Annotated in this window: 61 protein-coding genes and 4 tRNA genes (1 of these 65 cut by a window edge); 56 read left to right on the forward strand and 9 right to left on the reverse strand. The window is 57.0% G+C overall.

Annotation, left to right across the window (positions count from 1 at the left end):
* Positions 1-214 precede the first annotated feature (214 nt).
* The 49 genes from birA (at position 215) to bfr (ending at position 35,608) form a co-directional block, all read left to right on the forward strand.
* On the forward strand, positions 215-1,174 hold the full coding sequence (gene birA, locus CKW21_RS28370; protein WP_095197164.1) for a bifunctional biotin--[acetyl-CoA-carboxylase] ligase/biotin operon repressor BirA: 960 nt from the start codon (positions 215-217) through the stop codon (positions 1,172-1,174).
* Positions 1,164-1,913 (forward strand): pantothenate kinase, encoded by a 750-nt coding sequence (locus tag CKW21_RS28375; protein WP_095197165.1) that lies wholly within the window; start codon positions 1,164-1,166, stop codon positions 1,911-1,913. Before birA ends, CKW21_RS28375 begins: the two co-directional genes overlap by 11 nt.
* 7 nt (positions 1,914-1,920) lie before the next feature.
* Positions 1,921-2,361 carry a hypothetical protein gene (locus CKW21_RS28380; protein ID WP_095197166.1) on the forward strand — a complete coding sequence of 147 codons (441 nt, stop codon included), beginning with the start codon at positions 1,921-1,923 and terminating at the stop codon, positions 2,359-2,361.
* Between the two features lie 142 nt (positions 2,362-2,503).
* Positions 2,504-2,588 (forward strand) — tRNA-Tyr (locus CKW21_RS28385).
* 24 nt (positions 2,589-2,612) lie between these two features.
* Positions 2,613-2,686: transfer RNA gene (locus tag CKW21_RS28390), tRNA-Gly, on the forward strand.
* A gap of 26 nt (positions 2,687-2,712) precedes the next feature.
* Positions 2,713-2,788 (forward strand) — tRNA-Thr (locus tag CKW21_RS28395).
* 173 nt (positions 2,789-2,961) lie between these two features.
* A tRNA-Trp gene (locus CKW21_RS28400) sits at positions 2,962-3,037 on the forward strand.
* 45 nt (positions 3,038-3,082) lie between these two features.
* Positions 3,083-3,451: a preprotein translocase subunit SecE gene (gene secE, locus CKW21_RS28405; protein WP_007896620.1), complete on the forward strand. Its 369-nt coding sequence runs from the start codon at positions 3,083-3,085 to the stop codon at positions 3,449-3,451.
* 9 nt (positions 3,452-3,460) lie between these two features.
* Complete coding sequence (nusG, locus tag CKW21_RS28410; RefSeq protein ID WP_007957598.1) at positions 3,461-3,994, forward strand: transcription termination/antitermination protein NusG; 534 nt, start codon at positions 3,461-3,463, stop codon at positions 3,992-3,994.
* A 117-nt stretch (positions 3,995-4,111) separates the two neighbouring features.
* Entirely contained in the window at positions 4,112-4,543 is a 432-nt protein-coding gene (gene rplK, locus CKW21_RS28415) for a 50S ribosomal protein L11 (protein WP_007933726.1), read from the forward strand.
* A complete protein-coding gene (gene rplA / locus CKW21_RS28420; protein WP_003228754.1) occupies positions 4,543-5,238 on the forward strand; it encodes a 50S ribosomal protein L1 in 696 nt (231 codons plus the stop codon). The genes rplK and rplA overlap by 1 nt, the downstream gene beginning before the upstream one ends.
* Before the next feature lie 199 nt (positions 5,239-5,437).
* The gene (gene rplJ, locus CKW21_RS28425; RefSeq protein ID WP_095197167.1) at positions 5,438-5,938 is read left to right on the forward strand and encodes a 50S ribosomal protein L10; all 501 of its coding nucleotides are present in this window, start codon (positions 5,438-5,440) and stop codon (positions 5,936-5,938) included.
* Positions 5,939-6,013: 75 nt separating this feature from the next.
* Positions 6,014-6,379, forward strand: a complete 366-nt coding sequence (rplL, locus tag CKW21_RS28430; protein ID WP_007970414.1) for a 50S ribosomal protein L7/L12 — start codon at positions 6,014-6,016, stop codon at positions 6,377-6,379.
* 219 nt (positions 6,380-6,598) lie between these two features.
* Positions 6,599-10,672, forward strand: coding sequence for a DNA-directed RNA polymerase subunit beta (gene rpoB, locus CKW21_RS28435; RefSeq protein ID WP_095197168.1), 4,074 nt, complete (start codon positions 6,599-6,601; stop codon positions 10,670-10,672).
* 64 nt (positions 10,673-10,736) lie between these two features.
* On the forward strand, positions 10,737-14,936 hold the full coding sequence (rpoC, locus tag CKW21_RS28440; protein WP_095197169.1) for a DNA-directed RNA polymerase subunit beta': 4,200 nt from the start codon (positions 10,737-10,739) through the stop codon (positions 14,934-14,936).
* 216 nt (positions 14,937-15,152) lie between these two features.
* Positions 15,153-15,524: a 30S ribosomal protein S12 gene (rpsL, locus tag CKW21_RS28445; protein ID WP_003186084.1), complete on the forward strand. Its 372-nt coding sequence runs from the start codon at positions 15,153-15,155 to the stop codon at positions 15,522-15,524.
* Positions 15,525-15,643: 119 nt separating this feature from the next.
* On the forward strand, positions 15,644-16,114 hold the full coding sequence (gene rpsG / locus CKW21_RS28450) for a 30S ribosomal protein S7 (protein ID WP_002555493.1): 471 nt from the start codon (positions 15,644-15,646) through the stop codon (positions 16,112-16,114).
* 30 nt (positions 16,115-16,144) lie between these two features.
* The gene (fusA, locus tag CKW21_RS28455; RefSeq protein ID WP_046815908.1) at positions 16,145-18,250 is read left to right on the forward strand and encodes an elongation factor G; all 2,106 of its coding nucleotides are present in this window, start codon (positions 16,145-16,147) and stop codon (positions 18,248-18,250) included.
* Positions 18,251-18,280: 30 nt separating this feature from the next.
* Positions 18,281-19,474 carry an elongation factor Tu gene (tuf, locus tag CKW21_RS28460; protein ID WP_008018195.1) on the forward strand — a complete coding sequence of 398 codons (1,194 nt, stop codon included), beginning with the start codon at positions 18,281-18,283 and terminating at the stop codon, positions 19,472-19,474.
* 156 nt (positions 19,475-19,630) lie between these two features.
* On the forward strand, positions 19,631-19,942 hold the full coding sequence (gene rpsJ / locus CKW21_RS28465; RefSeq protein WP_003186070.1) for a 30S ribosomal protein S10: 312 nt from the start codon (positions 19,631-19,633) through the stop codon (positions 19,940-19,942).
* Positions 19,943-20,022: 80 nt separating this feature from the next.
* On the forward strand, positions 20,023-20,658 hold the full coding sequence (gene rplC / locus CKW21_RS28470; RefSeq protein ID WP_003186059.1) for a 50S ribosomal protein L3: 636 nt from the start codon (positions 20,023-20,025) through the stop codon (positions 20,656-20,658).
* A gap of 12 nt (positions 20,659-20,670) precedes the next feature.
* Positions 20,671-21,273: a 50S ribosomal protein L4 gene (gene rplD / locus CKW21_RS28475; protein WP_007924200.1), complete on the forward strand. Its 603-nt coding sequence runs from the start codon at positions 20,671-20,673 to the stop codon at positions 21,271-21,273.
* Positions 21,270-21,569, forward strand: a complete 300-nt coding sequence (gene rplW, locus CKW21_RS28480) for a 50S ribosomal protein L23 (RefSeq protein WP_002555488.1) — start codon at positions 21,270-21,272, stop codon at positions 21,567-21,569. The genes rplD and rplW overlap by 4 nt, the downstream gene beginning before the upstream one ends.
* Before the next feature lie 14 nt (positions 21,570-21,583).
* Complete coding sequence (gene rplB / locus CKW21_RS28485; protein WP_003186055.1) at positions 21,584-22,408, forward strand: 50S ribosomal protein L2; 825 nt, start codon at positions 21,584-21,586, stop codon at positions 22,406-22,408.
* A gap of 16 nt (positions 22,409-22,424) precedes the next feature.
* Positions 22,425-22,700, forward strand: a complete 276-nt coding sequence (gene rpsS, locus CKW21_RS28490; protein WP_002555486.1) for a 30S ribosomal protein S19 — start codon at positions 22,425-22,427, stop codon at positions 22,698-22,700.
* A gap of 11 nt (positions 22,701-22,711) precedes the next feature.
* Entirely contained in the window at positions 22,712-23,044 is a 333-nt protein-coding gene (gene rplV / locus CKW21_RS28495) for a 50S ribosomal protein L22 (RefSeq protein ID WP_003103908.1), read from the forward strand.
* A 13-nt stretch (positions 23,045-23,057) separates the two neighbouring features.
* The gene (gene rpsC, locus CKW21_RS28500; protein ID WP_003176422.1) at positions 23,058-23,744 is read left to right on the forward strand and encodes a 30S ribosomal protein S3; all 687 of its coding nucleotides are present in this window, start codon (positions 23,058-23,060) and stop codon (positions 23,742-23,744) included.
* A 12-nt stretch (positions 23,745-23,756) separates the two neighbouring features.
* Positions 23,757-24,170 (forward strand): 50S ribosomal protein L16, encoded by a 414-nt coding sequence (gene rplP / locus CKW21_RS28505; protein WP_003228729.1) that lies wholly within the window; start codon positions 23,757-23,759, stop codon positions 24,168-24,170.
* The gene (gene rpmC, locus CKW21_RS28510; protein ID WP_002555481.1) at positions 24,170-24,361 is read left to right on the forward strand and encodes a 50S ribosomal protein L29; all 192 of its coding nucleotides are present in this window, start codon (positions 24,170-24,172) and stop codon (positions 24,359-24,361) included. Before rplP ends, rpmC begins: the two co-directional genes overlap by 1 nt.
* Positions 24,362-24,363: 2 nt before the next feature.
* The gene (gene rpsQ, locus CKW21_RS28515; protein WP_003176419.1) at positions 24,364-24,630 is read left to right on the forward strand and encodes a 30S ribosomal protein S17; all 267 of its coding nucleotides are present in this window, start codon (positions 24,364-24,366) and stop codon (positions 24,628-24,630) included.
* Positions 24,631-24,653: 23 nt separating this feature from the next.
* Complete coding sequence (gene rplN / locus CKW21_RS28520) at positions 24,654-25,022, forward strand: 50S ribosomal protein L14 (protein ID WP_002555479.1); 369 nt, start codon at positions 24,654-24,656, stop codon at positions 25,020-25,022.
* Between the two features lie 11 nt (positions 25,023-25,033).
* Positions 25,034-25,348 carry a 50S ribosomal protein L24 gene (gene rplX, locus CKW21_RS28525; protein WP_003186046.1) on the forward strand — a complete coding sequence of 105 codons (315 nt, stop codon included), beginning with the start codon at positions 25,034-25,036 and terminating at the stop codon, positions 25,346-25,348.
* Positions 25,349-25,368: 20 nt separating this feature from the next.
* On the forward strand, positions 25,369-25,908 hold the full coding sequence (gene rplE, locus CKW21_RS28530) for a 50S ribosomal protein L5 (RefSeq protein ID WP_003210069.1): 540 nt from the start codon (positions 25,369-25,371) through the stop codon (positions 25,906-25,908).
* Positions 25,909-25,921: 13 nt separating this feature from the next.
* A complete protein-coding gene (gene rpsN, locus CKW21_RS28535; RefSeq protein WP_003176414.1) occupies positions 25,922-26,227 on the forward strand; it encodes a 30S ribosomal protein S14 in 306 nt (101 codons plus the stop codon).
* 209 nt (positions 26,228-26,436) lie between these two features.
* Positions 26,437-26,829: a 30S ribosomal protein S8 gene (gene rpsH / locus CKW21_RS28540; protein ID WP_003228724.1), complete on the forward strand. Its 393-nt coding sequence runs from the start codon at positions 26,437-26,439 to the stop codon at positions 26,827-26,829.
* 12 nt (positions 26,830-26,841) lie between these two features.
* Positions 26,842-27,375, forward strand: coding sequence for a 50S ribosomal protein L6 (gene rplF, locus CKW21_RS28545; protein ID WP_003176412.1), 534 nt, complete (start codon positions 26,842-26,844; stop codon positions 27,373-27,375).
* Between the two features lie 10 nt (positions 27,376-27,385).
* Complete coding sequence (gene rplR, locus CKW21_RS28550) at positions 27,386-27,736, forward strand: 50S ribosomal protein L18 (RefSeq protein ID WP_003186037.1); 351 nt, start codon at positions 27,386-27,388, stop codon at positions 27,734-27,736.
* A 3-nt stretch (positions 27,737-27,739) separates the two neighbouring features.
* Entirely contained in the window at positions 27,740-28,240 is a 501-nt protein-coding gene (rpsE, locus tag CKW21_RS28555) for a 30S ribosomal protein S5 (protein ID WP_003186035.1), read from the forward strand.
* Positions 28,241-28,242: 2 nt separating this feature from the next.
* Positions 28,243-28,419: a 50S ribosomal protein L30 gene (gene rpmD, locus CKW21_RS28560; RefSeq protein WP_003176408.1), complete on the forward strand. Its 177-nt coding sequence runs from the start codon at positions 28,243-28,245 to the stop codon at positions 28,417-28,419.
* A gap of 3 nt (positions 28,420-28,422) precedes the next feature.
* The gene (rplO, locus tag CKW21_RS28565) at positions 28,423-28,860 is read left to right on the forward strand and encodes a 50S ribosomal protein L15 (RefSeq protein ID WP_003228720.1); all 438 of its coding nucleotides are present in this window, start codon (positions 28,423-28,425) and stop codon (positions 28,858-28,860) included.
* Positions 28,861-30,189: a preprotein translocase subunit SecY gene (secY, locus tag CKW21_RS28570; protein WP_007896784.1), complete on the forward strand. Its 1,329-nt coding sequence runs from the start codon at positions 28,861-28,863 to the stop codon at positions 30,187-30,189.
* A 27-nt stretch (positions 30,190-30,216) separates the two neighbouring features.
* Complete coding sequence (rpmJ, locus tag CKW21_RS28575) at positions 30,217-30,333, forward strand: 50S ribosomal protein L36 (protein WP_002555468.1); 117 nt, start codon at positions 30,217-30,219, stop codon at positions 30,331-30,333.
* 130 nt (positions 30,334-30,463) lie between these two features.
* Positions 30,464-30,820: a 30S ribosomal protein S13 gene (gene rpsM / locus CKW21_RS28580; RefSeq protein WP_009045849.1), complete on the forward strand. Its 357-nt coding sequence runs from the start codon at positions 30,464-30,466 to the stop codon at positions 30,818-30,820.
* Between the two features lie 30 nt (positions 30,821-30,850).
* A complete protein-coding gene (rpsK, locus tag CKW21_RS28585; RefSeq protein WP_002555466.1) occupies positions 30,851-31,240 on the forward strand; it encodes a 30S ribosomal protein S11 in 390 nt (129 codons plus the stop codon).
* Between the two features lie 18 nt (positions 31,241-31,258).
* The gene (gene rpsD / locus CKW21_RS28590) at positions 31,259-31,879 is read left to right on the forward strand and encodes a 30S ribosomal protein S4 (RefSeq protein ID WP_003176404.1); all 621 of its coding nucleotides are present in this window, start codon (positions 31,259-31,261) and stop codon (positions 31,877-31,879) included.
* Between the two features lie 22 nt (positions 31,880-31,901).
* Positions 31,902-32,903 carry a DNA-directed RNA polymerase subunit alpha gene (gene rpoA, locus CKW21_RS28595; RefSeq protein WP_007924176.1) on the forward strand — a complete coding sequence of 334 codons (1,002 nt, stop codon included), beginning with the start codon at positions 31,902-31,904 and terminating at the stop codon, positions 32,901-32,903.
* A gap of 42 nt (positions 32,904-32,945) precedes the next feature.
* On the forward strand, positions 32,946-33,332 hold the full coding sequence (rplQ, locus tag CKW21_RS28600; protein ID WP_024778333.1) for a 50S ribosomal protein L17: 387 nt from the start codon (positions 32,946-32,948) through the stop codon (positions 33,330-33,332).
* A gap of 208 nt (positions 33,333-33,540) precedes the next feature.
* Entirely contained in the window at positions 33,541-34,995 is a 1,455-nt protein-coding gene (locus CKW21_RS28605; protein ID WP_095197170.1) for a catalase, read from the forward strand.
* A 148-nt stretch (positions 34,996-35,143) separates the two neighbouring features.
* Positions 35,144-35,608 (forward strand): bacterioferritin, encoded by a 465-nt coding sequence (bfr, locus tag CKW21_RS28610; protein WP_095197171.1) that lies wholly within the window; start codon positions 35,144-35,146, stop codon positions 35,606-35,608.
* 108 nt (positions 35,609-35,716) lie between these two features.
* On the opposite strand, the gene uvrA is transcribed toward bfr, so the two are convergent.
* Positions 35,717-38,551, reverse strand: coding sequence for an excinuclease ABC subunit UvrA (gene uvrA, locus CKW21_RS28615; protein WP_095197172.1), 2,835 nt, complete (start codon positions 38,549-38,551; stop codon positions 35,717-35,719).
* 191 nt (positions 38,552-38,742) lie between these two features.
* Here uvrA and CKW21_RS28620 point away from each other — a divergent pair, with 191 nt between their 5' ends.
* The 3 genes from CKW21_RS28620 (at position 38,743) to CKW21_RS28630 (ending at position 41,666) form a co-directional block, all read left to right on the forward strand.
* The gene (locus CKW21_RS28620; protein ID WP_095197173.1) at positions 38,743-40,140 is read left to right on the forward strand and encodes an MFS transporter; all 1,398 of its coding nucleotides are present in this window, start codon (positions 38,743-38,745) and stop codon (positions 40,138-40,140) included.
* A 9-nt stretch (positions 40,141-40,149) separates the two neighbouring features.
* The gene (locus CKW21_RS28625) at positions 40,150-40,665 is read left to right on the forward strand and encodes a single-stranded DNA-binding protein (RefSeq protein ID WP_095197174.1); all 516 of its coding nucleotides are present in this window, start codon (positions 40,150-40,152) and stop codon (positions 40,663-40,665) included.
* Positions 40,666-40,823: 158 nt separating this feature from the next.
* Positions 40,824-41,666 (forward strand): AraC family transcriptional regulator, encoded by an 843-nt coding sequence (locus CKW21_RS28630; RefSeq protein WP_095197175.1) that lies wholly within the window; start codon positions 40,824-40,826, stop codon positions 41,664-41,666.
* Positions 41,667-41,755: 89 nt separating this feature from the next.
* Here the strand turns inward: CKW21_RS28630 and CKW21_RS28635 are convergent, their stop codons facing one another.
* Positions 41,756-42,256: a YkgB family protein gene (locus tag CKW21_RS28635; RefSeq protein WP_095197176.1), complete on the reverse strand. Its 501-nt coding sequence runs from the start codon at positions 42,254-42,256 to the stop codon at positions 41,756-41,758.
* A gap of 244 nt (positions 42,257-42,500) precedes the next feature.
* Entirely contained in the window at positions 42,501-43,055 is a 555-nt protein-coding gene (locus CKW21_RS28640; protein WP_095197177.1) for a cysteine hydrolase family protein, read from the reverse strand.
* Between the two features lie 102 nt (positions 43,056-43,157).
* Between CKW21_RS28640 and CKW21_RS28645 the strand changes: the two genes are divergently transcribed.
* From CKW21_RS28645 to CKW21_RS28655, 3 genes are all read left to right on the forward strand, one after another.
* Entirely contained in the window at positions 43,158-44,150 is a 993-nt protein-coding gene (locus tag CKW21_RS28645) for a GlxA family transcriptional regulator (protein WP_095197178.1), read from the forward strand.
* 215 nt (positions 44,151-44,365) lie between these two features.
* Positions 44,366-45,475, forward strand: a complete 1,110-nt coding sequence (locus tag CKW21_RS28650; protein ID WP_095197179.1) for a DUF3182 family protein — start codon at positions 44,366-44,368, stop codon at positions 45,473-45,475.
* A complete protein-coding gene (locus CKW21_RS28655; protein ID WP_095197180.1) occupies positions 45,465-46,223 on the forward strand; it encodes a S9 family peptidase in 759 nt (252 codons plus the stop codon). The genes CKW21_RS28650 and CKW21_RS28655 overlap by 11 nt, the downstream gene beginning before the upstream one ends.
* 113 nt (positions 46,224-46,336) lie before the next feature.
* On the opposite strand, the gene CKW21_RS28660 is transcribed toward CKW21_RS28655, so the two are convergent.
* The 5 genes from CKW21_RS28660 to CKW21_RS28680 all read right to left on the reverse strand — a co-directional run bounded on the left by CKW21_RS28660 (position 46,337) and on the right by CKW21_RS28680 (position 51,710).
* Positions 46,337-47,323, reverse strand: coding sequence for a lysylphosphatidylglycerol synthase domain-containing protein (locus CKW21_RS28660; RefSeq protein ID WP_095197181.1), 987 nt, complete (start codon positions 47,321-47,323; stop codon positions 46,337-46,339).
* The gene (gene clsB, locus CKW21_RS28665) at positions 47,310-48,602 is read right to left on the reverse strand and encodes a cardiolipin synthase ClsB (RefSeq protein WP_095197182.1); all 1,293 of its coding nucleotides are present in this window, start codon (positions 48,600-48,602) and stop codon (positions 47,310-47,312) included. The genes CKW21_RS28660 and clsB overlap by 14 nt, the downstream gene beginning before the upstream one ends.
* Positions 48,599-49,396: an endonuclease/exonuclease/phosphatase family protein gene (locus CKW21_RS28670; protein WP_095197183.1), complete on the reverse strand. Its 798-nt coding sequence runs from the start codon at positions 49,394-49,396 to the stop codon at positions 48,599-48,601. Before CKW21_RS28670 ends, clsB begins: the two co-directional genes overlap by 4 nt.
* A complete protein-coding gene (locus tag CKW21_RS28675) occupies positions 49,393-50,319 on the reverse strand; it encodes a DUF72 domain-containing protein (protein ID WP_095197184.1) in 927 nt (308 codons plus the stop codon). The genes CKW21_RS28670 and CKW21_RS28675 overlap by 4 nt, the downstream gene beginning before the upstream one ends.
* Before the next feature lie 188 nt (positions 50,320-50,507).
* Positions 50,508-51,710: an MFS transporter gene (locus CKW21_RS28680; protein WP_095197185.1), complete on the reverse strand. Its 1,203-nt coding sequence runs from the start codon at positions 51,708-51,710 to the stop codon at positions 50,508-50,510.
* 205 nt (positions 51,711-51,915) lie between these two features.
* Between CKW21_RS28680 and CKW21_RS28685 the strand changes: the two genes are divergently transcribed.
* Entirely contained in the window at positions 51,916-54,036 is a 2,121-nt protein-coding gene (locus CKW21_RS28685; protein ID WP_095197186.1) for a mechanosensitive ion channel family protein, read from the forward strand.
* Between the two features lie 132 nt (positions 54,037-54,168).
* On the opposite strand, the gene CKW21_RS28690 is transcribed toward CKW21_RS28685, so the two are convergent.
* Positions 54,169-55,876 carry the end of a DEAD/DEAH box helicase gene (locus CKW21_RS28690; RefSeq protein ID WP_095197264.1) on the reverse strand. The gene runs 2,597 nt beyond the window's last position, so only the last 1,708 of its 4,305 coding nucleotides appear in the window; its start codon lies off the right edge, out of view; it ends in the stop codon at positions 54,169-54,171.

Here is a 55,876-nt window from a genome sequence, read left to right on the forward strand (position 1 = left end):
TCCCGAACTCAGAAGTGAAACGATGCATCGCCGATGGTAGTGTGGGGTTTCCCCATGTGAGAGTAGGTCATCGTCAAGATTAAATTCCGAAACCCCTATCTGCGTATGCAGGTAGGGGTTTTGTTTTGTCCGCAGAAAAACAGCCTCGCCAGGTTTCTATGCAACGGCTCGGGGCGTGGATATCATGCGGGCCTCATTGTGAGGCGAGACTTGCATGCTGACGTTGTTAAAGCTTCTTAAAGATGGCCGATTCCATTCGGGTCAAGCGCTGGGCGCTGCCTTAGGTGTTAGTCGCAGTGCTGTATGGAAGCAGCTTCAGCAGTTGGAGGCTGAGCTGGGGGTATCCATTCATAAAGTACGAGGACGCGGTTATCAGCTGGCTGCACCGCTGACGCTACTCGACCCTGTGGAAATCGGGCGGTTGGCACCCTCTTGTAACTGGCCTGTCCTGGTCTTCGACTCAATCGATTCCACGAATGCTGAGGCGCTTCGCGCCATCGAGCGGCTTCAAGCTGCGCCCTTTCTAGTGCTAGCCGAGCGGCAGACTGCTGGCCGAGGGCGGCGAGGGCGGAAGTGGGTGAGCCCATTCGCAGAAAACATCTATTACAGCTTGGTGCTGCGTATTGAGGGCGGGATGCGGCAACTGGAAGGGTTGAGTCTTGTTGTTGGGCTTGCCGTCATGCAGGCCTTGCGCGAGTTAGGTGTTCCGGGGGTGGGTTTGAAGTGGCCAAACGACGTCCTGGTCGGCCAGAAGAAAATTGCCGGAATATTGCTGGAGCTGGTTGGGGATCCTGCGGATGTATGCCATGTCGTGTTGGGTGTCGGTATAAATGTAAATATGCAGATGACCGATGAGGTTGATCAGCAATGGACATCCATGCGTCTCGAGTCCGGACAGATGTTTGATCGCAATCGCCTGGTTGCGAAGATTGGGACGATGTTGCAGAAATATTTGGAGCGGCATCAGGTTGGCGGATTTTCGGCTGTCCAGGCTGAGTGGGAGCAAAATCATCTGTGGCAGGGGCGCGCTGTGTCGTTGATTGCTGGCGTTAACCAAATAAATGGCGAAGTATTGGGTATCGATAGCCAGGGCGCCTTGCGATTGAAGGTGGATGGTGTGGAAAAAGTCTTCAGTGGTGGTGAGCTGAGTCTGAGGTTGCGCAATGATTCTTGAGCTCGACTGCGGAAACAGTTTTATTAAGTGGCGTGTGCTTGAAGCGTGCACCCGGCAAGTGGTGGGGGAGGGGGTTGTCGATTCGGACTTTGCATTGATCGAGGGCTTGAAAGGGCTCGAGGGGCCCGCTCTCAGGTCGTGTCGATTGGTCAGTGTCAGGACCGCTGAAGAAACCAGTGCATTGATCTCTCTGTTGAAGGAGGTGTTCGATGTTTCTGTGGTGTGCGCGTCTCCGGCGCGTGAGATGTCTGGCGTTCGTAATGGCTATGAGGAGTTTGAGCGACTAGGGCTTGATCGCTGGCTTGCTTTGCTCGGTGGGTATCATCTGGCCACCGGCGCGTGCCTTGTGCTGGACTTTGGTACGGCTGTTACCGCTGACTTCGTAGCTGCTGATGGTGAGCATCTCGGTGGGTTCATATGTCCTGGGATGCCGTTGATGCGCAATCAGCTTCGTACTCATACCCGTAAGATCCGTTACGGTGATCTTGCTGCCGAGCGTGCTTTGGAGAATCTCCTCCCGGGCCGTACGACTGTTGAGGCGGTCGAGCGCGGTTGCCTGCTGATGCTGAGGGGGTTTGTGATGACTCAGCTTGAGTTGGCGCGCAGCTATTGGGGTAAGGAATTCACAGTGTTCCTTACAGGTGGTGATGCGGCCCAGGTTTCGGAGATCGTGCCCGAGGCCAGGGTGGTCCCGGATTTGGTGTTTGTCGGCTTGGCTATGGCGTGCCCTTTGCCCTGAGGTCTTTATGCGTTGGTTGTTTCTGCTGCTGCTTGTTCTCAATGTGTTTTATTACATCTGGCATCAACAAGAGGCTCCTCTGCGTGCAAAGGATGTGACGCCCTTGAGTTTGTATCGGGGATCCCAGCAGGATATTCGTCTGCTGAGTGAGGCAACAGACTCGACAAAAGATAAGGCAAAGGCCCTCCAATCGGATGCGGGATGTCTATATGTGGGTGGCTTTGCACGTCAGGATGTTGCTCAGGGGCTTGAGCGCAGATTGAGCGGTATGGATGTCAAGTTTCAGGCGCTGCCTAAAGGTAGTGCTGAGTCCGCCGGTTACTGGGTGCGGGTAGCCCCGGAAAGCAGGCGCTGGCTTGATGACTTGCAGCTGCTGAACCTTTCTAGAGAATTCAATGAGTTAAAACATAAAATAATGCCTTGCGAGGGGGTTGCACCCATCGAATAGTTTGCATAGAATGGCGCCCGCTCCACAGTGAAGACCTAAAACGGTAAGCAATGTGAAGCGAGGTCAACGCAGCTAACCTCAGGTTTTTAATGAGAAAATGCTTGACAGAAGGCTGGCATGATATAGAATGCCGGCTCGCTTAGGAGGGGTTCCCGAGCGGCCAAAGGGATCAGACTGTAAATCTGACGTCTACGACTTCGAAGGTTCGAATCCTTCCCCCTCCACCATTTTTAGCGAGAGCTGCAAGCCTCGCGGGTATAGTTTAGTGGTAGAACCTCAGCCTTCCAAGCTGATGATGCGGGTTCGATTCCCGCTACCCGCTCCAAGTTTGCAGGTTTTGCACGGTGTTTCGCTCTTGTAGCTCAGTTGGTAGAGCACACCCTTGGTAAGGGTGAGGTCAGCGGTTCAAATCCGCTCAAGAGCTCCATATAACAAGGCAGATATGAAAATATCTGCCTTTGTTTTAATGGCTTGTGGTTGCGCCGCGATATCCGAGAGGATGGTGGGGCGTATCGGTAGTGATGCCGTATCCAGGGTCGTTGAGTAAATTGTTGTAAAGTCTTCTTCGGGCCGGCATAATGGTCGGCCTGATTTTGTTTTAGGTCAGTAGCTCAATTGGCAGAGCGACGGTCTCCAAAACCGTAGGTTGGGGGTTCGATTCCCTCCTGACCTGCCAGATTCACCAGGTGTGTCTGGCTTTCTTTTCACAGGATCTTCATAGATGACTCCTAAAGCTGAAGCTCAAGGCTCTCGCTTCGATCTGCTCAAGTGGCTAGTAGTAGTTGCTTTGGTGGTTGTTGGCGTTGTTGGCAATCAGTATTACTCTGCTTCGCCGATCCTGTACCGCGTGCTCGCTTTGCTTGTGATTGCTGCTGTAGCTGCCTTTGTAGGCCTGCAGACGGTTAAGGGCAAGTCTTTCTTTGTACTGGTTAAGGAAGCGCGCACCGAGATTCGTAAAGTCGTATGGCCAACTCGCCAAGAAACCACGCAGACCACGTTGATCGTTGTGGCTGTTGTCCTGGTTATGGCGTTGCTGTTGTGGGGGCTCGACTCCCTGCTCGGCTGGCTTGTTTCCTTGATCGTCGGCTAAGGGTGTCCCGTGGCTAAGCGTTGGTATGTTGTGCATGCTTACTCCGGTTACGAGAAGCATGTCATGCGCTCGCTGATTGAGCGCGTAAAGCTGGCTGGCATGGAAGATGGCTTTGGCGAGATTCTGGTTCCCACTGAAGAAGTGGTTGAAATGCGTAATGGCCAGAAACGCAAAAGCGAGCGCAAGTTCTTCCCGGGTTACGTGCTGGTTCAGATGGATATGAACGAGGGTACTTGGCACTTGGTCAAGGATACTCCTCGGGTGATGGGTTTCATCGGCGGTACTGCTGATAAGCCGGCGCCGATCACCGATAAAGAGGCAGAAGCTATTCTGCGTCGCGTCGCTGATGGCAGCGATAAGCCGAAGCCGAAGACGTTGTTCGAGCCGGGCGAAACCGTACGCGTCAACGACGGGCCATTCGCCGATTTTAACGGCGTTGTCGAAGAAGTTAACTACGAGAAGAGCCGGATCCAAGTGGCGGTGCTCATTTTCGGTCGCTCTACTCCGGTAGAGTTGGAGTTCAGTCAGGTCGAAAAGGTCTAGCTGAGCAAGCATCCCAACCCCGCAGCCTTAGGCTGTGGGGTTTTGTCGTCACTGGGATAAACGCGCAAGTAACCGGGGAGCCTTTCGAGGCGTTTGAACCCGTAATTGGAGTGCCTCATGGCCAAGAAGATTACCGCTTACATCAAGCTGCAAGTGAAGGCCGCTCAGGCTAACCCAAGCCCACCTGTTGGTCCTGCACTGGGTCAGCACGGCGTGAACATCATGGAATTCTGCAAGGCTTTCAACGCCCGTACTCAGGGTCTTGAGCCAGGTCTGCCGACTCCAGTGATCATCACTGTCTACAGCGACCGTAGCTTCACGTTTGAAACCAAATCCACCCCTGCTTCGGTACTGCTGAAGAAGGCGGCCGGTCTGACCAGCGGTTCCGCTCGTCCGAACACCGTTAAGGTTGGCACCGTAACCCGTGCTCAGCTGGAAGAAATCGCGAAAACCAAAAACGCGGATCTGACTGCAGCTGATATGGAAGCAGCCGTGCGTACCATCGCCGGTTCTGCTCGTAGCATGGGCCTTAACGTGGAGGGTGTGTAATGGCTAAGCTGACCAAGCGTCAAAAGGCTATCGCCGGCAAAATCGAAGCAGGCAAGGCCTACAACATTGTAGACGCCGCTGCACTGCTGGCTGAGCTGTCGACTGTCAAGTTCAGCGAGTCGTTCGACGTTGCTGTGAACCTGGGTGTTGACCCACGTAAATCCGACCAGGTTGTTCGTAGCGCTACTGTGCTGCCACACGGCACTGGCAAGACCGTTCGTGTTGCTGTGTTCACCCAGGGTCCTGCTGCTGAAGCCGCTCTGGCTGCCGGCGCTGACCGTGTAGGTATGGACGACCTGGCTGCCGAAATGAAAGGCGGCGACCTGAACTATGACGTAGTGATCGCATCCCCGGATGCCATGCGCGTTGTAGGTCAACTGGGTCAGATCCTCGGTCCACGTGGCCTGATGCCTAACCCTAAAGTCGGCACCGTAACTCCAGACGTAGCTACCGCGGTTAAAAACGCCAAGGCTGGTCAGGTTCGTTATCGCACCGACAAAAACGGCATCATCCACACTTCCGTTGGCAAGATCGGCTTCGATGCCGTCAAGCTGAAGGAAAACGTTGAAGCTCTGATCGCCGACCTGAAGCGTATCAAGCCAGCTTCTTCGAAAGGCATCTACGTCAAGCGCGTTACCCTGAGCACCACCATGGGCCCAGGTCTGGTTATCGACCAGAGCTCGCTGGACGCATAAGACAAAAGTTGGCGCAAGCAATTGCGCCAGTTTGAAAGATTGGGGTCCCTGCCTGGCGGGGGCTATCCAAGACCGTAGGCGACGTAAGTCTTAAACCTCAAGCCTACGCAGATGGTGCTCCCGGTTCCTTACCGAATCAGACACCAAAACGACATCCGGTTTCGACTGGATGAAACGGTATCAAGCAGGAGTTAAACCCGTGGCAATTAAACTCGAAGACAAGAAGGCCATCGTCGCTGAAGTCAACGAGGCTGCCAAAGTCGCTCTGTCCGCTGTCGTGGCTGATGCCCGTGGCGTAACAGTAGGCGCGATGACCGGACTCCGTAAAGAGGCTCGTGAAGCTGGCGTTTACGTACGTGTTGTACGTAACACCCTGCTCAAGCGCGCTGTTGCTGACACTGAATTCAGTGTCCTCAACGACGTGTTCACTGGCCCTACCCTGATTGCGTTCTCCAAAGAACATCCAGGCGCTGCTGCCCGGATCTTCAAGGAATTCTCAAAGGGTCAGGACAAGTTCGAGATCAAGGCAGCTGCGTTCGAGGGCAAGTTCCTCGCAGCTAACCAAATCGACGTACTGGCAACTCTGCCGACCCGTGACGAAGCAATTTCTCAGCTGATGAGCGTGATTCAAGGCGCTACCAGCAAGTTGGCTCGTACTCTGGCGGCAATTCGCGACCAGAAAGAAGCTGCTGCAGCCTAAGGCTCGTCAACTTCTCGCGTTTTTTGTTTTTTTCGATGGTCGCGTAGGCCGTCCCCAATATCAGGAATTAGATTCATGTCTATCTCTCAGAACGATATCCTTGAAGCAGTTGGCAACATGTCCGTAATGGAAGTTGTTGAGCTGATCAAAGCTTTCGAAGAAAAATTCGGCGTTACCGCTGCTGCTGCATCGGCTGGTCCAGCTGTTGCTGCTGCCGTTGCTGAAGAACAAACCGAATTCAACGTCATGCTGACCGAAGCTGGCGAGAAGAAAGTTAACGTGATCAAGGCTGTACGTGAACTGACCGGTCTGGGCCTGAAAGAAGCCAAGGCTGTAGTTGACGGCGCTCCTGCCATGGTTCTGGAAGCTGTTGCCAAAGACGCAGCTGACAAAGCCAAAGCAGCTCTGGAAGAAGCAGGCGCTAAAGTCGAGCTGAAGTAAGCATCGACTTTGCGTTTCCAGCCCGAGCGTTAAGCGAAAGGCTGATGGCTGGTGGCTCTTGCCACCGGCCTTTTTCCGTTATTGGCAGCCGACTGGGTCGGGCCGATAGCGAGCTGTAACCACCCGATGCGGTGGCGCAAACCATGGGGTTTGCACGATTTTCTGGTCGCTCCCGTCGGGAGGGGCCAAACAAGCAGGTGACCAAGCTGGGGAACGCTGATGGCTTACTCATATACTGAGAAAAAACGTATCCGCAAGGACTTTAGCAAGTTGCCGGACGTCATGGATGTGCCTTACCTCCTGGCCATCCAGCTGGATTCGTATCGTGAATTCTTGCAAGCGGGAGCGACTAAAGATCAGTTCCGCGACGTGGGCCTGCATGCGGCCTTCAAATCCGTTTTCCCGATCATCAGCTACTCCGGCAATGCTGCGCTGGAGTACGTCGGTTATCGCTTGGGCGAACCGGCATTTGATGTCAAAGAATGCGTATTGCGCGGTGTAACTTACGCCGTACCTTTGCGGGTAAAAGTGCGACTGATCATTTTCGACAAAGAATCGTCGAACAAAGCGATCAAGGACATCAAAGAGCAAGAAGTCTACATGGGTGAAATTCCCCTGATGACCGAGAACGGTACCTTTGTAATCAACGGTACCGAGCGTGTAATCGTTTCCCAGCTGCACCGTTCCCCGGGCGTGTTCTTCGACCACGACCGTGGCAAGACGCACAGCTCCGGTAAACTGCTGTACTCCGCGCGCATCATTCCTTACCGCGGTTCGTGGCTGGACTTCGAGTTCGACCCGAAAGACTGCGTGTTCGTGCGTATCGACCGTCGTCGCAAGCTGCCTGCATCGGTACTGCTGCGTGCGCTCGGCTATACCACTGAAGAAGTGCTGGACGCGTTCTACACCACCAACGTATTCCACGTGAAAGGCGAGAGCCTGAGCCTGGAGCTGGTGCCTCAGCGCCTGCGCGGTGAAATCGCGGTCCTGGATATCCAGGATGACAAAGGCAAGGTTATTGTCGAGCAAGGTCGTCGTATCACTGCTCGCCACATCAACCAGCTGGAAAAAGCCGGGATCAAAGAGCTGGAAGTGCCTCTGGACTACGTCCTGGGTCGCACTACCGCCAAGGTCATCGTGCATCCGGCAACCGGCGAAATCCTGGCAGAGTGCAATACCGAGCTGAGCACCGAGATCCTGGCGAAAATCGCCAAGGCCGGCGTTGTTCGCATCGAAACTCTGTACACCAACGATATCGACTGCGGTCCGTTCGTCTCCGATACGCTGAAGATCGACTCCACCAGCAACCAACTGGAAGCGCTGGTCGAGATCTATCGCATGATGCGTCCTGGCGAGCCGCCAACCAAAGACGCTGCTGAAACCCTGTTCAACAACCTGTTCTTCAGTCCTGAGCGCTATGACCTGTCTGCGGTCGGCCGGATGAAGTTCAACCGTCGTATCGGTCGTACCGAGATCGAAGGTTCGGGCGTGCTGTGCAAGGAAGATATCGTCGCGGTACTGAAGACTCTGGTCGACATCCGTAACGGTAAAGGCATCGTCGATGACATCGACCACCTGGGTAACCGTCGTGTTCGCTGTGTAGGCGAAATGGCCGAGAACCAGTTCCGCGTTGGCCTGGTGCGTGTTGAGCGTGCGGTCAAAGAGCGTCTGTCGATGGCTGAAAGCGAAGGCCTGATGCCGCAAGACCTGATCAACGCCAAGCCAGTAGCTGCGGCGGTGAAAGAGTTCTTCGGGTCCAGCCAGCTCTCCCAGTTCATGGACCAGAACAACCCGCTGTCCGAGATCACCCACAAACGTCGTGTCTCCGCACTCGGCCCAGGCGGTTTGACTCGTGAGCGTGCTGGCTTTGAAGTTCGTGACGTACACCCGACTCACTACGGTCGTGTATGCCCGATTGAAACGCCGGAAGGTCCGAACATCGGTCTGATCAACTCCCTGGCAGCCTACGCGCGCACCAACCAGTACGGTTTCCTCGAGAGCCCGTACCGCGTGGTTAAAGACGCTCTGGTCACCGACGAGATCGTGTTCCTGTCCGCCATCGAAGAAGCTGATCACGTGATCGCTCAGGCTTCGGCCACGATGAACGACAAGAAAGTCCTGATCGACGAGCTGGTAGCTGTTCGTCACCTGAACGAGTTCACTGTCAAGGCGCCGGAAGACGTCACCCTGATGGACGTATCGCCGAAGCAGGTAGTTTCGGTTGCCGCGTCGCTGATCCCGTTCCTCGAGCACGACGACGCCAACCGTGCGTTGATGGGTTCGAACATGCAGCGTCAAGCTGTACCAACCCTGCGCGCTGACAAGCCGCTGGTAGGTACCGGCATGGAGCGTAACGTAGCCCGTGACTCCGGCGTTTGCGTCGTGGCTCGTCGTGGCGGCGTGATCGACTCTGTCGACGCCAGCCGTATCGTGGTTCGTGTTGCTGATGACGAAGTTGAAACCGGCGAAGCTGGCGTCGACATCTACAACCTGACCAAATACACCCGCTCGAACCAGAACACTTGCATCAACCAGCGTCCGCTGGTGCGTAAAGGTGATCGGGTTCAGCGCAGCGACATCATGGCCGACGGTCCGTCCACCGATATGGGTGAACTGGCTCTGGGTCAGAACATGCGCATCGCGTTCATGGCATGGAACGGCTTCAACTTCGAAGACTCCATCTGCCTGTCCGAGCGTGTTGTTCAGGAAGACCGTTTCACCACGATTCACATTCAGGAACTGACCTGTGTGGCGCGTGACACCAAGCTTGGGCCAGAGGAAATCACTGCGGACATCCCGAACGTGGGTGAAGCTGCACTGAACAAGCTGGACGAAGCCGGTATCGTTTACGTAGGTGCTGAAGTTGGCGCGGGCGACATCCTGGTTGGTAAGGTCACTCCGAAAGGCGAGACCCAGCTGACCCCGGAAGAGAAGCTGCTGCGTGCGATCTTCGGTGAAAAAGCCAGCGACGTTAAAGACACCTCCCTGCGTGTACCTACCGGTACCAAGGGTACTGTCATCGACGTACAGGTCTTCACCCGCGACGGCGTTGAGCGTGATGCTCGTGCCCTGTCGATCGAGAAGTCCCAGCTCGACGAGATCCGCAAGGACTTGAACGAAGAGTTCCGTATCGTCGAAGGCGCAACTTTCGAACGTCTGCGTTCCGCTCTGGTCGGCCACAAAGCCGAAGGCGGCGCCGGTCTGAAGAAAGGTCAGGAAATCACCGACGAAGTGCTCGACGGTCTTGAGCATGGCCAGTGGTTTAAACTGCGCATGGCTGAAGATGCTCTGAACGAGCAGCTCGAGAAGGCTCAGGCCTACATCGTTGATCGCCGCCGTCTGCTGGACGACAAGTTCGAAGACAAGAAGCGCAAACTGCAGCAGGGCGATGACCTGGCTCCAGGTGTGCTGAAAATCGTCAAGGTTTACCTGGCAATCCGTCGTCGCATCCAGCCGGGCGACAAGATGGCCGGTCGTCACGGTAACAAGGGTGTGGTCTCCGTGATCATGCCGGTTGAAGACATGCCGCACGATGCCAATGGCACCCCGGTGGACGTCGTCCTCAACCCGTTGGGCGTACCTTCGCGTATGAACGTCGGTCAGATCCTTGAAACCCACCTGGGCCTCGCGGCCAAAGGTCTGGGCGAGAAGATCAATCGCATGGTTGAAGAGCAGCGTAAGGTTGCCGAGCTGCGTAAGTTCCTGCACGAGATCTATAACGAGATCGGCGGTCGTCAGGAAAGCCTCGATGACTTCTCCGACCAGGAAATCCTGGATCTGGCTCAAAACCTGCGCGGCGGCGTACCGATGGCCACTCCGGTGTTCGACGGTGCCAAGGAAAGCGAAATCAAGGCCATGCTGAAACTGGCAGACCTGCCAGAAAGCGGCCAGATGCAGCTGACCGACGGCCGTACCGGCAACAAGTTCGAGCGCCCGGTTACCGTTGGCTACATGTACATGCTGAAGCTGAACCACTTGGTAGACGACAAGATGCACGCTCGTTCTACCGGTTCGTACAGCCTGGTTACCCAGCAGCCGCTGGGTGGTAAGGCGCAGTTCGGTGGTCAGCGTTTCGGGGAGATGGAGGTCTGGGCACTGGAAGCATACGGTGCTGCATACACTCTGCAAGAAATGCTCACAGTGAAGTCGGACGATGTGAACGGCCGGACCAAGATGTACAAAAACATCGTGGACGGCGATCACCGTATGGAGCCGGGCATGCCCGAGTCCTTCAACGTGTTGATCAAGGAAATTCGTTCCCTCGGCATCGATATCGATCTGGAAACCGAATAACACGTGACGCGAATCGAGAGCGGGGCAGGATAGCCCGCTCTCTGCTCCGCCAGGAGGAAAGGCCTTGAAAGACCTACTGAATTTGCTGAAAAACCAGGGTCAAGTCGAAGAGTTCGACGCCATCCGTATTGGATTGGCATCGCCTGAGATGATCCGTTCGTGGTCGTTCGGCGAAGTTAAAAAGCCGGAAACCATCAACTACCGTACGTTCAAACCTGAGCGTGACGGTCTGTTCTGCGCCAAGATCTTTGGCCCGGTAAAGGATTACGAGTGCCTGTGCGGTAAGTACAAGCGCTTGAAGCACCGTGGTGTGATCTGCGAGAAGTGCGGCGTTGAAGTTGCGCTGGCAAAAGTTCGTCGTGAGCGCATGGCGCACATCGAACTGGCTTCGCCGGTTGCCCACATCTGGTTCCTGAAATCGCTGCCGTCCCGTATCGGCTTGCTGATGGACATGACCCTGCGTGATATCGAGCGCGTTCTCTACTTCGAGAGCTATGTCGTTATCGATCCAGGCATGACCACCCTTGAAAAAGGTCAGTTGCTGAACGACGAGCAGTACTTCGAAGCGCTGGAAGAATTCGGCGACGACTTCGATGCCCGCATGGGTGCCGAAGCTGTCCGCGAACTGCTGCACGCTATCGATCTGGAGCACGAGATTGGCCGTCTGCGTGAAGAAATTCCGCAAACCAACTCCGAAACCAAAATCAAGAAGCTGTCCAAGCGTCTGAAGTTGATGGAAGCCTTCCAGGGTTCCGGCAACCTGCCAGAGTGGATGGTGCTGACCGTTCTGCCGGTTCTGCCGCCAGACCTGCGTCCACTGGTCCCGCTGGATGGCGGTCGCTTCGCGACTTCCGACCTCAACGATCTGTATCGTCGAGTGATCAACCGTAACAACCGTTTGAAGCGCCTGCTGGATCTGTCCGCTCCGGACATCATCGTGCGCAACGAAAAGCGTATGTTGCAGGAAGCCGTCGACGCACTGCTCGACAACGGTCGTCGTGGCCGCGCTATCACCGGTTCCAACAAGCGTCCTCTGAAATCCCTGGCTGACATGATCAAGGGTAAGCAGGGTCGTTTCCGTCAGAACTTGCTCGGTAAGCGTGTTGACTACTCCGGTCGTTCGGTAATTACCGTAGGTCCGACCCTGCGTCTGCACCAGTGCGGTCTGCCGAAGAAGATGGCTCTGGAACTGTTCAAACCGTTCATTTTCGGCAAGCTGGAAATGCGTGGTCTCGCTACCACCATTAAAGCCGCCAAGAAGATGGTCGAGCGCGAACTGCCAGAGGTTTGGGACGTTCTCGCTGAAGTGATTCGCGAACACCCGGTTCTTCTCAACCGTGCACCGACCCTTCACCGTCTGGGTATCCAGGCGTTTGAACCGGTACTGATCGAAGGTAAGGCTATCCAGCTGCACCCTCTGGTCTGCGCTGCGTACAACGCCGACTTCGACGGCGACCAAATGGCCGTGCACGTACCGCTGACACTGGAAGCCCAGTTGGAAGCGCGTGCGTTGATGATGTCGACCAACAACATTCTGTCGCCAGCCAACGGTGAGCCGATCATCGTTCCGTCGCAGGACGTTGTATTGGGTCTGTACTACATGACTCGTGAAGCGATCAACGCCAAGGGTGAAGGTCGCGTGTTCGCGGATCTGCAGGAAGTTGACCGTGTGTTCCGTGCAGGCGAAGCCGCACTGCACGCGAAAGTCAAAGTCCGGATCAACGAAACCGTCAACGATCGTGACGGCGGCAGCGTGACCAATACCCGTATCGTCGACACCACTGTCGGCCGTGCGCTGTTGTTCCAGGTTGTGCCAAAGGGTCTGTCCTTCGACGTCGTCAACTTGCCGATGAAGAAAAAAGCGATCTCCAAGCTGATCAACCAGTGCTACCGCGTGGTTGGTCTGAAAGAGACCGTGATCTTTGCTGACCAATTGATGTACACCGGTTTTGCCTATTCGACCATTTCCGGCGTTTCCATCGGCGTTAACGACTTCGTTATCCCGGATGAAAAAGCGCGCATCATCGGTACTGCTACCGACGAAGTGAAAGAGATCGAAAGTCAGTACGCCTCCGGCCTGGTAACCCAGGGCGAGAAGTACAACAAAGTGATCGACCTTTGGTCCAAGGCGAACGACGAAGTTTCCAAGGCGATGATGGCCAACCTCTCGAAAGAGAAGGTCATCGATCGTCATGGTGTCGAAGTCGATCAGGAGTCCTTCAACTCGATGTACATGATGGCCGACTCGGGCGCACGGGGTTCTGCTGCGCAGATCCGTCAGCTCGCCGGTATGCGTGGCCTGATGGCCAAGCCGGACGGTTCCATCATCGAAACGCCGATTACTGCGAACTTCCGTGAAGGTTTGAGCGTACTTCAGTACTTCATCTCCACTCACGGTGCTCGTAAAGGTCTGGCGGATACCGCGTTGAAAACTGCGAACTCCGGTTACCTGACTCGTCGTCTGGTAGACGTAGCGCAGGATCTGGTTGTAACCGAGATCGATTGCGGCACCGAGCACGGCTTGCTGATGACTCCGCACATTGAAGGCGGTGACGTTGTAGAGCCGTTGGGTGAGCGCGTATTGGGTCGTGTTATCGCCCGTGACGTGTTCAAGCCAGGTACCGAGGACGTCATCGTTCCTGCCGGCACCCTGGTAGACGAGAAGTGGGTTGAGTTCATCGAGCTGAACAGCATCGACGAAGTGATCGTGCGTTCGCCGATCAGCTGCGAAACCCGCTACGGCATTTGCGCCAAGTGCTACGGTCGTGACCTGGCTCGTGGTCACCAGGTGAACATCGGTGAGGCGGTCGGCGTTATCGCGGCCCAGTCCATCGGTGAGCCGGGTACCCAGCTGACGATGCGTACGTTCCACATCGGTGGTGCGGCAAGCCGGACCTCAGCAGCCGACAGCGTTCAGGTGAAGAACGGCGGTACCGTCCGTCTGCATAACCTGAAGCATGTTGAGCGAGTGGATGGTCACCTGGTGGCTGTGTCCCGTTCCGGTGAGCTGGCGATCGCTGATGACTTCGGTCGTGAGCGCGAGCGCTACAAGCTGCCGTACGGTGCCGTGATTTCGGTTAAAGAAGGTGACAAGGTCGACGCTGGCGCAATCGTGGCCAAGTGGGATCCGCACACTCACCCGATCGTTACCGAAATGAAAGGTACCGTGACCTACGTGGGCATGGAAGAAGGCATCACGATCAAGCGTCAGACTGACGAATTGACCGGTATGACCAACATTGAAGTTCTCGACGCCAAAGATCGTCCAGCTGCCGGTAAAGATATCCGTCCTGCTGTGAAGATGGTCGACGACAACGGCAAGGATCTGTTGCTGCCAGGTACTGACGTTATCGCTCAGTACTTCCTGCCGGCCAACGCCCTGGTCGGTGTGGCTGACGGTGCGAAAATCGCGATCGGTGATGTTATCGCTCGTATTCCGCAAGAGACTTCCAAGACCCGTGACATCACCGGTGGTCTGCCGCGTGTTGCCGACTTGTTCGAGGCTCGTCGTCCGAAAGAAGCGTCGATTCTGGCTGAAGTCAGCGGCACCATCGCGTTCGGTAAAGAGACCAAGGGCAAGCGCCGTCTGGTTATCACCCCGAACGACGGTAGCGATCCGTACGAAGAGCTGATTCCGAAGTGGCGTCACCTGAACGTCTTCGAAGGCGAACAAGTGAACCGCGGCGAAGTCATCTCCGACGGTCCAAGCGATCCGCATGACATCCTGCGTTTGCTGGGTGTAAGTGCGCTGGCCAAGTACATCGTCAACGAGATCCAGGACGTTTACCGTCTGCAAGGCGTGAAGATCAACGATAAGCACATCGAGACCATCCTGCGTCAGATGCTGCGTAAGGTTGAAATCGCTGAATCCGGCGATTCCAGTTTCATCAAGGGCGACCAGATGGAATTGACTCACGTTCTGGTAGAGAACGAGCGTTTGAGCAACGAAGACAAGTTTGTCTCCAAGTTCACTCGCGTTCTGCTGGGTATCACCAAGGCGTCGTTGTCCACCGAATCGTTCATCTCGGCGGCTTCCTTCCAGGAAACCACTCGCGTACTGACCGAGGCGGCGGTAACCGGCAAGCGCGACTACCTGCGCGGCCTGAAAGAAAACGTGGTCGTGGGTCGTCTGATCCCGGCCGGTACCGGCCTGGCTTATCACAGCGAGCGTAAGCGTCGCCGTGATGCAGACAAGCCGTTGCGCGTGAGCGCCAGTGAAGTGGAAGCTGCACTGACCGAAGCGCTGAACTCGAGCGGTAACTGAGTTCTGCGGTAAATGAGCGTAAGGCCCTGGTCGCTCCGTTCATCGTATCGAGACAAATTGTCGAGGTTCGGTGAGTGGGGAGGGCGGGGCCTTGCCTTGACTGGGGACAAGATCCTCTTTAGACTCTTGTACCCCTAAATTTGGCGGGGATTCGTTCCTGCCATTTTGCTTTTCTTGCAAGACAATAGCGTCGCAAGACAACAGTGGAGCTAGTAGATGGCAACTATCAACCAGCTGGTACGTCAGCCGCGTAAGCGTATCGTCGAGAAATCCGACGTGCCTGCGCTGCAGAACTGCCCGCAACGTCGTGGCGTGTGCACCCGTGTGTACACCACCACGCCGAAAAAACCTAACTCGGCACTGCGTAAAGTATGCCGTGTGCGCCTGACCAACGGTTTCGAGGTTTCCTCGTACATCGGCGGTGAAGGTCACAACCTGCAAGAGCACAGCGTGGTACTGATCCGCGGCGGTCGTGTAAAAGACTTGCCAGGTGTTCGTTATCACACCGTTCGCGGTTCTTTGGATACTTCCGGCGTTAAGGGTCGTAACCAGGGTCGTTCGAAGTACGGTACCAAGCGTCCGAAGTAATGGTCGCTTGCTGCAAAAAACTGATTTCTATTTTTCTGAGTCGATAAGAGTAAGGTCGGAGGCGTCCCGTAGTGGGCACCGATTCCGAGCGAACCTGAAGACCGTTTGAGGGCTTATCCATGCCAAGAAGACGCGTAGCAGCCAAGCGCGAAGTGCTTGACGATCCAAAATACGGAAGCCAAATCCTGGCCAAGTTCATGAACCACGTGATGGAAAGCGGCAAGAAAGCCGTTGCCGAGCGTATCGTTTATGGCGCGCTGGAAAAGGTTAAAGAACGCAAGAACAGCGACCCCCTGGAAATCTTCGAGAAAGCTCTCGACGCCATCGCTCCGCTGGTCGAAGTAAAGTCGCGCCGTGTAGGCGGTGCTACTTACCAGGTTCCGGTTGAAGTTCGTCCGTCCCGTCGTAACGCTCTGGCAATGCGCTGGTTGGTAGACTTCGCCCGTAAGCGCGGCGAGAAGTCTATGGCTCTGCGTTTGGCTGGCGAACTGTTGGACGCTGCCGAAGGTAAAGGTGCTGCAGTTAAGAAGCGTGAAGACGTGCACCGTATGGCTGAAGCTAACAAAGCTTTCTCGCACTACCGCTTCTAATTTTAGCGTCACTAATTTTGCGAGGGCTTTATGGCTCGTACTACACCGATTAATCGCTACCGTAACATTGGTATCGTTGCTCACGTGGATGCTGGTAAAACCACCACCACCGAGCGCGTCCTTTTTTACACCGGCAAAAGCCACAAGATGGGCGAGGTGCATGACGGCGCCGCGACCACGGACTGGATGGTGCAGGAGCAGGAGCGTGGTATTACCATTACTTCTGCTGCTATTACCGCCTTCTGGCAAGGTTCTGCGAAGCAGCACAAAGACCAATACCGCTTTAACGTTATTGACACCCCGGGCCACGTTGACTTCACCATTGAAGTTGAGCGTTCCCTGCGTGTACTCGACGGCGCGGTCGTTGTGTTCTGTGGTACTTCGGGCGTTGAGCCTCAGTCCGAAACCGTATGGCGTCAAGCCAACAAGTACGGCGTTCCACGTATCGTTTACGTGAACAAGATGGACCGTGCCGGCGCGAACTTCCTGCGCGTGATCGCTCAGATCAAGCAGCGTCTGGGTCACACTCCGGTGCCAATCCAGTTGGCTATCGGTTCCGAAGACAACTTCCAGGGTCAGATCGATCTGATGACCATGGAAGCGGTTTACTGGAACGATGCTGACAAGGGTATGACCCCTCGTCGCGAAGCTATCCCTGCTGAACTGCAGGAGCTGGCTGAAGAGTGGCGCAGCAACATGGTTGAGGCTGCGGCCGAAGCCAGTGAAGAGCTGATGAACAAGTACCTCGAAGGTGAAGAGCTTTCCATCGAGGAAATCAAGGCCGCTCTGCGTCAGCGTACTATCGCTGGTGAGATTGTTCTGGCTGTTTGCGGTTCTTCCTTCAAGAACAAGGGTGTTCCCCTGGTTCTCGACGCCGTTATCGACTACCTGCCGGCTCCAACCGACATTCCTGCCATCAAGGGTACTGACCCGGATGACGAGGAAAAGCAAATGGAGCGTCATGCAGACGACAACGAGCCGTTCTCGGCTCTGGCGTTCAAGATCGCTACCGACCCATTCGTGGGTACCTTGACCTTCGTCCGCGTTTACTCGGGCGTGTTGGCATCCGGCGACGGCGTGATCAACTCGGTTAAAGGCAAGAAAGAGCGCGTGGGTCGTATGGTGCAAATGCACGCAAACGCCCGTGAAGAGATCAAGGAAGTGCGCGCTGGTGACATCGCGGCCCTGATCGGCATGAAGGACGTCACCACTGGTGAAACCTTGTGCAACGCTGACAAGCCAATCATCCTGGTTCGCATGGACTTCCCGGAGCCGGTTATTTCGGTTGCCGTAGAGCCTAAGACGAAGGATGACCAGGAAAAAATGGGTATCGCTCTGGGCAAACTTGCTCAGGAAGACCCGTCTTTCCGCGTCAAAACTGATGAAGAGACTGGTCAAACGATCATCTCCGGCATGGGCGAGTTGCACCTGGACATCCTGGTTGACCGGATGCGCCGTGAGTTCAACGTCGAAGCCAACATCGGTAAGCCTCAAGTTTCGTACCGTGAGCGCATCACGAAGAGCTGCGAAATCGAAGGCAAGTTCGTTCGTCAGTCCGGCGGTCGTGGCCAGTTCGGTCATTGCTGGATCCGTTTTGCACCTGCTGACGAAGGTCAGGAAGGTCTGCAATTCCTGAACGAAGTAGTGGGTGGTGTGGTTCCTAAGGAATACATCCCGGCTATCCAGAAGGGTATCGAAGAGCAGATGAAGAACGGTGTTGTTGCCGGCTATCCGCTGATCGGCCTGAAGGCTACCGTGTTTGATGGTTCTTACCACGACGTCGACTCGAACGAGATGGCGTTTAAGGTGGCTGCTTCCATGGCGACCAAGCAACTGGCCCAGAAGGGTGGTGGTGAGTTGCTCGAGCCGATCATGGCGGTAGAGGTTGTTACGCCTGAAGACTATATGGGTGACGTGATGGGCGACCTGAACCGTCGTCGCGGCATGATTCTGGGTATGGAAGACACGGTTTCCGGTAAGGTTATCCGTGCTGAAGTTCCGTTGGGCGAGATGTTCGGTTATGCGACCGACGTTCGTTCGATGTCCCAGGGTCGCGCAAGCTACTCTATGGAATTCAAAAAATACAATACGGCTCCGTCGCACATCGTCGAAACCGTTACCAAAAAACAAGGCTGATTCAGTCCTTTAGGCAAGGAGTTAATTGTCGTGGCTAAAGAAAAATTTGATCGTTCCCTACCGCACGTCAACGTTGGCACTATCGGTCACGTTGACCACGGTAAAACCACTCTGACCGCTGCTCTGACTCGCGTCTGCTCCGAAGTTTTCGGTTCGGCCGTAGTTGAATTCGACAAGATCGACAGCGCTCCAGAAGAAAAAGCTCGTGGTATCACCATCAATACCGCGCACGTCGAGTACAACTCGAACATTCGTCACTACGCTCACGTTGACTGCCCAGGTCACGCTGACTACGTGAAGAACATGATCACCGGTGCTGCCCAGATGGACGGCGCGATCCTGGTTTGCTCGGCCGCTGATGGTCCGATGCCACAAACCCGTGAGCACATCCTGCTGTCCCGTCAGGTAGGCGTTCCGTACATCGTGGTTTTCCTGAACAAGGCTGACCTGGTAGACGACGCAGAGCTGCTGGAACTGGTTGAGATGGAAGTTCGCGACCTGCTGAGCACCTACGACTTCCCAGGCGACGACACTCCGATCATCATCGGTTCGGCTCGTATGGCGCTGGAAGGCAAAGACGATAACGAAATGGGCACCAGCGCTGTTCGCAAGCTGGTTGAAACTCTGGATACCTACATCCCAGAGCCAGAGCGTGCTATCGACAAGCCATTCCTGATGCCAATCGAAGACGTATTCTCGATCTCCGGTCGCGGTACTGTTGTGACTGGTCGTATCGAGCGCGGTATCGTTCGCGTTCAAGATGCACTGGAAATCGTTGGTCTGCGTGACACCACCACCACCACCTGCACCGGTGTTGAGATGTTCCGTAAGCTGCTCGACGAAGGTCGTGCTGGCGAGAACTGTGGCGTTCTGCTGCGTGGTACCAAGCGTGACGACGTTGAGCGTGGCCAGGTTCTGGTTAAGCCAGGTTCGGTTAAGCCGCACACCAAGTTCACCGCAGAAGTTTACGTTCTGAGCAAGGAAGAAGGCGGTCGTCACACTCCGTTCTTCAAAGGCTACCGTCCACAGTTCTACTTCCGTACTACTGACGTGACCGGTAACTGCGAGCTGCCAGAAGGCGTTGAAATGGTAATGCCAGGCGATAACATTCAAATGACTGTTACCCTGATCAAAACCATCGCAATGGAAGACGGTCTGCGCTTCGCTATCCGTGAAGGCGGCCGTACCGTTGGTGCTGGCGTTGTAGCTAAAATCATCGAGTAAACTCTTTTCGAGTGAGCTTTGATGTTTTGAAAAAGCCCCCGCTCAGCGGGGGCTTTTTTATTGGGTTGACACCTATCTGGGGCGTCTATAGAATTGCGCCTCCTTTTAACGGGCGTATTGCGCCCGGTGGGAATAGCAGCCGGAGTCTGAAATCCAATGCAAAATCAGCAAATCCGTATCAGGTTGAAGGCTTTCGACCATCGCCTGATCGACCAATCCACCCAGGAAATCGTGGAAACCGCGAAACGTACTGGTGCTCAAGTGCGTGGTCCAATTCCACTGCCTACCCGTAAAGAGCGGTTCACCGTTCTGGTCTCCCCGCACGTCAACAAAGACGCGCGTGACCAGTACGAGATCCGTACTCATAAGCGCGTTCTGGATATCGTCCAGCCAACGGATAAAACCGTTGATGCACTTATGAAGCTTGATCTTGCGGCCGGTGTGGAAGTGCAGATCAGCCTCGGCTAAGACTCGGTCTTAGTCGTGTAACGCTCTGAAATGGGCGGCCATAGCGGGTGAAAGCCCCGTACACTCATGAGGTTTACAACATGACTATTGGTGTAGTCGGTCGTAAATGCGGTATGACCCGTATTTTCACCGAAGAAGGTGTCTCCATTCCGGTCACGGTCATTGAGATCGAGCCGAATCGCGTCACCCAGTTCAAAACTGAAGAGACCGATGGCTATCGTGCAGTGCAAGTCACTGTCGGCGAGCGTCGTGCTTCGCGTGTAACAGCAGCTCAGGCTGGCCACTTCGCCAAGGCGAACGTTGCCGCTGGTCGTACCGTAATGGAATTCCGCCTTGAAGAAGGCGAGTACCAGGCCGGCGATCTGATCAACGCTGAAATCTTCGCCGCTGGTCAACTGGTTGATGTAACCGGTCAGTCCAAAGGTAAAGGCTTCCAGGGTACGATCAAGCGTTGGAACTTCCGCGGGCAAGATAACACCCACGGTAACTCCGTATCCCACCGCGTTCCAGGCTCTATCGGCCAGTGCCAGACTCCTGGTCGTGTATTCAAGGGCAAAAAAATGTCCGGTCATATGGGCGCTGAGCGCGTGACCGTGCAGTCCCTCGAAGTAGTGCGCGTGGACGCTGAACGCAATCTGTTGTTGGTCAAGGGCGCTGTTCCTGGCGCTACTGGCGGCAACTTGGTTGTACGTCCAGCAGCCAAGGCTCGCGGTTAAGGGGAAGCTGACATGCAATTAAATGTAAATGACGCTCAAGCGATCGAAGTTTCCGAACTGACATTTGGCGGCGAATTCAACGAGACGCTGGTTCACCAAGCAGTCGTGGCCTACATGGCCGGCGGCCGCCAGGGTAGCAAGCAGCAAAAGACCCGTTCCGACGTTTCCGGTGGCGGCAAGCGCCCATGGCGTCAGAAAGGTACTGGCCGTGCTCGTGCCGGTACTATCCGTAGCCCAATCTGGCGTGGCGGCGGCACCACTTTCGCAGCTCGTCCTCAGGATCACTCCCAGAAGCTGAACAAGAAGATGTATCGCGCAGCAATGCGTTCCATCCTTGCTGAGCTGGTGCGTACTGATCGTCTGGTCGTGGTTCAGGATTTCGCCGTTGAAACGCCGAAAACCAAAGACCTGCTGGGCAAGCTGAACAACATGAGCCTGACCGACGTTTTGATCGTGTCGGACGCTGTTGATCAGAACCTGTACCTGGCTGCTCGCAACCTGCCGCACGTAGATGTACGTGATGTGCAAGGTTCCGATCCAGTTAGTCTGATCGCATACGACAAGGTGTTGATCACCGTGTCGGCCGTGAAGAAATTCGAGGAGCTGCTGGGATGAACCAGGAACGCGTATTTAAAGTTCTGCTTGGCCCGCACGTTTCCGAGAAGGCTACGGTTCTGGCAGACAAGAAAGGCCAGTTCGTTTTCAAGGTTGCTACTGATGCAACCAAGCTGGAAATCAAGAAGGCCGTCGAAAGCCTGTTCAGCGTGAAAGTAGAGCGTGTTACTACCCTGAATGTTCTGGGTAAGAGCAAGCGCACTGCTCGCGGTCTGGGCAAGCGTAATGACTGGAAGAAGGCAGTTATCTCCCTTCAGCCAGGCCAAGATCTCGATTTCAGCAGCAGTGCTGAGTAAGGAAGGGGTGCATCATGGCAATCGTTAAATGCAAACCGACTTCCCCTGGCCGCCGTTTTGTGGTCAAGGTGGTCAACCAGGAGCTGCATAAAGGCGCTCCTCACGCACCGCTGCTCGAGAAGAAATCGAAGTCTGGTGGTCGTAACAACAATGGCCGTATTACCACTCGTCACATTGGTGGTGGTCATAAGCAGCATTATCGTCTGGTCGACTTCCGTCGCAACGACAAAGATGGCATCGCTGCCACTGTCGAGCGTATCGAATACGATCCAAACCGTACTGCTCACATCGCTCTGCTGCTGTACGCAGATGGCGAGCGTCGCTACATCATCGCCCCTAAAGGCGTGAGTGCTGGCGACCAGCTGATCGCAGGTGCTCTGGCACCGATCAAGCCGGGCAACGCTCTGCAACTGCGTAACATTCCAGTTGGTAGCACCGTACACGGCATCGAATTGAAGCCAGGTAAAGGCGCTCAGATCGCTCGTTCCGCTGGTGCTTCGGCTCAGCTGATCGCTCGTGAAGGTGTCTACGTGACCCTGCGTCTGCGTTCTGGTGAGATGCGTAAAGTGCTGGCTGAATGCCGCGCGACCCTGGGCGAAGTCTCGAACTCCGAGCACAGCCTGCGTTCGCTGGGTAAAGCTGGTGCCAAACGCTGGCGTGGCGTTCGCCCAACCGTTCGTGGTGTTGCCATGAACCCGGTTGACCACCCACATGGTGGTGGTGAAGGTCGTACCTCTGGTGGTCGTCATCCGGTATCGCCATGGGGCTTCCCGACTAAGGGCGCGAAGACTCGTGGTAATAAGCGTACCGACAAAATGATCGTCCGTCGTCGCAAGTAAATAGAGGGATACGACAGTGCCACGTTCTCTGAAAAAAGGTCCTTTTATCGATCTTCACCTACTGAAGAAGATCGAAGTGGCGGCGGAAAAGAACGATCGCAAACCAGTTAAGACCTGGTCGCGCCGTTCGATGATCCTGCCACAAATGGTCGGTCTGACCATCGCAGTACACAACGGTCGTCAGCACGTCCCAGTTCTCGTGAACGAAGACATGGTCGGCCACAAACTGGGCGAGTTCGCCGGTACCCGCACTTATCGCGGGCACGTGGCAGACAAGAAAGCCAAGCGTTAAGGGGTTAGGAAATGGAAGTAGCCGCTAAGTTGTCGGGCGCTCGAATCTCCGCCCAGAAAGCCCGCTTGGTCGCCGACCAGATCCGCGGGAAGAAGGTGGGCGAAGCGCTCAACCTGTTGGCTTTCAGCAGTAAGAAAGCCGCCGAGATCATGAAGAAAGTGCTGGAGTCGGCCGTAGCCAACGCCGAGCATAACGAAGGCGCAGACGTTGATGACCTGAAGGTCAGCACCGTTTTCGTCAACGAAGGGCGTTCGCTGAAGCGCATCATGCCACGTGCCAAAGGCCGTGCTGATCGCATCGTCAAGCGGTCTTGCCATATCACTGTCAAGGTTGCTGACAAGTAACGGAGTCGAAGAGATGGGTCAGAAAGTACATCCCATTGGCATTCGCCTGGGAATCGTCAAGGAGCACACCTCCGTCTGGTACGCAGACGGTCGGACTTATGCGGACTACTTGTTCGCTGATCTGAAGGTGCGTGAGTATCTCCAAGACAAACTAAAAAGCGCGTCCGTAAGCCGTATCGATATCCATCGTCCGGCCCAAACTGCACGTATCACCATCCACACCGCTCGCCCAGGTATCGTTATCGGGAAGAAAGGTGAAGATGTTGAGAAACTGCGTCAGGACCTGACCAAGCAAATGGGTGTGCCTGTGCACATCAATATCGAAGAGATCCGCAAGCCGGAGCTCGACGGTATGCTGGTTGCGCAGAGCGTAGCTCAGCAGCTGGAGCGTCGCGTAATGTTCCGTCGTGCTATGAAGCGCGCCGTACAGAACGCAATGCGCATTGGTGCCAAAGGCATCAAAATCCAAGTGAGCGGTCGTCTCGGCGGTGCTGAAATCGCACGTACTGAATGGTATCGCGAAGGTCGTGTGCCACTGCACACCCTGCGTGCCGACATCGACTATGCCAACTACGAAGCTCACACCACTTACGGTGTGATCGGTGTAAAGGTTTGGATCTTCAAAGGCGAAGTAATTGGTGGTCGCCAAGAAGAGCTGAAACCACAAGCACCAGCGCCTCGTAAAAAAGCTGCTAAGTAAGGGGTACGCCAAATGTTGCAACCAAAGCGTACGAAGTTCCGCAAGCAAATGACCGGTCACAACCGTGGCCTGGCATTGCGCGGTAGCAAAGTCAGCTTCGGCGAGTTCGCGCTGAAGTCTGTAGCTCGTGGTCGTCTCACCGCTCGTCAGATCGAGTCAGCGCGTCGTGCTCTGACCCGTCACGTAAAACGTGGCGGCAAGATCTGGATCCGTGTATTCCCGGACAAGCCTATTTCCAAGAAGCCACTCGAAGTTCGGATGGGTAAAGGTAAGGGTAACGTCGAATACTGGGTTGCCCAGATTCAGCCAGGCAAAGTCCTGTATGAAATCGAGGGTGTTTCTGAAGAGCTGGCGCGTGAGGCTTTCGCCCTGGCTGCTGCAAAGCTGCCGCTCGCCACCTCCTTTGTTAAACGGACGGTGATGTGATGAAAGCGAATGAACTTCGTGAAAAATCCGCACAGCAGCTGAACGAGCAACTGCTCGGCTTGCTGCGCGACCAGTTCAATCTGCGCATGCAGAAAGCAACTGGCCAGTTGGGGCAGTCTCATCTGCTCTCGCAAGTTAAGCGTGACATCGCTCGCGTGAAGACTGTGCTCAACCAGCAGGCAGGTAAGTAATCATGGCTGAAGCCGAAAAAACTGTCCGTACGCTGACTGGCCGTGTTGTCAGCGACAAGATGGACAAAACCATCACCGTTCTGATCGAGCGTCGCGTTAAGCACCCGATCTACGGTAAATACGTTAAGCGTTCGACTAAGCTGCACGCGCACGACGAAACCAATCAGTGCCACATCGGCGACAAAGTCACTATTCGTGAAACTCGTCCTTTGGCCAAGACCAAGTCTTGGGCGCTGGTTGATGTTCTCGAACGCGCTGTGGAAGTCTAAGGACTAGGGGTCGGAGAAATTATATGATTCAGACTCAATCCATGCTCGATGTGGCCGATAACAGCGGCGCTCGCCGCGTTATGTGCATCAAGGTGCTGGGTGGCTCCCATCGTCGTTACGCTGGTATCGGTGACATCATCAAAGTTACCGTCAAGGAAGCAATTCCTCGCGGTAAGGTGAAAAAAGGCCAAGTGATGACTGCTGTTGTAGTCCGCACTCGTCACGGCGTTCGCCGTGCAGATGGCTCCATTATCCGCTTTGATGGCAACGCTGCTGTTCTTCTGAACAACAAGCAAGAGCCGATCGGCACCCGTATCTTTGGGCCAGTGACCCGTGAGCTTCGTACTGAGAAGTTCATGAAGATCGTCTCGCTCGCCCCAGAAGTGCTGTAAGGAGATCCGACATGCAAAAGATTCGTCGTGACGACGAGATCATCGTGATCGCCGGCAAAGACAAAGGTAAGCGCGGTAAGGTGCTGAAGGTTCTTGCTGACAACCGTCTGGTTGTTGGTGGTCTGAACCTGGTCAAGCGTCATACCAAGCCTAACCCGATGTCGGGCGTACAGGGCGGTATCGTCGAGAAAGAAGCGCCACTGCACGCTTCTAACGTCGCCATCTTCAACGGCGAAACCAACAAGGCTGACCGCGTTGGTTTCAAAGTAGAAGACGGTAAGAAAATTCGTGTCTTCAAGTCGACCCAAAAAGCGGTTGATGCTTGAACACTGCTAGGTAGAAGACCATGGCACGACTAAAAGAGATTTACCGGAAGGAAATCGCACCGAAACTTAAGGAAGAACTTAAGCTTTCGAACGTGATGGAAGTTCCGCGCGTTACCAAAATCACCCTGAACATGGGTCTGGGCGAAGCGATCGGCGACAAAAAAGTCATCGAGCACGCTGTTGCTGACCTGGAAAAGATCACCGGCCAGAAAGTCGTTGTGACCTACGCTCGCAAATCCATCGCTGGCTTTAAAGTCCGTGAAGGTTGGCCGATCGGCGTCAAAGTGACCCTGCGCCGTGAGCGTATGTACGAGTTCCTGGATCGTCTGCTGTCGATCTCCCTGCCACGGGTTCGCGACTTCCGCGGCCTGAATGCCAAGTCCTTCGATGGTCGTGGCAACTACAGCATGGGCGTAAAAGAGCAGATCATCTTCCCGGAAATCGACTACGACAAGATCGATGCTCTCCGCGGTCTGGACATTACCCTGACCACCACTGCCAAGAACGATGATGAAGGTCGCGCTCTGCTGCGCGCTTTCAAATTCCCGTTCCGCAACTGATTGGAGTAGGAAAATGGCCAAGATGAGCATGAAGAACCGCGAGCTGAAGCGTCAGCTCACGGTTGCCAAGTACGCCAAAAAGCGTGCAGCACTGAAAGCAATCATCGTTGATCTGAACGCAAGTCCAGAAGCGCGTTGGGAAGCTACAGTTGCTCTGCAAAAGCAGCCACGTGACGCTAGCGCTTCGCGCATGCGTAACCGCTGCCGCCTGACCGGTCGTCCACACGGCGTTTACCGCAAGTTCGGCCTCGGCCGTAACAAACTGCGTGAAGCGGCAATGCGTGGTGACGTACCAGGTCTGGTTAAAGCCAGCTGGTAAGTACTGTCAAAGTCTCGGAGGTCAGGCTCGCAAGATCCTGACCGCCGGTGGCCTTGAATCTGGATCAAGCCCCTTTTGGGGCTTGATTCATTTCTGGGGTGTGTCTAGAATACCCGGCTCGCCTGAGCCCGTGTTTTTTACGCTCGGAGATTCTCGGCGACACGTAGTAGCCGCAAGGCTAATTTTTCTGTATTAGGAGCGTCTAGCCCATGAGTATGCAGGACCCGTTAGCGGACATGCTAACTCGAATCCGTAATGCCCAGATGGCTGAAAAGTCCGTCGTAAGCATGCCATCTTCCACGTTGAAGGTAGCTGTTGCCAAAGTCCTGAAGGACGAAGGTTACATCGCGGGTTATCAGATCAGCAGCGAAACCAAACCACTGCTGTCTATCGAGCTGAAATACTTCGAAGGCCGTCCGGTTATCGAAGAAGTGAAGCGCGTTAGCCGTCCAGGCCTGCGTCAGTACAAGTCCGTCGAAGATCTGCCGAAAGTTCGTGGCGGTCTCGGTGTGTCTATCGTCTCCACCAACAAGGGTGTGATGACTGATCGTGCTGCGCGCGCTGCCGGTGTCGGCGGCGAAGTTCTTTGCACTGTGTTCTAAGGGGGGATAAGCATGTCTCGCGTCGCTAAGAACCCCGTTAAGCTGCCAGCCGGCGTCGAAGTAAAATTCGCAGGCCAACAGCTTTCGGTGAAGGGTGCCAAGGGCACTCTCGAACTGAACATCCATTCGTCCGTTGAGATCGTTGAAGAAGCTGGTGAGCTGCGTTTCGCTGCTCGCAATGGCGATCAACAGACTCGCGCAATGGCTGGTACCACTCGTGCGTTGGTTAACAACATGGTCCAAGGCGTAAGCCAAGGCTTCGAGCGCAAGCTCCAGCTGGTCGGTGTTGGTTACAAAGCGCAAGCAAAAGGCACAGTGCTGAACCTGGCTCTTGGCTTCTCGCATCCAGTGGATTACGAACTGCCGGAAGGCATCACCGCTGAGACTCCTAGCCAGACCGATATCCTGATCAAGGGCATCGACAAGCAGCTGGTAGGTCAAGTGGCCGCCGAGATCCGCGACTTCCGTCCACCAGAGCCGTACAAAGGCAAAGGTGTGCGCTACGCGGACGAAGTCGTCCGTCGTAAAGAAGCCAAGAAGAAGTAGGGCATAGCAAATGACCGACAAAAAAGTTACTCGACTGCGTCGCGCTCGCAAAGCACGCCTGAAAATGCACGAACTCGAAGTCGTGCGTCTCTGCGTGTTCCGCTCTTCGCAGCACATCTACGCCCAGGTCATTTCGGCCGACGGCAACAAAGTCCTGGCAAGCGCCTCGACTTTGGATAAAGAACTGCGTGATGGCGCCACTGGCAACATCGACGCGGCCACTAAGGTTGGCCAGCTGGTCGCTACGCGTGCTAAGGCCGCTGGCGTCTCGCAGGTGGCTTTCGACCGCTCTGGCTTCAAGTACCACGGCCGCGTTAAAGCGCTGGCTGATGCTGCTCGTGAAGCTGGGCTGGAGTTCTAAGTTATGTCAAATAACGACCAAAAGCGCGACGAAGGCTACATCGAGAAGCTGGTTCAAGTTAACCGCGTAGCCAAAACCGTTAAAGGCGGCCGTATCTTCACTTTCACCGCGTTGACCGTGGTTGGTGATGGTAAAGGGCGTGTTGGCTTCGGCCGTGGCAAGTCGCGTGAAGTGCCTGCTGCGATCCAGAAGGCAATGGAAGCTGCTCGCCGCAACATGATCCAGGTTGATCTGAACGGCACCACTCTGCAGTACGCAATGAAGTCCGCTCACGGCGCTTCGAAGGTGTACATGCAGCCTGCTTCTGAAGGTACCGGTATCATCGCAGGCGGCGCAATGCGTGCCGTTCTCGAAGTTGCTGGCGTTCAGAACGTTCTGGCCAAGTGCTACGGCTCGACTAACCCGGTAAACGTGGTTCACGCCACTTTCAAGGGTTTGAAAGCAATGCAGTCTCCTGAATCCATTGCCGCCAAGCGTGGCAAAAGCGTCAAGGAGATCTTCTGATCATGGCTACCGTTAAAGTTACGCTGATCAAAAGCATGACCGGCCGCATCCCTAACCACAAACTGTGCGTTAAGGGTCTGGGTCTGCGTCGCATCGGTCACACTGTAGAAGTCCAGGATACTCCCGAGAACCGCGGGATGATCAACAAGGCTTACTACATGCTGCGTGTCGAGGGTTAATCGATGAAACTCAATGATCTGAGTCCAGCGCCGGGTTCCCGTCGCGAAAAGCATCGTCCGGGCCGTGGTATCGGTAGTGGTTTGGGTAAGACTGGTGGCCGTGGTCACAAAGGTCAGACTTCCCGCTCCGGTGGCACCATTGCTCCAGGCTTTGAAGGCGGTCAACAGCCGCTGCATCGTCGCCTGCCGAAGTTCGGTTTCGTTTCCCTGAAGGCCATGGATCGCGCAGAAGTGCGTCTGTCCGAGCTGGCTAAAGTGGAAGGCGACATCGTCACCGTGCAGTCCTTGAAAGATGCCAACGTGATCAACGTCAACGTGCAGCGTGTGAAAATCATGCTGTCCGGCGAAGTGACTCGCGCTGTAACCATCGGAAAGGGAATCGGCGCCACCAAAGGTGCGCGTGCGGCTATCGAAGCAGCTGGCGGCAAGTTCGAGGAATAAATGGCTAAGCAAGGTGCTCTCTCTGCGCTCGGCAAAGGCGGTATGTCTGAACTCTGGGCTCGTCTGCGTTTTCTGTTCCTGGCGATTATCGTCTACCGAATAGGCGCACACATCCCGGTTCCAGGTATCAACCCGGACCGACTCGCGGACCTGTTTCGACAGAATGAGGGGACCATTCTTAGCTTGTTCAACATGTTTTCCGGCGGCGCGCTGGAGCGGATGAGCATTTTTGCACTGGGGATCATGCCGTACATTTCGGCATCGATCATCATGCAACTGATGACCGCCGTCAGCCCGCAGCTGGAGCAGTTGAAGAAGGAAGGTGAAGCTGGGCGTCGCAAGATCGCTCAGTACACCCGCTACGGCACTGTAGTCCTGGCTCTCGTCCAGGCCATTGGCATGTCCATTGGTCTGGCGGGGCAGGGCGTTGCGTTCACTGGTGACTTTGGCTTCCATTTCGTCGCGGTATCCACTTTTGTGGCTGGTGCGATGTTCATGATGTGGCTGGGTGAGCAGATTACTGAGCGTGGTGTTGGCAACGGTATCTCGATGTTGATTTTCGCAGGTATCGTCGCCGGTCTTCCGAGAGCGATTGGGCAGTCTTTCGAGTCTGCACGTCAGGGTGATATCAACATTTTTGCCCTGGTTGCCATCGGTTTGCTGGCAGTAGCGATTATCGGTTTCGTGGTGTTCATTGAGCGTGGTCAGCGTCGTATTGCTGTTCACTACGCCAAGCGTCAGCAGGGCCGCAAGGTCTTCGCTGCGCAGACCAGCCACTTGCCGCTGAAGGTGAACATGGCCGGCGTTATTCCGGCTATTTTCGCGAGCAGCATCTTGCTGTTCCCGGCTTCGTTGGGTACCTGGTTCGGTCAGTCTGAAGGTATGGGCTGGTTGCAGGACATCTCGCAGTCGATCGCTCCTGGTCAGCCGTTGAATATTCTGCTGTTTAGTGCAGGGATTATTTTCTTCTGCTTCTTCTATACGGCGTTGATGTTCAATCCGAAAGACGTAGCGGAAAACCTGAAGAAGTCCGGTGCCTTTATTCCGGGCATTCGTCCAGGTGAGCAGTCTGCACGCTATATTGATGGCGTTCTGACTCGTTTGACCCTGTTCGGTGCTCTATATATGACGGCCGTGTGCCTGTTGCCCCAGTTCCTGGTGGTTGCAGCAAACGTTCCGTTCTACCTTGGCGGGACCTCGTTGCTGATCGTCGTCGTGGTTGTGATGGACTTCATGTCCCAAGTACAATCGCACCTCGTTTCGCACCAGTACGAATCCCTGATGAAGAAAGCCAACCTGAAGGGTTACGGCAGCGGCATGTTGCGCTGAGTACCCATAAGGTTCGAGGAGTTGGTGATGAAAGTTCGTGCATCGGTGAAAAAGCTGTGCCGTAACTGCAAGATTATTCGCCGCGAAGGTGTTGTTCGAGTAATTTGCAGCGCGGAACCGCGTCACAAACAGCGCCAAGGCTGAGTGTGATTGTGCTTCAAGCCCGGCAGCTAGTGCGCTGCCGGGTTGATTATTTGTTATTACAGCGATATTATCTCGCGCCCTATTTCTTGGCTTCCGGGGCGTAGGTAGCTGTCAATTGGAGTCCCACTGAATGGCCCGTATTGCAGGCGTTAACATTCCAGATAACAAGCATACTGTTATCTCGCTGACCTACATCTATGGTGTTGGTCGCACTACTGCACAGAAAATTTGTGCAGAGACTGGGGTAAACCCAGCAGCAAAGATCAAAGATCTGAGCGACGAGCAAATTGAACAGCTGCGTGGCGAAGTGGCGAAGTTCACCACTGAAGGTGACCTGCGTCGCGAAATCAACATGAAAATCAAGCGCTTGATGGACCTCGGTTGCTATCGCGGTCTGCGTCATCGTCGTGGTCTGCCAGTACGCGGTCAGCGTACCAAGACCAACGCGCGTACCCGTAAAGGTCCGCGTAAGCCGATCCGCAAGTAATCGCCCCAGCGAATCGACAGGAATTTAATCATGGCAAAACCTGCTGCTCGTCCTCGTAAAAAAGTTAAAAAGACAGTGGTTGATGGCATCGCCCACATCCATGCATCTTTTAACAACACCATCGTGACCATTACCGACCGTCAAGGTAACGCTCTTTCCTGGGCTACCTCCGGTGGTTCGGGTTTCCGCGGTTCCCGCAAGTCCACCCCGTTTGCTGCTCAAGTAGCTGCAGAACGTGCTGGTCAAGCTGCGCTGGAATACGGCCTGAAAAACCTCGACGTCAACGTCAAAGGTCCAGGTCCAGGTCGTGAATCCGCAGTCCGCGCTTTGAACGGCTGTGGCTACAAGATCGCCAGCATCACCGACGTGACGCCAATCCCGCACAACGGGTGCCGTCCGCCGAAGAAGCGCCGCGTGTAATCCAGGAGATTGTAAAGAATGGCTCGTTACATTGGTCCAAAATGCAAACTCGCTCGTCGCGAAGGCACCGATCTCTTCCTGAAGAGCGGCGTGCGCGCGATCGAATCGAAGTGCAACATTGAAGCAGCACCTGGTATCCACGGCCAACGCCGCGGTCGCCAGTCCGATTACGGCACCCAGCTGCGTGAAAAGCAAAAGGTCCGTCGTATCTACGGCGTTCTCGAGCGTCAGTTCAGCGGCTACTACAAAGAAGCTGCTGGCAAGAAAGGTGCAACCGGCGAAAACCTGTTGCAACTGCTCGAATGCCGTCTGGACAACGTTGTATACCGTATGGGCTTTGGTTCGACTCGTGCCGAATCCCGTCAGCTGGTATCGCACAAGTCGATCAGCGTAAACGGTCAAACCGTTAACGTTCCGTCCTACCAGGTTCGTGCTGGTGACGTGGTTGCTGTTCGCGAGAAAGCAAAAAACCAACTTCGCATTGTCCAAGCTCTCGATCTGTGTGCCCAACGTGGCCGCGTAGAATGGGTAGAAGTAGACACTGAGAAGAAGTCGGGCGTTTTCAAGAACGTTCCAGCTCGCAGTGATCTGTCCGCCGACATCAACGAAAGCCTGATTGTCGAGCTCTACTCCAAGTAAGGGCTAGAAAATAGGTGCATCCATGCAGATTTCGGTAAATGAGTTCCTGACACCCCGCCACATTGATGTGCAGGTTGTCAGTCCAACCCGCGCCAAGATCACGCTCGAGCCTCTCGAGCGTGGCTTTGGCCACACCCTGGGCAACGCGCTGCGCCGCATCCTGTTGTCCTCCATGCCCGGCTGTGCAGTAGTCGAGGCCGAGATTGACGGTGTGCTCCACGAGTACAGCGCCATCGAAGGTGTACAGGAAGACGTAATTGAAATCCTGTTGAACCTTAAAGGTCTGGCTATCAAGCTGCACGGTCGAGACGAAGTTACGCTGACCTTGTCGAAGAAGGGTTCGGGGGTGGTTACCGCTGCCGATATTCAGCTGGATCATGATGTCGAGATCGTTAATCCCGATCACGTAATCGCTAACCTGGCGTCTAACGGCGCCCTGAACATGAAGCTCGTAGTAGCTCGTGGTCGTGGTTATGAACCGGCCGACTCGCGTCAGAGCGATGAAGACGAAAGCCGCAGCATTGGTCGCTTGCAGCTTGACTCTTCGTTCAGCCCGGTTCGCCGTATCGCATACGTGGTGGAAAACGCCCGTGTCGAACAGCGTACTAACCTGGACAAGCTGGTTATTGATCTGGAAACCAACGGTACTCTGGATCCTGAAGAGGCAATCCGCCGCGCTGCAACCATCCTGCAACAGCAGTTGGCTGCGTTCGTCGACCTCAAAGGTGACAGCGAACCAGTGGTAATCGAGCAGGAAGACGAGATCGATCCGATCCTGCTTCGCCCGGTTGACGATCTGGAACTGACTGTACGTTCGGCTAACTGCCTTAAGGCGGAAAACATCTACTACATCGGCGACCTGATTCAGCGTACCGAAGTAGAGCTGTTGAAGACTCCGAACCTTGGCAAGAAATCCTTGACTGAAATCAAGGACGTTCTGGCCTCCCGCGGTCTGTCCCTCGGCATGCGCCTCGACAACTGGCCGCCTGCAAGTCTTAAGAAGGACGACAAGGCGACTGCCTGATCGTCGTAATCACCGAACGTAGTGTTTGGTAAGGAATGAACCATGCGTCATCGTAAAAGTGGTCGTCACCTCAGCCGCACCAGCTCGCACCGCAAGGCCATGTTCCAGAACATGGCGGTGTCGCTGTTCGAGCACGAGCTGATCAAAACTACTCTGCCAAAAGCTAAAGAACTGCGTCGCGTTGCTGAGCCGCTGATCACTTTGGCCAAGACAGACAGCCTGGCTAACCGCCGTCTGGCTTTCGACCGTACTCGTTCGAAAGCTATCGTTGGCAAGCTCTTCAACGACCTGGGCAAGCGTTACGCTACCCGTGAGGGTGGCTACCTGCGCATCCTCAAGTGCGGCTTCCGCGCTGGCGACAACGCGCCTATGGCGTACGTCGAGTTGGTTGATCGTGCTACTGGCGGTGAAGCTGTATCCGCTGAGTAAGACGTCAGTCTGAAACGAAGAACCGGGCCTTAGTGCCCGGTTTTTTGCGCGCGCTAGAAAAGTGAGGCATGTTGGATACCGCAGAGTTCTATTAGGTATTCTCTATCGATTTAGATGATCTAATGAATTAGAACGTGTCATGTAGATCATCAATACTTCCTTTCAGCCGTTTAGCCGGCAGTTCAAGACTGACAAAGGAAGAGATCGCATGAGCCAGAATAAAACGCTTACCACCGCCAGTGGCGCTCCTGTCGCCGACAACCAGAACTCCCGCTCCGCTGGCCCTCGTGGTCCGCTGCTGCTCGATGACTTCCACTTGATCGAGAAACTGGCTCACTTCAACCGTGAAAACATCCCTGAGCGTCGTGTGCATGCCAAAGGTTCGGGTGCCTACGGGACGTTTACCGTGACTCGCGATATTACCCAGTACACCAGCGCCAGGCTGTTCGAATCTGTCGGCAAGCAAACGCCAACATTCCTGCGCTTTTCCACCGTGGGCGGTGAGCGCGGTTCGGCTGATACCGAGCGCGATCCCCGTGGCTTCGCGTTGAAGTTCTACACCGAAGAGGGCAACTGGGACATCGTGGGTAACAACACCCCAGTGTTCTTTATCCGTGATCCGCTGAAGTTTCCCGACTTTATCCACACCCAAAAACGTCTGCCGCAAAGCAACCTCAAAAGCGCTCAGGCGATGTGGGATTTCTGGTCACATTCTCCCGAGGCTCTGCATCAGGTCACGATCCTGTTTTCGGATCGCGGCATCCCTGATGGTTACCGCCACATGCACGGTTTCGGCAGTCATACCTACAGTCTGATTAACGCCAGCGGCGAGCGTCACTGGGTGAAATGGCACTACAAGACTCAGCAAGGGATCAAGAATCTGGCACCGGCAGACGCTGCACGCCTGGCCGGTACTGATCCGGATTACGCTCAACGCGATTTGTTCGAAGCCATTGAGCGCGGTGATTTCCCGAAATGGAGCGTGTGCATCCAAATCATGACCGAAGCCCAAGCCGAAGCGCATTATGAGAACCCTTTCGACGTCACCAAGACCTGGTCACAGAAAGAGTTTCCGTTGATCGAAGTGGGTGAACTGGAGCTGAATCGCAATCCGCTCAACTATTTCGCTGAAGTCGAGCAAGCCGCTTTCGGCCCTAGCAATATGGTGCCGGGCGTGGGCTTGTCGCCGGACCGCATGTTGCAAGGGCGAGTGTTCGCTTATGCGGATGCTCATCGCTACCGTGTTGGCACTAATCACCAGCAACTGCCGGTGAACGCCCCGCGGAGTCCGGTCAACAGCTACCAGCGCGATGGTTCGATGGCGTTTGGGAGCAATGGCGGCGCCGCGCCGAATTACGAGCCGAACAGTTATGTCGATTCGCCGAAGCAGGCACCTCGTTACGCTGAGCCTGCACTGGCTTTAAGTGGTGCGGCTGATCGCTACGATCATCGCGAAGATACGGACTATTACAGCCACGCTGGTGCGCTGTTCCGCCTGATGAGTGGCGAGCAGAAAGCGTTGCTGGTTGGCAACATTGCTGGAGCGATGGCGGGTGTATCCAGTGACGTCGTCGACCGTCAATTGCAGCATTTCTTCAGGGCCGACCCGGCGTATGGAGAAGCAATCGCAAAGCTGCTCAACGTACAGCTTAACGAAGTCTAAATGAGAAGCAGAACCGCCCTTAATTGGGCGGTTTTTGCGTTATTTCAGCTGCTTTTCTCAGATTATCTTCGCTTTTATTGCGTCTGCCGAGTGACGTTATGGCCAGGTTGGTTCAAACTATAACTTTCAAGCAGGGAGATGTAGGGCGATGCAAGGCCACCCAGACGTTATCGATTACCTCAACACGTTGCTGACCGGCGAACTGGCCGCGCGTGACCAATATTTCGTTCATTCGCGGATGTATGAGGACTGGGGATTCACCAAGCTCTACGAACGAATCAATCACGAGATGGAAGAAGAAGCAGGTCATGCTGACGCGCTGATGCGTCGGATCCTGATGCTGGAAGGTACACCTCGCATGCGCCCTGACGATCTCGATATCGGTACCACGGTGCCGGAGATGCTCGAAGCGGATCTGCGTCTGGAGTACAAGGTCCGTGCCGCACTGTGCAAAGGCATCCAGCTATGCGAGCAGCACAAGGATTACGTCAGCCGCGAAATGCTGCGTGTACAGCTCCACGACACCGAAGAAGATCACACCTACTGGCTGGAAAAGCAGTTGGGTCTGATCAAGTTGATTGGTCTCGAGAACTACCTGCAATCCCACGCTTGATTCGGCAGTATTCGTAACTGCTATCGCGAGCAAGCATTGCTCCTACAAGCGGACACAAAAAAGCCCCTGTCACTGATGAAGTGACAGGGGCTTTTTCATGGACTGGAGTCAGGCCCGGTCGCGTTCCAACAGCGGTTTGAGGTAATACCCGGTGTGAGATTGCTTCATCTCGGAGACTTCTTCCGGTGTACCGACGGCGATGATCTGACCGCCCTTGGAGCCGCCTTCCGGCCCCAGGTCCACCAGCCAGTCAGCGGTCTTGATCACATCCAGGTTGTGCTCGATCACCACCACTGTATTGCCGTGGTCGCGCAGTCGATGCAGCACGTCTAGCAATTGCTGGATATCCGCGAAGTGAAGACCGGTTGTAGGTTCGTCGAGGATATACAGGGTCTTGCCGGTATCCCGCTTGGACAGCTCACGGGACAGCTTGACCCTCTGAGCCTCACCCCCTGACAGGGTGGTCGCCGATTGCCCCAGCTTGATATAGGAAAGGCCCACGTCCATCAGCGTCTGAAGCTTTCGCGCCAGGGCAGGCACCGCATCGAAAAACTCCCGGGCTTCCTCGATGGTCATCTCGAGGGTCTCGTGAATGCTTTTGCCTTTGTACTTGATCTCAAGGGTTTCACGGTTGTAACGCTTGCTCTTGCAGACGTCGCAAGGCACATAGATGTCCGGCAGGAAGTGCATTTCCACCTTGATCAGGCCATCGCCCTGGCAGGCCTCGCAGCGGCCGCCCTTTACGTTGAAGGAAAACCGCCCGGGACCATAACCGCGGGAGCGGGATTCCGGCACGCCGGCGAACAGCTCGCGAATCGGCGTGAACAATCCGGTGTAGGTGGCCGGGTTGGAGCGTGGTGTGCGACCGATCGGGCTCTGGTCGATGTCGACGACTTTATCCAGATGCTCCAGGCCCTTGATGCTGTCGTGGGCAGCGGCTTCCAGCGTCGTAGCACCATTGAGCGCCGTGGCACTCAATGGAAACAGCGTGTTGTTGATCAGCGTCGATTTACCCGAGCCGGACACACCGGTCACGCAGGTCAGCAGGCCGATCGGAATATCCAGATCGACATTGCGCAAGTTGTTGCCGCGGGCGCCTTTGAGCGACAACGACAGCTTCTTGTTGCGTGGCGTACGTTTAGCCGGAACGGCAATTTTCACCCGGCCCGAGAGGTACTTGCCGGTGAGGGAATCCGGATGCGACATCACCTCGGCAGGCGTGCCTTCGGCAACGATATGCCCGCCATGGACGCCGGCGCCCGGCCCGATATCCACCACGTAGTCCGCCAGGCGAATCGCATCTTCGTCGTGCTCGACCACGATCACCGTGTTGCCGATGTCGCGAAGGTGCTTGAGTGTGCCGAGCAATCGGTCGTTATCGCGCTGATGCAAGCCGATCGATGGTTCATCGAGAATGTACAGAACGCCAACCAGGCCGGCGCCGATCTGGCTGGCCAGACGAATGCGCTGAGCCTCGCCACCGGACAGCGTATCTGCGCTGCGATCCAGCGACAGATAGTCGAGGCCGACGTTGACCAGAAACTGCAGACGCTCACGGATTTCCTTGAGGATCTTGTCAGCAATCTCGCCACGGCGGCCGGTCATCTTCAGCTCACCGAAGTAATCGCAGGCATCGCCGATCGGCAGGTTGGTCACTGCCGGCAGGGTTTTCTCGCCGACCCATACGTGCCGTGCTTCCCGTCGCAGACGAGTGCCACGGCAGTCCGGGCAGGATTGGGTGCTGAGGAACTTGGCCAGTTCTTCGCGGACCGAAGCCGACTCGGTTTCGCGGTAGCGACGTTCCAGGTTCGGTACGATACCTTCGAACGGGTGTGAGCGTTTGACGATATCGCCACGGTCGTTCAGGTATTTGAAATCGACGTTTTGCGAGCCGCTGCCGTGCAGGATGTTCTTCTGCTGATCGGCTGGCAGTTCGTTGAACGGCACTTCCAGACTGAACTTGTAGTGGGAGGCCAGCGAGCCGAGCATCTGGAAGTAATAGACGTTGCGCCGATCCCAGCCGCGGATCGCCCCTTCGGCCAGGGTCAACTCACCGTTGACCAATCGCTTGATGTCGAAGAATTGTTTCACCCCCAGGCCATCGCAGGTCGGGCAGGCGCCGGCCGGGTTGTTGAAGGAAAACAGCTTTGGCTCGAGTTCACTGATCGCGTGGCCGCAAATCGGGCAGGCGAAGCGCGCGGAGAAGATCATCTCTTCCCCCGGCTCATCGTCCATCGGCGCCACCAATGCGATGCCGTCCGCCAGCTTCAGCGCGGTCTCGAAGGATTCGGCCAGACGCTGTTGCAGGTCGGCGCGCACCTTGAAGCGATCGACCACTACATCGATCGTGTGTTTTTTCTGTTTATCGAGCTTGGGCGCTTCGTCCAGTTCATAAAGCTTGCCGTTGATACGGGCACGCACGAAGCCCTGGGCGCGAAGCTCTTCGAAGACTGACAGGTGTTCGCCTTTGCGCTCGCGGATGACCGGGGCCAGCAGCATCAGCTTGCTACCCTCCGGTTGGGCGAGGACCAGGTCGACCATCTGGCTGACGGTCTGCGCTTCCAGCGGAATGTCATGGTCCGGGCAGCGCGGGATACCCACACGCGCATAGAGCAGACGCAGGTAGTCATAGATTTCAGTGATGGTGCCGACGGTCGAGCGCGGGTTGTGCGAGGTCGACTTCTGTTCGATGGAAATTGCTGGCGACAAGCCTTCGATGGTGTCGACGTCAGGTTTTTCCATCATCGACAGGAACTGGCGGGCGTAGGCCGACAGCGATTCGACATAGCGGCGCTGGCCTTCGGCATACAGTGTGTCGAAGGCCAGGGACGACTTGCCGGAGCCGGACAGGCCGGTGATGACGATCAGTTTGTCCCGTGGCAGGGTCAGGTCGATGTTCTTCAGGTTGTGGGTTCGGGCCCCACGAATCAGGATCTTGTCCAAAGTGGCCTCGCTCGGCGGGCGTCGAAAACGTAGGAGTATACGGCCAAATACTGGATGGATGCACACTATCGAATGATGACATTACGGGCTTTGATGAAAGGTCTTTCATCTGCACGCGGCAAAGCGTCGCGATATACCCTGCCAATCGATGGGACTGGTAGAATCGCCGCCGGTTCACATGAGGTTTTTCCATGCACGATCCCCACAGCGAACGCATGAGTGGCAGCGAGACCCGCGCGGCGAGCGGTCTGGCCCTGGTGTTCGCCTTCCGTATGCTTGGCATGTTCATGGTGTTGCCGGTCCTGGCGACCTATGGCATGGACCTGGCGGGAGCGACCCCGGCCCTGATCGGGCTGGCGATTGGCGCTTACGGCCTGACCCAGGCCATTTTCCAGATTCCTTTCGGCTTCATTTCCGACCGCATAGGCCGTCGCCCGGTGATTTACCTGGGCCTGGTCGTTTTCGCTCTCGGCAGCGTACTGGCGGCCAACGCGGACTCGATCTGGGGTGTGATCGCCGGACGTATCCTGCAAGGCGCCGGGGCGATTTCCGCCGCGGTCATGGCCTTGTTGTCGGACTTGACCCGTGAGCAGCACCGAACCAAGGCCATGGCCATGATCGGCATGACAATCGGCCTGTCGTTCGCTGTCGCGATGGTTGTCGGCCCCTTGCTCACGCGTGCTTTCGGCTTGTCCGGGTTGTTTCTCGCCACGGGCGGCATGGCATTGGTCGGCATTGTGATTGTGATGTTCATGGTGCCGCGCTCCACTGGCCCGTTGCAGCACCGGGAGTCCGGCGTCGCGCGCCAGGCGTTGATACCGACGCTGAAGCATCCGGACCTGCTGCGTCTGGACCTGGGCATTTTTGTATTGCACGCCATGTTGATGTCGAGCTTCGTTGCCTTGCCGCTGGCACTGGTGGAAAAGGCCGGATTGCCCAAGGAGCAGCATTGGTGGGTGTATCTGACGGCACTGCTGATTTCTTTCTTCGCCATGATCCCGTTCATTATCTATGGCGAGAAGCGACGCAAAATGAAACGAGTTCTGCTCGGCGCCGTCGTGACGCTGATGCTCACTGAGCTATTCTTCTGGCAGTTCGGCGACAGCTTGCGGGCTCTGGTGATCGGGACGGTGGTGTTTTTCACCGCGTTCAATCTGCTGGAAGCTTCGCTGCCATCGCTGATCAGCAAGGTTTCACCGGCCGGCGGCAAAGGCACGGCGATGGGGGTTTACTCCACCAGCCAGTTCCTTGGATCGGCACTGGGCGGGATCCTCGGAGGCTGGTTGTTCCAGCACGGCGGTTTGTCGGTTGTGTTCCTGGGGTGCGCCGGTCTGGCTGCCCTCTGGCTGGTCTTTGCTGTTACCATGCGTGAACCTCCCTACGTGACAAGCCTGCGCTTGCCATTGTCGCCCGAGGCGATCCGCGAAGCGGGTCTGGTCGAGCGCCTGAAGGCCGTCGTAGGGGTAACAGATGCAGTGATAGTCGCCGATGAGGCGGCCATTTACATCAAATTGGACACCGAACTATTGGATCGCACCACCCTTGAAAGCCTGGTGAACAACCCGGCCGGGGCAGCGTGCGTAGCCTAGGAGAACGTAATGGCCCGTGGGGTTAACAAAGTCATATTGGTCGGCACTTGCGGCCAGGATCCTGAAGTTCGCTACCTGCCGAACGGCAACGCCGTGACCAACCTGAGTCTGGCGACCAGCGAACAGTGGACCGACAAGCAAACCGGTCAGAAGGTCGAAAAGACTGAATGGCACCGAGTGTCGATGTTCGGCAAAGTCGCAGAAATCGCCGGCGAATACCTGCGTAAAGGTTCGCAGGTCTACATCGAAGGCAAGCTGCAGACCCGCGAGTGGGAAAAAGACGGTATCAAGCGTTACACCACCGAAATCGTGGTCGACATGCAAGGCACCATGCAACTGCTGGGCGGCCGTCCACAGCAGGGCGACCAGCAAGGCGGGGGCAATAACTACCAGCAGTCCGCGCCACGCCAGCAGGCTCCGCGTCCACAGCAGTCGGCGCCACAACAGTCGCGCCCGGCTCCACAACAGGCCGCTCCACAGCCGGCTCCGGATTTCGACAGCTTTGATGACGATATCCCGTTCTAAAAAATAGCTTCGAGCCAAACAAGGCCCGGCATTCCGTAAGGATGCCGGGCTTTTTGTTGTCAGCATTTCATCCGGGCGCCCGCTGCAAATGGCTGCAACTGGAGCAAGAACGCGCGCTAATATGATGCTAATCGTCTATTTCTGAGCGCGGGTTGCCCATGGACCGTCTGTCTACGTTGCTGTCCCAGTTCGGCGTGCGCGCGAACCTGTTCTTCAGCGGCAAGCTTTGTGGAATATCGTCATACGATGGCGCCGAACCGCGCGGTCATGTTCACCTGCTGCAGGCAGGCACCCTCACACTGAAAGTTCCGGGGGCGGGCGACATGCTGCTTGCCCGGCCCAGTCTGATTTTTCTGCCTCGTCCCAGCCGCCATCAACTGATCGCAGACGAGTCCGAGGGCGCCAAATTGTTGTGTGCATTGCTGGAGTTTGACGGTGGCGCCAGTAACCCGATATCTGCATCGCTTCCCGATTTCCTGGTGCTGTCCCTGGACGAGTTGCCGCTGTTGGCCGATACGCTGAAATGGTTGTTCAGTGAAGCGGCAGGCGGACATTGCGGCAGGGAAGCCGTGCTTGATCGTTTGTTCGAACTGTTGATCATCCTGCTGCTCCGGCATCTGCTCGACCACCATCAGTTGAGTACGGGAATGATGGCCGGACTGGCCGACTCGCGACTGTCCCGCTCCCTGATACAGATGCACAACGCACCTCAACGGCCCTGGTCAGTTGCAGAGTTGGCGAATGAGTCGAACATGTCCCGCGCCGCTTATGCGGTGCATTTTCGCTCTGTTCTGGGGCAGACCCCGGCGGATTACCTGCTGAGTTGGCGGATCAGTCTGGCGCAGAAACGCTTGCGAGAAGGGCGACCGATCACGCTGATCGCTGACGAGGTTGGCTATGAAAGTCCTTCGGCGCTTGCCCGTGCGTTTCGGCGCAAGACGGGCTACAGCCCACGGGACTGGATGAAGTCCCTGACGGGGGAGGGGAGTGAACTTCTTTGATGAGGTAGTCCGTTGTTTGAAGCGGAAATGGAAAATGGCCTGAAAACATCAAACTGTTTTCAGGCCATCGCCACTCTGAAGATTTCAGCTCAAGACCTTTCCAATTTGGTCAAGGAATGGCCCGCTACGAAGATGGAAGCGGCAAGCAATCCAAGGTCCTTGAGGAGGAATTGACCGGGCGCAACACTGATGGCCGGGAAGCCAAGCCCAGGTTCAATCACGCCTGGGGTGGAGAACATGAAGCTCAGCGTCGTAATGAACAGCCCCGCAGACAAGGCGCCGCCGATCAACGAAAGCTTCGGTGACAGCAGGCGACCTGCGATCAACAGACCGATCGAGACCTCAAGAACACCCAGCAGAGCGGAAAACAGATCCACGTTGAAGATGTTGTACACCCATCCCAGCAATGGGCTGTTACTCACCAGCGGAACCAGCCCTTCTGCTTCGTAGTGGGTGAACTTCATGCCGCCGAACCAGAAGTAGATAACGGCGAGGGCGAAGTAGATGCCGTAGGTGCCAAGCGCCATGGTGCTGACGCCGAGGGATGTTTTTTTCGACAAGCTGTCGGTACTGATATTCATCGTGTTCATTGTTCAGGCTTCCAGTGAGTTCGGTTCAAAAGTTAAGTGCGTAAAACAACCAGGCAAACAGTTGGTGCGGTATCTCCTGAACCCCCGCGGTTTACGTTGGGAGTGGAGTTATTGTTGTCCGTGGCTTAACGCATAAGGGTTCTGGCGGTATTGCGTTCAGTGCAGATCGTCCAAACCCACCGGCAAAAAAAAGCCCATGGCGTTCGAGGCCATGGGCTTTTTCGTTTTTGCTCTGGATCAGCGGTTACTGGGCGTTCGCGAGAAACTCGTCAGTGGACACCACGTTGGCGTAGGCAAAACCCAACGCAGACATGAACGCGGCGTGTACATGGGCTGCCGGCACGGTCAGTCCGTTGAACTCCAGGTCACGGGAGGCACAGGCGTCGTGGATCACCGTGACGCTGTAACCGAGGTCGTTGGCGGCGCGGGTGATGCCGTCGACGCACATGTGGCTCATGCTGCCGACAACCACCAGTTCCTTGATGCCTTGCTGGTCGAGGATTGACTGCAGTTCGGTTTCGCGGAACGAGTTGACGAAGTGCTTGAGCACCACCGGCTCATTGCCTTGGTTGAGGACTTTGGGGTGCAGCTTCGCGCCTTCGGAGCCGGGGGTGAAGAACGGTGCGGCGTCGGAAGTGAACTCGTGGCGGATGTGCACCACCGAATCACCGGCCTGGCGAAAGGCCTTTAACAGGCGGACTGCGTTGTCCGCAGCGGCATCGGCGCCGACCAGCGGCCACTTGCCTTGGGGGAAGTAGTCGTTTTGGATATCGACTACGATGAGTGCTTGCTTGGCCATGACTGTTTCCTCGAAGTGCGGTTTGGGTGTGGAATGAAGTATTGGCTTTGGCAGACCGTCCGGGGATTGGCCGCACCGACAATAGAAGGGGGAAAACTGACAATGGACGCACAAAGGGCAATTGCCGAATTGGGCGTGTTGATCTATCCCGGCGCGCAGATGGCGGCGGTGCATGGGTTGACTGATCTGTTCGGGGTGGCCAACCGGATCGCCGCCGAGCATCAGGTCGCACACTTGCCACTGTTGCGGGTCAGCCATTGGCGAGTGGAAGGCGATCACCCGCCCGCCCGGGTCTACGACAGCCATCCCGCTGCGGACGGCGCACTGGTGGCGGTACTGATTCCGCCGTCGATTGCGGGGTTCTCAGAAGGCCAGGCACCGCAGGCGCTGATTCACTGGCTCAGGCAGCAACATGCCCAGGGTGCAACTCTGGGCGGCGTCTGTGTGGGCTCGATTCTGTTGGCCGAGAGCGGTCTGCTCGACGGCCGTAGCGCCACCACCCACTGGACCTCGGCCAAAGCCTTCGCCGAACGTTACCCGGCGATCAAGCTCAAGGCCGATACGCCCATTGTCGATGACGGCGACCTGATCACCACGGCGGGGCTGATGGCCTGGTCCGAACTGGGGCTGCGCCTGGTGGATCGCCTGCTGGGGCCAAGCATCGCCACCGGCACCGCGCGTTTTCTGGTGGTGGAGCACAGCGACAGTGCCAGTGAATGTGGCAGCAACTTCGCGCCGATCCTCAGCCATGGCGATGCTTCGATTCTCAAGGTGCAGCACTGGCTGCAAAGCACTGGCGCCACCGATGTGTCACTGACGGCAATGGCCGAACGGGCAGGGCTGGAGGAGCGCACGTTCCTGCGCCGCTTTCGCGCGGCGACCGGGCTCAAGCCCACGGAGTACTGTCAGCACCTGCGGGTCGGCAAGGCTCGGGAAATGCTCGAGTTCACCAATGGCACCATCGATCACATTGCCTGGACCGTGGGCTATCAGGACCCAGGGGCGTTTCGCTCGACGTTCAAGAAAATCACCGGGCTGGCGCCGAGTGATTACCGGACGCGGTTTGGGGTGACACCAATCGCCGCATCCCGATAGTCGAAACACCGCAAATCTTTTGTGGGAAAATCCGTCTGGTCTTGAATCGTGCAAAATGCCAGAGTCTTGAAGGTTGTCGTGCAGAATAAAACGACGCGCAGCCATCACTGATTATGTAACCGGCTGATTTGAATACCGTTCCTCCTCTACCGCGCTTGGCCTGATCCCTGCACCCCTTCAACTACATTCATCCAGCACCGATTGAAGGGGGATGCATGACCCCAACAAACCGCAAGAAACTGGTGGTTGCCCATTCGGTGCACCCCGACGCGCCATTGCATGAAATCGAAACCAATCGGGCGCTGGCCAAGTGGCTGGCGCAAATCCTCGGGCTCAAGTTCGGTGGCAGTTACGACCCGGAGCAGCATCGCGGTCGAGACATTTACCTGCTGCCGACCCAGACGCTGGTGGGACCCGAAGCCGCGCGGCAACTGGGAATCAGGGGACCGGAGGATTTATGGGGCGGTTACGTCGAACATGACTTCATCTGCACCAAAGCCATCAGCCACGGCTTGTTGAACCGCCATGCCCATGCGCCGAAAGGCTGGGCACCGCTGTTTTCCGAACGGGTACGTGGTGTCGTGCTCGATGGCCTCAGCGTGTTCTCCCTTGATGATGCACGACCCGCTGCGGAGCATTTGCTTTACAACGGCCCGATCCGTCTCAAGCCGATTCACGCCTGCGCCGGGCGCGGTCAGGAAGTGATCAAAAGCCTCGACCAGTTCGACGAAATGCTCGCCCGGCCCGAGGTCAAAACCCTGTTCACTGAAGGCGTGGTGTTGGAGCAGGACCTGGATCAGGTGGTCGCCCACAGCGTCGGCCAGAGTTTCATCGGCGACAAAGTGCTGAGTTACTGCGGTGAACAATACTTGACCAAGGACGCTGAAGGCGAAGAGGTCTATGGCGGCTCTGATTTGCTGGTGGTGCAGGGTGACTATCACGACCTGTTGGCGCTGGATCTGCCTGATGGCGTGCGGTTGGCGATCAAGCAGGCGCAGGTATTCGACAGCGCCGCGGATGAAGCCTATCCGGGTTTCTACGCCTCGCGGCGCAACTACGATATTGCCCAGGGCGTGGCCAGTGATGGCAAACACCGCAGCGGCGTACTCGAACAATCCTGGCGCATGGGCGGTGCCAGCAGCGCCGAAGTGGCCGCTTTGCAAAGCTTCGTCAATGACCCGCAAATGCGCGCGATCCGTGTGTCTTCGGTGGAAACCTACAGTGACCAGCCGCTGCCCGCAGACGCCATCGAGGTGTATCGTGGTCCAGCGCAAAACAGTGATTTCCTGCTCAAGTACGTAACGGTCAAATCCTATGACGGCTAGAAGCGAAAGCATTCAAATCGACATCGATGATGAACAGATGAGCGGGACGTTTCTCAGTCCCAAATCGAAGGTCCCCGGCGTGTTGTTCGTGCACGGTTGGGGCGGCAGTCAGGAGCGGGACCTGGAGCGGGCCAAAGGCATCGCCGGCCTGGGTTGTGTCTGCCTGACTTTCGACCTGCGCGGGCATACCGGCGGCACTGGCATTCCGCTGACCCGGGTGACCCGTGAAGACAACCTTCGCGACCTGCTGGCGGCCTACGATCGCCTGCTCGCGCATCCGGCGCTGGATACCTCGGCGATTGCCGTGGTCGGCACCAGCTATGGCGGCTACCTGGCCTCGATCCTCACGTCGCTACGCCCTGTGCGATGGCTGGCGCTGCGGGTGCCGGCGCTGTATCGCGACGAACAATGGCACACGCCCAAGCGTGATCTGGACAAGCTCGACTTGCGCGATTACCGCAGTACGTTGGTGCGCGCCGACAACAATCGGGCACTGCATGCCTGCTCGCAATTTACCGGCGATGTGTTGTTGGTCCAGTCCGAGACCGATGACTACGTGCCCCACGCGACCATCATGAGTTACCGCGCGGCGTGTCAGCAGACCCACTCATTGACGCACCGGATTATCGACGGTGCCGATCATGCGCTGAACGATCCCGTTTCACAGCAGGCCTACACCTCGATCCTCGTGGGCTGGATCACGGAAATGGTGGTGGGTGAGCGGTTGAGCATTATTCAGTCCAAATGATTTTGTGGTGTCAGTCATGACGCCTTCGCGAGCAGGCTCGCTCCCACAGGAGAACGCATTTCAACAGGTGGGAGCGAGCCTGCTCGCGAAGGCGCCCGCTCAGACACTGCAAATCACTTGGGTTTTTTCGCAATCCGCAACGACTTGGCCTTGGCCTCCACCAGCAAATACATCACCAGGGTGATCAACAACGGCAACAGAAAATAAATCGCCCGATAAGCCAGCAACCCCGCCACCAGGCTGCCTCGCGATGCTTCGTGTTGCAGCAGTGCCACAAACACCGCTTCCAGCACGCCGAGCCCGGCCGGTATGTGGGTGATAACCCCGGCGATAGCGCTGATCAGCAGCACGCCAAGCACCAATGGGTAGTCGAGCTTGCTGGGCAGCAGGGTGAAGATGACCGCTGCCATCAGCGACCAGTTCAGCGCCCCGAGGGCCAGTTGCAGAATCGCCATGCGCATGGACGGCAAGTTGATTTCCACACCGCGTATCGACCATTCGCGGCGTCTGGAGAACTGGCACGCCGCGAGATAGCCCGCGCTGACCAGCAACAGCAACACGCCTACACCTTGCAGCGCGTCGCTGCTGAGTTTCCAGCCCGGGGGCATGCGTACCAGTCCACTGCTGAACACCGCCCCGGCAATCACCATGTAGCCGAACCAGTTGGTGGCCAGGCTCAGGCCAAGGATTTTCGCGATGTTGCTTTTGCTCACGCCGAGCCGCGAATACAGCCGGTAACGCATGGCAATGCCGCCGACCCAGGCGCTCAGGTTGAGGTTGAAGGCATAACTGATGATCCCCACCGGCAGGATCTGTTTCCAGGTCAGGTTCTGGCGGATGTAGGTGCGGCCGATCAGGTCGAAACAGGCGTAGACCAGAAAACTCGTCAGGGTCAGCCCGGCGGCGATGATCAGCGTGCGCACCTTGAAGTCGGCCAGGGTGTCGAGCACTTCGCCCCATTCGATGCGCTGGGCAAACATCGTCAACAGCACAATCAGCGCCAGGAAAAACAACATTGTCAGCGGTCTTTTCCAACGGCTCCAGCGTGATTTGGCCGGATGGTCGGCGTGGGGCGCCGCCTGGGTTTCAGTGCGGCTCATGCGGATCGCTCCCGGTCGGTGAGGTGAAGGCTTTCAGGCGTGGTTTATGCGCCGGCAACCAACCGGCCCATGCCGGGAAATGCCGCAGGAAGTGGAACACCAGAAACCCCACGGTCATGTGCCAGACGCGCCCGCGCGGGGCCTCGTCCACCGACATGGCTTTGCAGTGGTTGTCGCTGAGTTCTTCGAGTCGATCAAACAGGTCACGATTGAACGCGCGATCGCGGATCAACACATTGGCTTCCAGATTCATCGACAGGCTCAACGGGTCCAGGTTGCTGGAGCCGACCGTGCTCCAGTCCTCGTCCACCAGTGCGACCTTGCCGTGCAAGGGGCGGTCGCAATATTCGTAGATCTTCACCCCGGACTTGAGCAGGTAGTCGTAGGTCATGCGCGCGGCCAGTTTGGCCACCAGCATGTCGGGCTGGCCCTGCAGAATCAGTCGCACATCAACACCGCGGCGGGCAGCGTTGCGGATCTCGCGCAGCAATCGGTAGCCCGGGAAAAAGTAAGCGTTGGCGATAACCACGCGCCGTTGCGCAGTGCGCAATACCTGGCGGTAAACCTCTTCGATGTCGGTCGAGTGTTCTGCGTTATCGCGATATACCAGCCGCACCTGGCCATCGTGATCAGTGACGGCCAGTTCCGACCGACGCTGGCGGCGTCGTTGCCACCAGTATTTGGCCCGTGCGGGACGACCGCATTGCAGCAGGGCAAAGTGATGAATGTCGGCCACTACCGGGCCTTGCACTTCAACCGAATAATCCTGCTTGGCCTCGGGGCCGAAATCGGCCAGATGATCGGCGGAAAAGTTGATCCCGCCAATGAAGGCAACGGTCCCGTCCACGACCACTATCTTGCGGTGCAGGCGGCGGAACCAGTTGGTGCGGATGCCCAGGCGCTTCGGCGCCGGGTCGAACATTTGCAAGTGCACACCGGCACCGCTGAGGGCGGTCAGATAACCGCTGCTCAGTTCGCCGCAGCCGAATCCGTCGAGGCTGGCGGTGACGCGCACGCCCCGTTGCGCGGCGTCGATGAGCACGGTCTTGAGTTCTTCGCCGACCTTGTCTTCGAATACGATGAAGGTTTCCAGGAGAATCTCGGTTTTGGCCTGGCGCATGGCCTCGAACACCCGGGGGAAGTAGGCCTCGCCGTTTTCTAGCAGTTCGACGCGGTTACTGCCTTGCCAGCGATATTCGATGTCGACCGGCGCGGGTGCGCTGGTCGGCGGCGCGGCAATCGGTTCCACAGTGGATTTTTCCATCGGTGAGGTGCTCATAGTTCGATCTCCACCGACAGCGGTGCGTGGTCCGACAGGTGCGACCAGGGCCGGGTGGTCAATACTTGTGGGCAGCTAGCCTTGAGGTTGCGTACGTAAATGCGGTCAAGACGCAACGCCGGCAACCGTGCGGGAAAACTGCGTGCGGGCTTGCCGTGGTGCTCGGCGAACACTTCGCGCAAACCGCAGGGCTTGAGCAGGGCATCGGCGCGCAGGCGCCAGTCGTTGAAATCTCCGGCGACGACCACCGGCGCATCGTCTGGCAACTCTTGCAGACGACGGGCCAGCAGTTTGAGTTGTTCGTTGCGGTGGCTTTCACGCAGGCCCAGGTGGACGCAAATTGCATGCACCTCCGGACCTTCGCCGGGCAGGCGCAAGACGCAATGCAGGATCCCGCGATTCTCGTGGCCGCTGATGGACACATCGAGGTTGTCGTGGCGCACGATCTGGAATTTCGACAGCAGCGCATTGCCGTGATCGCCCGCCGGATACACCGCGTTGCGTCCGTAGGCGAATTGCGGCCACAGGGTGTCGGCGAGGAATTCGTACTGCGGCATCGCCGGCCAATTGTTGTAGCGCTTTGGATGCTGTTCGTGGGTGCCATGGACTTCCTGCAAAAACACCACATCGGCTGAAACACTGCGTACCGCTTCGCGCAGCTCCGGCAGGATGAAACGCCGGTTCAACGCGGTGAAACCCTTGTGGGTGTTCACCGTCAACACCGTGAAACGATGCACCATGGTGTCGATGGTGGCCTGCTCGTCGGTGACGCCGACCGGTTCGCGCATGCTCATGGCAATGCTCCTTCGGCAACGGGCTCACCGGGTGCGGTGGCCAAATCCTGGTCGAGGTCGAATCGCTCCAGCAGTCGGCGAGCATCGAAAGGTGCGCGGACCTTGATGTCGTTATCGAAGTAGCAGAACACTTCGCGGGATTTACGCGCCCTGGGTTTCTGCAGGGGCGCGATCAAATGGGGATCCTTCGGTTGCCGCCCTTGATTCCAGGCCTCGATCCGTTCACCCCAGCGTTGCAGTGCCTGCGGCGTGTAGCCGCTGGCGTAGAGTTCTTCGGCACCGTGCAGGCGCAGGTAGATGAAGTCACTGGTGATGTCTTCGCGATACGGCCATTTACCGGCGGTATCGGCGATCACCAGCGCCGTGTTGTAGCGTTTGAGCAGGCGGACAAAGGCCGGATCGATGAAACTGTCGTGACGGATTTCCACGGCGTGGCGCACAGGTTTTTTCTTGTACGCCTTGAGGCTGGCGTGGCCGTGGAGGTGCGAGTCGTGTTGACGGGCGAGCGTGGCCGCCTCGGCGGTGTTGTGTGGCAATTGTTCGAGGAAGGTCTCGAACAGTTCGGCATCGAATTTGAAGTTGGGCGGGAATTGCCAGAGGATCGGCCCGAGTTTTTCCTTGAGCTCCAGTACCCCGGAGGCAAAGAAATTCGCCAGGGGCTTGTGGATGTCGCGCAGGCGTTTGATGTGGGTAATGAACCGCGGAGCCTTGACGCTGAACACGAAATGCACCGGCGTTTCGATGTACCACTGGGCATAGCGCTCGGGCCGTTGCAGGGCGTAAAACGATCCATTGATTTCGATGCTGTTGACCGCCCTTGACGCGAATTGCAGTTCGCGTCGCTGGGGCAACCCCTTTGGGTAAAAATCCCCCCGCCAGGGCGTGTAGCGCCAACCTGAAATACCGATGTGAATCGCCGCCATGTCGCCTCCCGTGCGAGTGCCCCATTCTTTTGCTGACTGCGGCGCGACGACGAAAGTTTCGCCGGGGCTACGGACGGTAGCTTTTCACGAACCACCGCAGATCCACTGTGGGAGCGAGCCTGCTCGCGAAGGCGGTGTGTCAGTCACATCAAATTCGAATGTGGCACCGTCTTCGCGAGCAGGGATTTTCAGTGACTGGCGACTACACGGGTCGAGGATTCGGCATACACCGGCCCCAGCCGATCCAGGCGGCCGCTCCACGCGGTCAGCGCCAGTGCCACCAGCACTACCAAACCACCAATCCATGCGGTATGGATCAAGCCCATGTGCGCAACGATCAAGCCGCCGCCCCACGCACCACCGGCAATCCCGAGGTTGAACGCGGCGATGTTCAGACCCGAAGCCACGTCCACCGCATGGGGTGTGTGATGTTCGGCCTGACGCACCACATAGACTTGCAGCCCCGGCACATTGCCGAACGCCACGGCACCCCAGACCAGAACGGTGGCCAGCGCCAGCCACGGATTAGCGGCAGTAAAGGTCAGTACAAACAGCACGGCGGCAAGCAGGGCAAAGACGATTTTGAGGGCGCTGATCGGGCCGCGTTTATCCGCCAGTTTGCCGCCCCAGATGTTGCCGACGGCCACCGAGATGCCGTAGACCAGCAGCACCAGGCTGACGGCGCTGGCGCTGAAACCGGATACGTCCTGAAGGATCGGCGCCAGGAAGGTGAAAGCGATGAACGAGCCGCCGTAGCCAATGGCGGTCATGGCGTACACCAGCAACAGCCGAGGCTGTTTGAGGACCTGCAACTGCTGCAACAGCGACGCGGGTTTGCTGTGGGCGATGTTTTTCGGCACATAGAGCAGGCTGCCAATGAAGGCGATCACGCCCAAAGCCGACACCGCGAGGAAGGTTTCACGCCAGCCGAAATGCTGGCCGATGAAGGTGCCCAGCGGTACCCCGGTGACCAGTGCCACGGTGAGGCCAGTGAACATGATGGCGATCGCGCTGGCGGCTTTTTCCTTGGGCACTAGACTGGTGGCGATGGTCGAACCGATCGAGAAAAACACCCCGTGGGCCAGGCCGGTGACGATTCGCGCCAGGATCAGCGACTCGTAGCCCGGCGCTTTCCAGGCCAGGAGGTTGCCGAGGGTGAACAGTACCATCAGCGACAACAGCAGCAATTTGCGCGGGACTCTGCCGGTCAGGGCGGTCAATACCGGCGCGCCAACGGCGACACCCAGTGCGTACAGGCTGACCAGCAGGCCGGCGGACGGCAGGCTGACCCCGAGGTCGGCGCCGATGGTCGGTAACAGGCCAACGATGACGAACTCGGTCGTCCCGATGGCAAAAGCGCTGAGGGTCAGCGCGAGCAAGGCAATGGGCATGGCTGCAACTCCGGTGGATTGATGTGATGGGGCGCAGTGTCGGGGTTTGGGTTGTGCGGAAAAATACAGGGATGGGCATTTGATATTTGCGTAGCGGTCAAATATCGCCAGCACAGTGCAATACCTGTGGCGAGGGAGCCACCACCGAACTTACCGGCCATTTCCCGATCAGTTCCTTACAGTCACATCCAAGGGAGCGGATACGTTGATCAAGCTCAAGACCGCGATTTTACTGGGGGCGCTGCTGTTAATTGGCAGCGAGGAACTGGACGCGGCAGCCATCCCGGGCCTGCCGGCGGCCACCGCGACACCACCGGCACATCCGCAACCGCTGGTGCAAGGCGGGTTGTTGGGGGCCATCAGTTCGAGCATCGATGAAGTACAGGAAAAACTCGATCTCAACGAAAACCTGGTCGACGCCTGGCGCTTGCGCGCCGACCGTGCAGCCGATGAAGTGGATCAACTGGTCAATCGTCCATCGGCCCGGTCGGCCTGGAGTGTGGCGGGGGATTTCCTGCTGTTGACCGCGGTGTGGGCAGGCGTCTTCGGCCTGCTTTGGATGTTCGGCAGGTTTTTGACCGAGCTTCTGTGCCGGCATCGCTTGCTGCTCAGTCGCGAGCGCGGCCAGGCCTTGCTGGGCTACGTGTTGCCCTACAGCATTCCCGCGGTGATCAGCCTGCCGCTGACGATCTATGCCAGCCAGTTTTTGCCCGTCTCGGCCGGCCGGGCAATGGCCTTGTGTTTTGCCTATGCCACCAGCAGCGGCATTTTCGCCGCGTCCTTGGTGATGTCGCTGGTGGTGCTGTTCAACGCCGGTCACAAGCGCAGGGCGGTGCAGATCATTCGCCAGGACAGTCCGCGACCGCTGTTTCTGATCGGCTTTCTGGTCGCCCTGAGCGATGCCCTGACCAGCCCGCAGATCGCTCATCAGCTGGGCAGTAACCTCACCAGCAGCATGGCGGTATTTACCGGTCTGGCGGCATCGATTTCTTTTGGCCTGCTGGTGTTCCGCCTGCGCCGTCCAGTGGCTCAGGTAATCCGCATTCTGCCGCTGGCCCAGCGGCGTTCGCAGCCGGCCTTGCGCGAAACCCTGCGGATTTTTTCCGGACTCTGGTATTGGCCGATTCTGTTGATGGTGCTGGTTTCGATCATCAACCTGATCAGCATCAGCGAAGACAATCAGCAGGTGTTGCGCAGTGCGCTGTTTACCACGGTGTTGCTGATTGCCACGGTGTTTCTGAGCACCACGTTGCATCACCTGTTCAAGTCGCGCAACGCAGTGGAGCTGCGCCGCAGCAGTGCCTACAAGGAACGCTTCCTGAACCTGTCCCACGCCTTGTTGCGCATCGCCATGGCCATCGTGTTCATTGATATTCTCGGGCGCATCTGGGGCGTATCGCTGTTCGAGTTCGCAGTGAGCAATTCGGTCGGACGGGCGATCAGCGACTCGCTGAGCCACATCGGTTTGATCTTCCTGATCACCTGGATGGTCTGGGTGGTGCTGGACACGGCGATCCAGGAAGCCCTGAAACCACCGGTCAACAAACGCTCGGCACGCCAACCCAGTACCCGGGTCAAGACCATCCTGCCGCTGCTGCGCAACGCGATCAAAATTATTCTGGTGGTGATCTGCGCGATCACCACCATGGCCAATCTGGGCATCAACGTGGCACCTTTCCTGGCCGGTGCCGGTGTCGTGGGGCTGGCGATCGGCTTTGGTTCCCAGCAACTGGTGCAGGACGTCATCACCGGGTTGTTCATCATCATCGAAGACACCTTGTCCATCGGCGACTGGGTGGTGCTCGACTCCGGGCACGCCGGCACCGTCGAAGGCCTGACCATTCGTACCTTGCGCCTGCGTGACGGCAAGGGGTTTGTGCACTCGGTGCCGTTCGGCCAGATCAAGGCCGTGACCAATCAATCACGGCAGTTTGCCTATGCGTTCTTTTCGGTGCAGTTCACCTACGACACCGACGTCGACAAGGCCATCGAACTCATCCGCGAGGCGGGGCACTCCATCAGCGACGACCCGTTCCTCAGGTACAACCTGCAAGGTCCGCTGGATGTGTTCGGCGTCGACAAGATGGACCTCAACGGTGTGGTGCTGACGGCGCAGTTTCGCACGGTATCAGGTGGGCAATATGCGGTGAGCCGGGCGTTCAACCAGCGTTTGAAAAAGCTTGTGGATAACAGTCCATGGGTGCATTTCGCGCAGACTTATCCACAGCAGGTTTTGATGCCCAGGCAAGCGGAGCCGATGCACGATGGTGCGGCAGAGCCGGAGCACTCGGCGGTGTTGATGACGGATCGGCCGCGCACTCAGTAAGGAGGGGGACAGTGATGGCCTCTTCGCGAGCAGGCTCGCTCCCACAGTGATCTGTTTTGTAGGCAGGATTTGAGTCGGACACAAATCCCTTTTGGGAGCGGGCTTGCCCGCGAAGGGCCGGATCGGACAGCATCAATGCCGGATCAGTTTGCTGCGCACTTCAGCCATGGCCTGTTGATCCAGCTCCAGCCAGAACTGCTGTTTACCGGCGATCTCGGCAGCAGCGGGCAACCCATCGCGATACACCAGCCGATTGCTCGCCAGCGCTGGCACTTTCGCACCGGGCAGCAAGGTGCCGGCAAGGTTCAGCGGGTCGACCCCGCACACCGCAACCAGGCTGCCGTCATGGGGTCGACGCCGCACTTCGCGCAGCAATGGAATCGCCTCGGGCAGCGCGAACTGTTCGCCTGCCAGACCACTGACAAAGCGTCCACCCCGAATCTCGCCCCGTGCTTCCAGGCGATGGAAAGTGCGCAGCAGTTCGCGCCAGCTCGGCAGCCAGTCCGCTTCACGTTCCAGCAAGCGCCAGAACACCACGCCGTAGCGGCGCAGCAAGGTCATGGCGATGTGTTCCAGGGTGTCGGCGGGTATCGGCAACGGGCGCGGGTTATCCACAACCGGCGCTGGCGAGCCGCGTCGAAGCAAGGCCCAGCGTCCGGCATCATCCATGCCGCCGATAAACGCTCCGCGCCCACGTCGGCCGCTGCGCGCCTGACGTTTGCTGGCGGGTGTGATCAAGGCTCGAAGCCCGGCGAAACTGTCGGCATTCACCAGTCCGGCGCCGACCAGCTCTTGCAGGGCGATTTCCAGTTCGGTGCGCAATACATGCGCTTCATGCACCAGCTCATCGAAAAACAACGCGCCGTGCTGGCGCAGTGAGTCATAAACCTTTTGCGTTTTGGGCGACAGTTCGCTCACCGGCGTCTGCTCGGCCAAGTCGCTCCAGAGCCCGACCCGATTGCGCGGCAGCAACACAATCGGCGTGCTGCGCAGGGCCGTGCCGGCGCCTTTGTTGCGGGCGGTGAGGCGGGTCCAGACCAGCTTGCCGCTGCGGCACAACTCATCCAGCCAGGTGGGCGCGTAATCCTTGAGGCGCGCCGGCAGGATCTCGCTGTCCCAGGCCGATGCCGCAGCGGGGTAACCCTCGAACTGAGCGATGATCGCTGGCAACATCGCGCTGCCCCGGCCCTGGGTGGTGCTGGACAGATGCTGCCAGTCGAACAGAAAGCGCATGAAATCCTGCAACGCCACGGGCTCGATTTCCCGCCGCAGACGCTTGACCGTATAACGGTGAATCCGCGCCAGCAGATGTCGCTCGCACCATTCTTCTTCGGCGTGGCCCGGGGTGAAGCGACCGCGCAGCACGTAGCCTTCGCGCTCCAGTTGCGCCAGTGCCCGGGTGACCTGTGTCGACGGCAATCCCAGCGGTTCGGCAATCGCCTTCAGCGGCAGAGGCCCAAACGCGCTGAGCCGGGCACGAACCACCTCAACCACGGCGTCGTCGGCTTTCCAGGGTTCATCGAATCCCGGCAAAGCCTGCAGCGCCGGGCTCAAATCACCTTGTGGATAAATCGCCTGCAAGCAGCTCAGTCGTTCCCGGGCCAGCCATAGCGAGTGATTGATACGGCAGGCGCGGCCACTGTCGGCCAGGGCATTCAACCAATCGAGCCAGTTCAAGTTGGCTTGCGCCTCGGCCTCCGTGATGCAGGCCAGGCTCATCAACGCCTCGTGCATTTCATCGACCCCGTTGGGCGCTGGCCAGGCTTCTTGCGCCACGGCGACGATGGCATCAAAGTCCAGTGCGCCGAGATCATCGGTGGATTGTGGATCGCTCCAGCGA

This window comes from Pseudomonas sp. Irchel 3A7, assembly GCF_900187565.1.
GTDB lineage: Bacteria > Pseudomonadota > Gammaproteobacteria > Pseudomonadales > Pseudomonadaceae > Aquipseudomonas.

Bases quoted from the DNA above. Each gene is read 5' to 3' on its own strand.
- birA (WP_095197164.1), top strand. From the start codon at position 215: ATGCTGACGTTGTTAAAGCTTCTTAAAGATGGCCGATTCCATTCGGGT.
- CKW21_RS28375 (WP_095197165.1), top strand. From the start codon at position 1,164: ATGATTCTTGAGCTCGACTGCGGAAACAGTTTTATTAAGTGGCGTGTG.
- CKW21_RS28380 (WP_095197166.1), top strand. From the start codon at position 1,921: ATGCGTTGGTTGTTTCTGCTGCTGCTTGTTCTCAATGTGTTTTATTAC.
- secE (WP_007896620.1), top strand. From the start codon at position 3,083: ATGACTCCTAAAGCTGAAGCTCAAGGCTCTCGCTTCGATCTGCTCAAG.
- rplK (WP_007933726.1), top strand. From the start codon at position 4,112: ATGGCCAAGAAGATTACCGCTTACATCAAGCTGCAAGTGAAGGCCGCT.
- rplA (WP_003228754.1), top strand. From the start codon at position 4,543: ATGGCTAAGCTGACCAAGCGTCAAAAGGCTATCGCCGGCAAAATCGAA.
- rplL (WP_007970414.1), top strand. From the start codon at position 6,014: ATGTCTATCTCTCAGAACGATATCCTTGAAGCAGTTGGCAACATGTCC.
- rpoB (WP_095197168.1), top strand. From the start codon at position 6,599: ATGGCTTACTCATATACTGAGAAAAAACGTATCCGCAAGGACTTTAGC.
- rpsL (WP_003186084.1), top strand. From the start codon at position 15,153: ATGGCAACTATCAACCAGCTGGTACGTCAGCCGCGTAAGCGTATCGTC.
- rpsG (WP_002555493.1), top strand. From the start codon at position 15,644: ATGCCAAGAAGACGCGTAGCAGCCAAGCGCGAAGTGCTTGACGATCCA.
- fusA (WP_046815908.1), top strand. From the start codon at position 16,145: ATGGCTCGTACTACACCGATTAATCGCTACCGTAACATTGGTATCGTT.
- rpsJ (WP_003186070.1), top strand. From the start codon at position 19,631: ATGCAAAATCAGCAAATCCGTATCAGGTTGAAGGCTTTCGACCATCGC.
- rplC (WP_003186059.1), top strand. From the start codon at position 20,023: ATGACTATTGGTGTAGTCGGTCGTAAATGCGGTATGACCCGTATTTTC.
- rplD (WP_007924200.1), top strand. From the start codon at position 20,671: ATGCAATTAAATGTAAATGACGCTCAAGCGATCGAAGTTTCCGAACTG.
- rplW (WP_002555488.1), top strand. From the start codon at position 21,270: ATGAACCAGGAACGCGTATTTAAAGTTCTGCTTGGCCCGCACGTTTCC.
- rplB (WP_003186055.1), top strand. From the start codon at position 21,584: ATGGCAATCGTTAAATGCAAACCGACTTCCCCTGGCCGCCGTTTTGTG.
- rplV (WP_003103908.1), top strand. From the start codon at position 22,712: ATGGAAGTAGCCGCTAAGTTGTCGGGCGCTCGAATCTCCGCCCAGAAA.
- rpsC (WP_003176422.1), top strand. From the start codon at position 23,058: ATGGGTCAGAAAGTACATCCCATTGGCATTCGCCTGGGAATCGTCAAG.
- rplP (WP_003228729.1), top strand. From the start codon at position 23,757: ATGTTGCAACCAAAGCGTACGAAGTTCCGCAAGCAAATGACCGGTCAC.
- rpmC (WP_002555481.1), top strand. From the start codon at position 24,170: ATGAAAGCGAATGAACTTCGTGAAAAATCCGCACAGCAGCTGAACGAG.
- rpsQ (WP_003176419.1), top strand. From the start codon at position 24,364: ATGGCTGAAGCCGAAAAAACTGTCCGTACGCTGACTGGCCGTGTTGTC.
- rplN (WP_002555479.1), top strand. From the start codon at position 24,654: ATGATTCAGACTCAATCCATGCTCGATGTGGCCGATAACAGCGGCGCT.
- rplX (WP_003186046.1), top strand. From the start codon at position 25,034: ATGCAAAAGATTCGTCGTGACGACGAGATCATCGTGATCGCCGGCAAA.
- rplE (WP_003210069.1), top strand. From the start codon at position 25,369: ATGGCACGACTAAAAGAGATTTACCGGAAGGAAATCGCACCGAAACTT.
- rpsN (WP_003176414.1), top strand. From the start codon at position 25,922: ATGGCCAAGATGAGCATGAAGAACCGCGAGCTGAAGCGTCAGCTCACG.
- rpsH (WP_003228724.1), top strand. From the start codon at position 26,437: ATGAGTATGCAGGACCCGTTAGCGGACATGCTAACTCGAATCCGTAAT.
- rplF (WP_003176412.1), top strand. From the start codon at position 26,842: ATGTCTCGCGTCGCTAAGAACCCCGTTAAGCTGCCAGCCGGCGTCGAA.
- rplR (WP_003186037.1), top strand. From the start codon at position 27,386: ATGACCGACAAAAAAGTTACTCGACTGCGTCGCGCTCGCAAAGCACGC.
- rpsE (WP_003186035.1), top strand. From the start codon at position 27,740: ATGTCAAATAACGACCAAAAGCGCGACGAAGGCTACATCGAGAAGCTG.
- rpmD (WP_003176408.1), top strand. From the start codon at position 28,243: ATGGCTACCGTTAAAGTTACGCTGATCAAAAGCATGACCGGCCGCATC.
- rplO (WP_003228720.1), top strand. From the start codon at position 28,423: ATGAAACTCAATGATCTGAGTCCAGCGCCGGGTTCCCGTCGCGAAAAG.
- secY (WP_007896784.1), top strand. From the start codon at position 28,861: ATGGCTAAGCAAGGTGCTCTCTCTGCGCTCGGCAAAGGCGGTATGTCT.
- rpmJ (WP_002555468.1), top strand. From the start codon at position 30,217: ATGAAAGTTCGTGCATCGGTGAAAAAGCTGTGCCGTAACTGCAAGATT.
- rpsM (WP_009045849.1), top strand. From the start codon at position 30,464: ATGGCCCGTATTGCAGGCGTTAACATTCCAGATAACAAGCATACTGTT.
- rpsK (WP_002555466.1), top strand. From the start codon at position 30,851: ATGGCAAAACCTGCTGCTCGTCCTCGTAAAAAAGTTAAAAAGACAGTG.
- rpsD (WP_003176404.1), top strand. From the start codon at position 31,259: ATGGCTCGTTACATTGGTCCAAAATGCAAACTCGCTCGTCGCGAAGGC.
- rpoA (WP_007924176.1), top strand. From the start codon at position 31,902: ATGCAGATTTCGGTAAATGAGTTCCTGACACCCCGCCACATTGATGTG.
- rplQ (WP_024778333.1), top strand. From the start codon at position 32,946: ATGCGTCATCGTAAAAGTGGTCGTCACCTCAGCCGCACCAGCTCGCAC.
- CKW21_RS28605 (WP_095197170.1), top strand. From the start codon at position 33,541: ATGAGCCAGAATAAAACGCTTACCACCGCCAGTGGCGCTCCTGTCGCC.
- bfr (WP_095197171.1), top strand. From the start codon at position 35,144: ATGCAAGGCCACCCAGACGTTATCGATTACCTCAACACGTTGCTGACC.
- CKW21_RS28620 (WP_095197173.1), top strand. From the start codon at position 38,743: ATGCACGATCCCCACAGCGAACGCATGAGTGGCAGCGAGACCCGCGCG.
- CKW21_RS28625 (WP_095197174.1), top strand. From the start codon at position 40,150: ATGGCCCGTGGGGTTAACAAAGTCATATTGGTCGGCACTTGCGGCCAG.
- CKW21_RS28630 (WP_095197175.1), top strand. From the start codon at position 40,824: ATGGACCGTCTGTCTACGTTGCTGTCCCAGTTCGGCGTGCGCGCGAAC.
- CKW21_RS28635 (WP_095197176.1), bottom strand. From the start codon at position 42,256: ATGAACACGATGAATATCAGTACCGACAGCTTGTCGAAAAAAACATCC.
- CKW21_RS28640 (WP_095197177.1), bottom strand. From the start codon at position 43,055: ATGGCCAAGCAAGCACTCATCGTAGTCGATATCCAAAACGACTACTTC.
- CKW21_RS28645 (WP_095197178.1), top strand. From the start codon at position 43,158: ATGGACGCACAAAGGGCAATTGCCGAATTGGGCGTGTTGATCTATCCC.
- CKW21_RS28650 (WP_095197179.1), top strand. From the start codon at position 44,366: ATGACCCCAACAAACCGCAAGAAACTGGTGGTTGCCCATTCGGTGCAC.
- CKW21_RS28655 (WP_095197180.1), top strand. From the start codon at position 45,465: ATGACGGCTAGAAGCGAAAGCATTCAAATCGACATCGATGATGAACAG.
- CKW21_RS28660 (WP_095197181.1), bottom strand. From the start codon at position 47,323: ATGAGCCGCACTGAAACCCAGGCGGCGCCCCACGCCGACCATCCGGCC.
- clsB (WP_095197182.1), bottom strand. From the start codon at position 48,602: ATGAGCACCTCACCGATGGAAAAATCCACTGTGGAACCGATTGCCGCG.
- CKW21_RS28670 (WP_095197183.1), bottom strand. From the start codon at position 49,396: ATGAGCATGCGCGAACCGGTCGGCGTCACCGACGAGCAGGCCACCATC.
- CKW21_RS28675 (WP_095197184.1), bottom strand. From the start codon at position 50,319: ATGGCGGCGATTCACATCGGTATTTCAGGTTGGCGCTACACGCCCTGG.
- CKW21_RS28680 (WP_095197185.1), bottom strand. From the start codon at position 51,710: ATGCCCATTGCCTTGCTCGCGCTGACCCTCAGCGCTTTTGCCATCGGG.